Annotated in this window: 49 protein-coding genes and 1 riboswitch (1 of these 50 running past the window's edge); of the genes, 23 read left to right on the top strand and 26 right to left on the bottom strand. The window is 39.2% G+C overall.

Annotated features, from left to right (window positions below; genetic code table 11):
• The 3 genes from DK861_RS00245 to fabG all read right to left on the bottom strand — a co-directional run.
• Positions 1-720, bottom strand: partial view of a glycosyltransferase gene (locus DK861_RS00245; protein WP_109398911.1) — the 5' portion only. 12 nt of this gene lie to the left of the window's left edge; the window shows 720 of its 732 coding nt (coding positions 1-720); the start codon lies at positions 718-720; its stop codon lies off the left edge, out of view.
• A 135-nt stretch (positions 721-855) separates the two neighbouring features.
• Positions 856-2,397 carry a phosphoethanolamine transferase gene (locus DK861_RS00240; protein ID WP_109398910.1) on the bottom strand — a complete coding sequence of 514 codons (1,542 nt, stop codon included), beginning with the start codon at positions 2,395-2,397 and terminating at the stop codon, positions 856-858.
• Positions 2,398-2,512: 115 nt separating this feature from the next.
• A complete protein-coding gene (gene fabG, locus DK861_RS00235; RefSeq protein ID WP_006534171.1) occupies positions 2,513-3,268 on the bottom strand; it encodes a 3-oxoacyl-ACP reductase FabG in 756 nt (251 codons plus the stop codon).
• Between the two features lie 533 nt (positions 3,269-3,801).
• Here fabG and pfkA point away from each other — a divergent pair.
• Together pfkA and DK861_RS00225 are read left to right on the top strand one after the other, a co-directional pair.
• On the top strand, positions 3,802-4,779 hold the full coding sequence (gene pfkA / locus DK861_RS00230; protein ID WP_109398909.1) for a 6-phosphofructokinase: 978 nt from the start codon (positions 3,802-3,804) through the stop codon (positions 4,777-4,779).
• 262 nt (positions 4,780-5,041) lie between these two features.
• Positions 5,042-6,043, top strand: coding sequence for a sulfate ABC transporter substrate-binding protein (locus tag DK861_RS00225; protein WP_109398908.1), 1,002 nt, complete (start codon positions 5,042-5,044; stop codon positions 6,041-6,043).
• Between the two features lie 103 nt (positions 6,044-6,146).
• On the opposite strand, the gene tpiA is transcribed toward DK861_RS00225, so the two are convergent.
• Positions 6,147-6,917 (bottom strand): triose-phosphate isomerase, encoded by a 771-nt coding sequence (gene tpiA / locus DK861_RS00220; RefSeq protein WP_109398907.1) that lies wholly within the window; start codon positions 6,915-6,917, stop codon positions 6,147-6,149.
• A 106-nt stretch (positions 6,918-7,023) separates the two neighbouring features.
• Positions 7,024-7,659, bottom strand: a complete 636-nt coding sequence (locus DK861_RS00215) for a DUF1454 family protein (RefSeq protein WP_109398906.1) — start codon at positions 7,657-7,659, stop codon at positions 7,024-7,026.
• 97 nt (positions 7,660-7,756) lie between these two features.
• Between DK861_RS00215 and DK861_RS00210 the strand changes: the two genes are divergently transcribed.
• The gene (locus DK861_RS00210; RefSeq protein WP_109398905.1) at positions 7,757-8,188 is read left to right on the top strand and encodes a DUF805 domain-containing protein; all 432 of its coding nucleotides are present in this window, start codon (positions 7,757-7,759) and stop codon (positions 8,186-8,188) included.
• Between the two features lie 54 nt (positions 8,189-8,242).
• Here the strand turns inward: DK861_RS00210 and fpr are convergent, their stop codons facing one another.
• A complete protein-coding gene (gene fpr / locus DK861_RS00205; RefSeq protein ID WP_109398904.1) occupies positions 8,243-8,989 on the bottom strand; it encodes a ferredoxin--NADP(+) reductase in 747 nt (248 codons plus the stop codon).
• Positions 8,990-9,321: 332 nt separating this feature from the next.
• Here fpr and emrD point away from each other — a divergent pair, with 332 nt between their 5' ends.
• A complete protein-coding gene (emrD, locus tag DK861_RS00200) occupies positions 9,322-10,506 on the top strand; it encodes a multidrug efflux MFS transporter EmrD (protein ID WP_072064654.1) in 1,185 nt (394 codons plus the stop codon).
• 100 nt (positions 10,507-10,606) lie between these two features.
• Here the strand turns inward: emrD and glpK are convergent, their stop codons facing one another.
• A complete protein-coding gene (gene glpK, locus DK861_RS00195) occupies positions 10,607-12,139 on the bottom strand; it encodes a glycerol kinase GlpK (protein ID WP_109398903.1) in 1,533 nt (510 codons plus the stop codon).
• A gap of 42 nt (positions 12,140-12,181) precedes the next feature.
• Positions 12,182-12,997: an MIP/aquaporin family protein gene (locus DK861_RS00190; protein ID WP_006534156.1), complete on the bottom strand. Its 816-nt coding sequence runs from the start codon at positions 12,995-12,997 to the stop codon at positions 12,182-12,184.
• Between the two features lie 294 nt (positions 12,998-13,291).
• Here DK861_RS00190 and zapB point away from each other — a divergent pair, with 294 nt between their 5' ends.
• Entirely contained in the window at positions 13,292-13,534 is a 243-nt protein-coding gene (gene zapB / locus DK861_RS00185) for a septal ring assembly protein ZapB (RefSeq protein ID WP_072064652.1), read from the top strand.
• Positions 13,535-13,627: 93 nt separating this feature from the next.
• Here the strand turns inward: zapB and rraA are convergent, their stop codons facing one another.
• From rraA to priA, 7 genes are all read right to left on the bottom strand, one after another.
• Positions 13,628-14,131: a ribonuclease E activity regulator RraA gene (gene rraA, locus DK861_RS00180; protein WP_006534154.1), complete on the bottom strand. Its 504-nt coding sequence runs from the start codon at positions 14,129-14,131 to the stop codon at positions 13,628-13,630.
• Between the two features lie 109 nt (positions 14,132-14,240).
• Entirely contained in the window at positions 14,241-15,158 is a 918-nt protein-coding gene (locus DK861_RS00175; protein ID WP_109398902.1) for a 1,4-dihydroxy-2-naphthoate polyprenyltransferase, read from the bottom strand.
• Between the two features lie 97 nt (positions 15,159-15,255).
• Complete coding sequence (hslU, locus tag DK861_RS00170; protein WP_006534150.1) at positions 15,256-16,590, bottom strand: HslU--HslV peptidase ATPase subunit; 1,335 nt, start codon at positions 16,588-16,590, stop codon at positions 15,256-15,258.
• A 12-nt stretch (positions 16,591-16,602) separates the two neighbouring features.
• On the bottom strand, positions 16,603-17,133 hold the full coding sequence (gene hslV, locus DK861_RS00165; protein ID WP_006534149.1) for an ATP-dependent protease subunit HslV: 531 nt from the start codon (positions 17,131-17,133) through the stop codon (positions 16,603-16,605).
• Positions 17,134-17,246: 113 nt separating this feature from the next.
• Positions 17,247-18,038, bottom strand: a complete 792-nt coding sequence (locus tag DK861_RS00160; protein WP_109398901.1) for an SPOR domain-containing protein — start codon at positions 18,036-18,038, stop codon at positions 17,247-17,249.
• A 70-nt stretch (positions 18,039-18,108) separates the two neighbouring features.
• Positions 18,109-19,140, bottom strand: coding sequence for a DNA-binding transcriptional regulator CytR (cytR, locus tag DK861_RS00155; RefSeq protein WP_109398900.1), 1,032 nt, complete (start codon positions 19,138-19,140; stop codon positions 18,109-18,111).
• 305 nt (positions 19,141-19,445) lie between these two features.
• Entirely contained in the window at positions 19,446-21,647 is a 2,202-nt protein-coding gene (priA, locus tag DK861_RS00150; RefSeq protein ID WP_109398899.1) for a primosomal protein N', read from the bottom strand.
• A gap of 203 nt (positions 21,648-21,850) precedes the next feature.
• Between priA and rpmE the strand changes: the two genes are divergently transcribed.
• Both rpmE and yjjJ read left to right on the top strand, forming a co-directional pair.
• A complete protein-coding gene (gene rpmE / locus DK861_RS00145; RefSeq protein WP_006534140.1) occupies positions 21,851-22,063 on the top strand; it encodes a 50S ribosomal protein L31 in 213 nt (70 codons plus the stop codon).
• A 212-nt stretch (positions 22,064-22,275) separates the two neighbouring features.
• On the top strand, positions 22,276-23,580 hold the full coding sequence (gene yjjJ / locus DK861_RS00140) for a type II toxin-antitoxin system HipA family toxin YjjJ (RefSeq protein WP_109399007.1): 1,305 nt from the start codon (positions 22,276-22,278) through the stop codon (positions 23,578-23,580).
• Between the two features lie 150 nt (positions 23,581-23,730).
• Here the strand turns inward: yjjJ and metJ are convergent, their stop codons facing one another.
• Complete coding sequence (metJ, locus tag DK861_RS00135; protein ID WP_006534139.1) at positions 23,731-24,048, bottom strand: met regulon transcriptional regulator MetJ; 318 nt, start codon at positions 24,046-24,048, stop codon at positions 23,731-23,733.
• A gap of 283 nt (positions 24,049-24,331) precedes the next feature.
• Between metJ and metB the strand changes: the two genes are divergently transcribed.
• From metB to DK861_RS00115, 4 genes are all read left to right on the top strand, one after another.
• Positions 24,332-25,492, top strand: a complete 1,161-nt coding sequence (gene metB, locus DK861_RS00130; protein WP_006534138.1) for a cystathionine gamma-synthase — start codon at positions 24,332-24,334, stop codon at positions 25,490-25,492.
• A 9-nt stretch (positions 25,493-25,501) separates the two neighbouring features.
• Complete coding sequence (locus DK861_RS00125) at positions 25,502-27,940, top strand: bifunctional aspartate kinase/homoserine dehydrogenase II (RefSeq protein ID WP_109398898.1); 2,439 nt, start codon at positions 25,502-25,504, stop codon at positions 27,938-27,940.
• Between the two features lie 121 nt (positions 27,941-28,061).
• On the top strand, positions 28,062-28,598 hold the full coding sequence (locus DK861_RS00120; RefSeq protein WP_109398897.1) for a TIGR00645 family protein: 537 nt from the start codon (positions 28,062-28,064) through the stop codon (positions 28,596-28,598).
• A 61-nt stretch (positions 28,599-28,659) separates the two neighbouring features.
• A complete protein-coding gene (locus tag DK861_RS00115; RefSeq protein WP_006534135.1) occupies positions 28,660-28,821 on the top strand; it encodes a YtxH domain-containing protein in 162 nt (53 codons plus the stop codon).
• Between the two features lie 58 nt (positions 28,822-28,879).
• Here the strand turns inward: DK861_RS00115 and DK861_RS00110 are convergent, their stop codons facing one another.
• Positions 28,880-29,617, bottom strand: a complete 738-nt coding sequence (locus DK861_RS00110; protein ID WP_109398896.1) for a cyclase family protein — start codon at positions 29,615-29,617, stop codon at positions 28,880-28,882.
• Between the two features lie 650 nt (positions 29,618-30,267).
• Between DK861_RS00110 and ppc the strand changes: the two genes are divergently transcribed.
• Positions 30,268-32,904: a phosphoenolpyruvate carboxylase gene (ppc, locus tag DK861_RS00105; protein WP_109398895.1), complete on the top strand. Its 2,637-nt coding sequence runs from the start codon at positions 30,268-30,270 to the stop codon at positions 32,902-32,904.
• A gap of 61 nt (positions 32,905-32,965) precedes the next feature.
• On the opposite strand, the gene DK861_RS00100 is transcribed toward ppc, so the two are convergent.
• The 3 genes from DK861_RS00100 to proP are packed head-to-tail and all read right to left on the bottom strand — an operon-like array spanning position 32,966 to position 36,925.
• The gene (locus tag DK861_RS00100; RefSeq protein WP_109398894.1) at positions 32,966-33,943 is read right to left on the bottom strand and encodes a glycosyltransferase; all 978 of its coding nucleotides are present in this window, start codon (positions 33,941-33,943) and stop codon (positions 32,966-32,968) included.
• Positions 33,940-35,412: a deoxyribodipyrimidine photo-lyase gene (gene phrB / locus DK861_RS00095; protein WP_109398893.1), complete on the bottom strand. Its 1,473-nt coding sequence runs from the start codon at positions 35,410-35,412 to the stop codon at positions 33,940-33,942. The genes DK861_RS00100 and phrB overlap by 4 nt, the downstream gene beginning before the upstream one ends.
• A gap of 10 nt (positions 35,413-35,422) precedes the next feature.
• Positions 35,423-36,925, bottom strand: coding sequence for a glycine betaine/L-proline transporter ProP (proP, locus tag DK861_RS00090; RefSeq protein ID WP_006534128.1), 1,503 nt, complete (start codon positions 36,923-36,925; stop codon positions 35,423-35,425).
• Between the two features lie 705 nt (positions 36,926-37,630).
• Here proP and DK861_RS00085 point away from each other — a divergent pair.
• Positions 37,631-38,644: a LysR substrate-binding domain-containing protein gene (locus DK861_RS00085; protein ID WP_072064642.1), complete on the top strand. Its 1,014-nt coding sequence runs from the start codon at positions 37,631-37,633 to the stop codon at positions 38,642-38,644.
• 67 nt (positions 38,645-38,711) lie between these two features.
• Here the strand turns inward: DK861_RS00085 and DK861_RS00080 are convergent, their stop codons facing one another.
• The 3 genes from DK861_RS00080 to DK861_RS00070 are packed head-to-tail and all read right to left on the bottom strand — an operon-like array spanning position 38,712 to position 41,157.
• On the bottom strand, positions 38,712-39,890 hold the full coding sequence (locus DK861_RS00080; protein ID WP_006534125.1) for a M20 family metallopeptidase: 1,179 nt from the start codon (positions 39,888-39,890) through the stop codon (positions 38,712-38,714).
• The gene (locus DK861_RS00075) at positions 39,890-40,339 is read right to left on the bottom strand and encodes a hypothetical protein (protein WP_006534124.1); all 450 of its coding nucleotides are present in this window, start codon (positions 40,337-40,339) and stop codon (positions 39,890-39,892) included. Before DK861_RS00075 ends, DK861_RS00080 begins: the two co-directional genes overlap by 1 nt.
• A complete protein-coding gene (locus tag DK861_RS00070; protein WP_006534123.1) occupies positions 40,336-41,157 on the bottom strand; it encodes a DUF3100 domain-containing protein in 822 nt (273 codons plus the stop codon). Before DK861_RS00070 ends, DK861_RS00075 begins: the two co-directional genes overlap by 4 nt.
• Before the next feature lie 569 nt (positions 41,158-41,726).
• Between DK861_RS00070 and poxB the strand changes: the two genes are divergently transcribed.
• Positions 41,727-43,451 (top strand): ubiquinone-dependent pyruvate dehydrogenase, encoded by a 1,725-nt coding sequence (gene poxB / locus DK861_RS00065; protein ID WP_072064641.1) that lies wholly within the window; start codon positions 41,727-41,729, stop codon positions 43,449-43,451.
• A 72-nt stretch (positions 43,452-43,523) separates the two neighbouring features.
• Here the strand turns inward: poxB and argE are convergent, their stop codons facing one another.
• On the bottom strand, positions 43,524-44,687 hold the full coding sequence (gene argE / locus DK861_RS00060) for an acetylornithine deacetylase (RefSeq protein WP_072064640.1): 1,164 nt from the start codon (positions 44,685-44,687) through the stop codon (positions 43,524-43,526).
• A gap of 100 nt (positions 44,688-44,787) precedes the next feature.
• Between argE and argC the strand changes: the two genes are divergently transcribed.
• From argC to oxyR, 5 genes are all read left to right on the top strand, one after another.
• Positions 44,788-45,792, top strand: a complete 1,005-nt coding sequence (gene argC, locus DK861_RS00055) for an N-acetyl-gamma-glutamyl-phosphate reductase (RefSeq protein ID WP_109398892.1) — start codon at positions 44,788-44,790, stop codon at positions 45,790-45,792.
• Positions 45,793-45,812: 20 nt separating this feature from the next.
• Complete coding sequence (gene argB, locus DK861_RS00050; protein ID WP_109398891.1) at positions 45,813-46,586, top strand: acetylglutamate kinase; 774 nt, start codon at positions 45,813-45,815, stop codon at positions 46,584-46,586.
• 76 nt (positions 46,587-46,662) lie between these two features.
• A complete protein-coding gene (locus DK861_RS00045) occupies positions 46,663-47,871 on the top strand; it encodes an argininosuccinate synthase (protein WP_072064637.1) in 1,209 nt (402 codons plus the stop codon).
• 77 nt (positions 47,872-47,948) lie between these two features.
• Entirely contained in the window at positions 47,949-49,331 is a 1,383-nt protein-coding gene (gene argH, locus DK861_RS00040) for an argininosuccinate lyase (protein ID WP_109398890.1), read from the top strand.
• A 190-nt stretch (positions 49,332-49,521) separates the two neighbouring features.
• Positions 49,522-50,439 (top strand): DNA-binding transcriptional regulator OxyR, encoded by a 918-nt coding sequence (gene oxyR, locus DK861_RS00035; protein ID WP_109398889.1) that lies wholly within the window; start codon positions 49,522-49,524, stop codon positions 50,437-50,439.
• Here the strand turns inward: oxyR and sthA are convergent.
• On the bottom strand, positions 50,431-51,828 hold the full coding sequence (gene sthA / locus DK861_RS00030) for a Si-specific NAD(P)(+) transhydrogenase (protein WP_072064634.1): 1,398 nt from the start codon (positions 51,826-51,828) through the stop codon (positions 50,431-50,433). The two genes, oxyR and sthA, sit on opposite strands and share 9 nt — an antisense overlap.
• Before the next feature lie 199 nt (positions 51,829-52,027).
• Between sthA and fabR the strand changes: the two genes are divergently transcribed.
• The gene (gene fabR / locus DK861_RS00025) at positions 52,028-52,714 is read left to right on the top strand and encodes an HTH-type transcriptional repressor FabR (protein ID WP_072064633.1); all 687 of its coding nucleotides are present in this window, start codon (positions 52,028-52,030) and stop codon (positions 52,712-52,714) included.
• Positions 52,714-53,115 carry a YijD family membrane protein gene (locus DK861_RS00020; protein WP_072064632.1) on the top strand — a complete coding sequence of 134 codons (402 nt, stop codon included), beginning with the start codon at positions 52,714-52,716 and terminating at the stop codon, positions 53,113-53,115. The genes fabR and DK861_RS00020 overlap by 1 nt, the downstream gene beginning before the upstream one ends.
• A 123-nt stretch (positions 53,116-53,238) precedes the next feature.
• On the opposite strand, the gene trmA is transcribed toward DK861_RS00020, so the two are convergent.
• Positions 53,239-54,336, bottom strand: a complete 1,098-nt coding sequence (gene trmA / locus DK861_RS00015; RefSeq protein WP_109398888.1) for a tRNA (uridine(54)-C5)-methyltransferase TrmA — start codon at positions 54,334-54,336, stop codon at positions 53,239-53,241.
• 112 nt (positions 54,337-54,448) lie between these two features.
• A riboswitch (cobalamin riboswitch) is annotated at positions 54,449-54,657 on the top strand.
• Between the two features lie 68 nt (positions 54,658-54,725).
• Here trmA and btuB point away from each other — a divergent pair.
• Both btuB and murI read left to right on the top strand, forming a co-directional pair.
• Complete coding sequence (gene btuB / locus DK861_RS00010; RefSeq protein WP_109398887.1) at positions 54,726-56,597, top strand: TonB-dependent vitamin B12 receptor BtuB; 1,872 nt, start codon at positions 54,726-54,728, stop codon at positions 56,595-56,597.
• Positions 56,542-57,408 carry a glutamate racemase gene (murI, locus tag DK861_RS00005; RefSeq protein ID WP_109398886.1) on the top strand — a complete coding sequence of 289 codons (867 nt, stop codon included), beginning with the start codon at positions 56,542-56,544 and terminating at the stop codon, positions 57,406-57,408. Before btuB ends, murI begins: the two co-directional genes overlap by 56 nt.
• Positions 57,409-57,671: the final 263 nt, after the last annotated feature.

Genomic DNA, 57,671 nt, shown 5'->3' with positions numbered 1-57,671 from the left:
TGAAAAATTTTCCTTTTTTCTTTTTGAAATATTATTAAGAAAAATTTTCCTCATTTTTTTCTGTTGTTTAGCTTTAAAGATATTAATGGGATTAATACTTTTTCTATATTTCGATGAAGTAGAGCCAAATAGTTGTTTTGAATAAACTTTATCATCACCGTTATACACTATTCCTTCATAATGAATAGGATTAAAATAGTGTGATGGAAAAATTGTGATGTCTGGATTATATTTTTGAATCATCTTGGCTACAAAAAAATTTCCTGTTGATATCCAAGGATAATCCAAGTCTAAAGGTGTTAATTGCAGTAATTCATTTATTAATTGTCCAACGAATTCATTTTTAGGTTCACATGCATAAATAGGTGCAACCAAATTTCCTCGAATAAACTCATTTTCATATACGGTATAGGCTTGCTTTTTTGTAAATAATTCATCTGTATTATGATAACAGATGCTATCTGCTTCAGGAATAAATCCACCAAATTCGTATAAGATTTCATATCGCATTAAGTCAGCGACACCAGCATATAGGCCTAGTTTATAATAGAACTCAATAAGATTTCGTGTTTTGAAATGATAATTATTTAAAAAATTATTATCATAAACAGTGTATTTCCAATTCGTATGTTTATTTTCCCATGTGTTCATCCATTGAGTTGGTTTAGGATTAGGGCCTATCCATATATGTCCTAGTTGCTTAGGGATTAAGACATTCATGAGTTGCAATCACATTCATCAATATAAGGTTACATAATTATATAATAATTAAATATAAAAATATAATATTTTGAAAGCTATCGATTGGATAGAGTAAATAATAGCTCTCTTTATTAAGAGAGCTATATAATGTGGTTAATTGATTTTGTCTTCTGGTAGCAGATTATAATCAATTTCTTCTTTTTGAAAGTTTATAACTGTATTTTGGTCAGAACAATTATCATTAGAAATCATATGGCAATAGTTAGGGATTTTTGAGTCAGTGATACCCGTCCATTCAGAGAAAAGTGACATGAAATATCGGCCATTTCTTCTTTCGGTTATATTTATTTTTTCTTTGCTATCACTGGATAGGATAAAAAGAGGTACCTCGAAATTCTGTTTAAATTTGTCGTCATGAGCTAATTTTGCATAACTTTTACCTTTATTTTCATAAGATAGCCCATGGTCGGAGAAATAAAGTAAAGACCATGATTTCCCTGTGCTATTTGATATATCTACAATATTTTCTAATAGCTTATCTGTATTTTTGATACTTTGAACATAGCAAGATAATTCGGTTGATTGAAAAAATTCATCATATTTACCTTGTGTTCTAGCACACGCTTGTGAATGAGAGCCTATTAAATGCACAACAATGAGATTGGTTTTTCCATTAGAATTGAAAAGAGCTTTCTTAATATCAGGTAATAAATCATTATCGGTTGTGAGACCATTATTATGATAATCGCCTTTGCTTAAAAAATGATAGGTATCTGCTCTTTTTCCTATGGTGGAAATAATTGAGTCTGAACCAATTATAGAACCTTGATTTGAAAACCAAAAAGTATTTAAACCCGCTTTTTTAGCTAGAGTGATAATATTGTTTGGTAACTCAAGCTCATGAGTATTTTTATTTTTTACTGTTAAAGATTGAGGAAGCGAAAGTAGTGTTGAAGGTGCTGCCGAGATATAATTATTAAATTGAATAACCGGGCTTTTTTCTAGAAATGGTGTGTTTTTTATAGAAAAACCATAACGTTGCATAAAGTCTCGCCTAACACTCTCTCCAATAACTAAGATATAATTATTATATTTTGTATTATTAATAGGTTGCCAATTATCTTTCTTATTCAGTTCTGTATTGATCCACTTATTTTCTATTTTTACACTATCATAATGTTTTTTTATATCACTAAAAAAACGCAGTATTGGTAATTTTGCTTCAAAGTTATAGGTACCATTATTTATCAGGTCTTTTATTGGCCAAGTAATACTCGTCATTATAAAAATAAAAATAATGAAAATAGAGGGTTTATTTTTAATAAAAATACTAACTTTTAAGCTGAGTAAACCAAATATAACAACCAATAAACTATATATTATATTTATAGGCGAAAGGGTTTGAATAAATTCTAAAGTCTCATTCGTATTTGTATAAAAAACTGAAATTACAGAATTAATATTAGGAGAACCATATTTTAAGCCGATAGGCGTATAAATAGCACCAATTATTGATAATAAAATTATACAAATAGAATAGATTTTTTTAAAACGACCAGATAAGCATAGAAGAAATGCAGTAAAAGTGAGAACATAAAAAAAACGTAGTATATAGCCTAGAGAGATATGTAGTAATAAAACAAAAATAAGCAAAATTAAGCATTGAATAATGCTGTTTTTTAAGAGTTTCTTCATGATGTCAATTAAGGATTAATGATTAATTATGGCTGTATTATTTTAGGCATTATAGTTTTTTTTTAGGACGAGGAAAACCAAGGAAATCAAATTATTTCCTTGGTTAAAGAGGTTATTACAACAACGCCTCTGGAGATTCAGGTAAAATCTGTCCACCATCGACAATAATTGTCTGCCCTGTAATATATTTTGCTTCATTCGACGCAAAGAAGGCAGCGGCGTAACCGATATCTTCAGGTTCACCTAAAGTATGTGTTGGGATTGATGCCTTCATTTGATTTAAATACGCTTCACCTTGCGCCTGTAAGCCTTCGGTGAGGATATTGCCCGGCATCACAGCATTAATGGTTATACCATGACGTGCATATTCAAGTGCTGCGCTGCGCATAAAGCCAAGTTGTCCTGCTTTGCTTGCCCCGTAGTGGCTCCAGCCTGGATAGCCTGTGATTGCTCCCGTAATGGATGACGTGATAATCACACGACCTTGTTTTTGTTTCTCCATGACACGAAGTGCAGCTTTCACTAAAAAGAACATACCTTTAAGGTTAACTGTATGCATTTTATCCCAATCAGCTTCGGTCATCTCTTTAATCGTGGCTTGAGGGAAAATGCCTGTATTGGAACAAAGAATATCAAGTTTGCCATACTCTTTTACGACATCATCAACCACTTTTTCACAGGCGGATTGATGAGTGACATCAAGGTGCATAAACTCAACATTTAATTCTTGTTTTGTTTTATTGCCAGCAACATCATCAATATCGGCAATAATCACCTTAGCACCACTATTTTTTAGGGCGATGACAATACCTTTACCAATGCCTTTTGCGCCACCTGAAACTAAAGCGATTTTACCCGTTAAATCAAACATAAAACCTCCTATTAAGTGAAAGTTCCACTGTATCAGTCTCGGTTGAAAAGCGGTAAATCAACCAGAGAACTTTGTTGTCGATCACAAATGTACCTTAGATCATTTTTTTCTTTAAAAGGATGACATCACAAAATAGAGAGATAAACGGCAGATAGAACATCACACCAGAGAAAAACTGAATATTTATCAAAATATGCCGATGCTATTTTTTAGCATAAATAGCGTTTTTTTGAGATGAATGCAAAAAGGCAGTAAAGTGTCTGTATAAAAAGTGTTAACTTATTAGAGAAACATATTTGAGATAGACTAGTATAATCTTTATATAGCCTATTTGATTAGTTTAATGCGCATCAAGTTTATGAAAAAAAATATACGATAATGATGAACTGGTAAAAAATATGCGTACAATGGTATTGTTGAATCAATTCAGCATTTGCGATATCGGTATATAATACCAGACAAGCCGATATTGAGATAAAAAGTTATTCCAACAATTTTGCAATAATTACATCGAATAAGAATCAGAGGTAATCATGGTCAATAGGATCAAAAGAATTGGGGTTTTAACAAGTGGTGGTGATGCACCAGGTATGAATGCCGCGATCCGTGGTGTTGTTCGTGCCGCACTAAGTGAAGGTTTAGAGGTTTATGGGATTATGGATGGCTATATGGGGCTATACGAAAATCGCATGAAAAAACTCGACCGTTTTAGCGTGTCAGACATGATCAACCGTGGTGGTACGTTCCTTGGTTCTGCTCGTTTCCCTGAATTCCGTGAAGACAACGTTCGCGCTGTTGCCATCGAGAACATGAAACAAAATGAGCTTGATGCCCTAGTCGTTATTGGCGGTGATGGTTCTTATCTTGGTGCGAAAAAACTGACGGAAGCAGGTTTTCCATGTATCGGTTTACCGGGCACAATTGATAATGACGTTGCTGGCACTGATTATACTATCGGGTATTTTACTGCATTAGAAACGGCTGTTGAAGCAATTGACCGCTTACGTGATACATCAACTTCTCACAAACGTATCTCTATCGTGGAAGTGATGGGGCGTTACTGTGGTGACTTAACACTGTCTGCGGCAATCGCAGGGGGCTGTGAATTTGTTGTTCTGCCTGAATCTGAATTACCTTTTGATCGTGATGAATTGCTGGCAGAAATCAAAGCGGGTATTGAACGTGGTAAACGCCACGCAATCGTCGCAATCACTGAACACGTTTGTGATGTGCATGAATTAGCTCGTTTTATTGAAGCCGAAACTAAACATGAAACGCGTGCAACGGTATTAGGTCATATCCAACGTGGTGGTTCTCCAGTTGCTTACGACCGTATTCTTGCTTCTCGTATGGGAGCTTATTCTGTACAACTGCTATTAGAAGGTTACGGTGGTCGTTGTGTTGGTATTCAAAATGAAAAACTGGTTCACCATGATATTATTGATGCGGTCATGAATATGAAACGTGTCTTTAAAGCTGATTGGTATGAAACAGCGAAAAAACTCTATTAATCAATAGGGTTATCGTAATACCTAAGCCTTTCTGAGTTCTATCCTTATTCGTGAACTGCTCTGATACATTTTCTTTGTGTCAGAGTAGCTTCTCGAGTGAAAATATTTCATTTAGCTATTTCTATCCTCCTTTATTTCTTTTTATCCCCTTATATTGATAGTCATATTCCCGTTGTGTATATCCATCGGTTTTTTGTTATTTCATCGTGATAACACTTTCTGTCAGCCTAGTTAAATACTTAACGATAAAGGGTGGATAGCTATGCTTAAACAATGGGGTTTATTATCAACAGCTTTAGTCGTATTACTTTTTTCTAATAGTTTATGGGCTAAAGATATTCAGTTATTAAATGTCTCTTATGATCCAACGAGAGAGCTTTATCAGCAGTATAACCAAGCATTTAGTCAGTATTGGAAGCAGAAAACGGGAGATAGTGTCACTATTCGCCAATCACATGGTGGTTCAGGAAAGCAAGCGACATCAGTTATCAATGGTATTGAAGCGGATGTTGTCACATTGGCACTTGCCTATGATATTGATGCAATCGCACAGCGAGGAAGCATCAATAAGCAATGGATAACGCGATTACCCGATAACTCTGCTCCTTATACTTCAACGATTGTTTTTCTGGTGAGAAAAGGAAACCCTAAGCAGATAACAGATTGGGATTCGCTGATAAAACCGGGTGTTTCCATTATTACACCTAATCCCAAAACCTCAGGAGGTGCCAGATGGAACTATCTTGCGGCATGGGGTTATGGATTAAAAGCTAATCATCAAGATAGTGAAAAAGCGAAAGCCTTCGTTAAAGCACTTTATCAGCAAGTTGAAGTATTAGATTCAGGAGCGCGAGGCGCAACCAATACCTTTGTTGAGCGAGGCATCGGTGATGTATTAATTGCATGGGAAAACGAAGCGTTATTAGCGATTAATGAACTAGGTGCTGATAAATTTGAGATAGTCACACCATCAGTATCTATTCTTGCAGAGCCTACAGTATCTGTAGTTGATAAGGTTGTCGATAAACGAGGAACACGAGAAATTGCCACAGCGTACTTAGATTATCTTTACTCATCACAGGGACAAGAGATTGCAGCAAAAAACTATTATCGCCCTAGAGATAAAGCAATAGCAGAGAAATACCAAAGCAGTTTCCCAAAACTCGAACTATTTACGATTGATGAGGTTTTTGGTGATTGGCAATCAGCACAGAAAATACATTTTGCGACAGGCGGTGTGTTTGATGAAATAAGTCGTCGTTGATGTGTCATAAAGCAAAAACAAAAAAATCACCTTCTGCTTGATATTCAGTAAGGTGATTTTCTCTATTTTTTATCTCTTAATGGCAGAAGCCAAAAAGATAAAATTATTTTTTCGCTTTTGCAGCGGCGGCTGCTTTAACGATAACGGCAAATGCATCAGCTTTCAGTGAAGCGCCACCGACTAATGCACCGTCGATGTCTGGTTGACCAAACAGTTCAGCGGCATTTTTATCGTTAACAGAACCACCGTATTGGATGATTACTTGTTCAGCGATAGCGGCATCTTTCTTCGCAATATGATCACGAATAAATTTATGGACAGCTTGTGCTTGTGCTGGAGTTGCAGATTTACCAGTACCGATAGCCCAGATTGGTTCATAAGCAATAACGGCATCTTTAAATGCTGCAGCACCATGTGCATTTAACACGGCATCGATTTGGCGAGCACACACTTCTTGCGTTTTGCCTGCTTCATTTTCTGCTTCAGTTTCACCAATACATAATACTGGTGTTAAACCTAACTCTTTTAACACGCCGAATTTTTGAGCGATAAACTCGTCAGATTCTTTATGATAAGTACGGCGCTCAGAGTGACCAATGATAACGTATTTAACATCAACGTTTTTCAGCATTTCTGCTGAAGTTTCACCAGTGAAAGCACCTGATAAGTGAACACCGGTATCTTGAGCACCTAATGCGATACGGCTTCCACCAATTTCATGGCGTGCTTGGCATAGGTAAACTGTGGGTGGTGCGATAGCAACATCACAACCTGCAACACCGCTAACTTCTTTACGTAATGCAGCAATTAATTCATGAACCATATGAATGCTGCCGTTGAGTTTCCAGTTACCCATGACTAATGGATGGCGCATAACTTTTCCTCCAACCGAGTGGTTTAAATTTAGTTTGCTAATAAACACGAATTCTGTTGATGCACAACAGTATAGAGAACAATGAATAGAATAGCTTTGTTTTTTATCACGGAATAGCTGAAACGATCTTGCTGTTTAAAGAAAGCTTAATCGGTTCAATAGCAAAAGTTGTTAATTGTTCACCTTCATGGGCAACAATATAGCGAATAGCCCCCACATCATGGCTAATATAATCAGAAGTTTGATTTTTAAAGGCGAATAAATTGAGAGCCTCTTGAATTTGCTCTGGGGTTATTGATGAGTCAAATTGAGCCACCAAAGTAATAATATATTGTGTGGTGATCTCACGATTTCTCTTTTCTAATTCAGGTGAATCAGGGGTATGGATCAGTGTGAGTTGTAAGCTTTTTATTTTTTCGCTACCGCGCTCTAATATTGCAGATGAATAGAGATAAGGTGTAATACGCGTTGCGGCTCTGACAAGTGGAATGGCAATATCGTGATTAGTGATAACTTTATATTCATTAAGCGATAACAACGGATTTTGTTGATTGAACTTAGCTCTTAGCTCCGGAATTGTCATTTCAAAAACAGGTGCATCTTGCTTAAGATAGGCAATATCATCTTTACTGGGCTGTTTTGGTGCGACAGACATCTCTGTTGCAGAAACAGAAGTTGGCAAACAAAGAGCAATGCTTATGATTATCAGGTATAACGTAGAAAGTGTATTTGCTTTTATCATCTGTCCTCCGCTTGTCTGTGCTGTTATTGGCTAGTCTGTATTATTTGATACTAAATGGACAGTGTAATTCACAAATTAAGTAAATTATTGAGAATTTATGACCTTACAACATTGGGCATTTTCATTCAAAGGGCGAATTGGGCGTCGTGACTTTTGGGCCGGTTTAGGTGCTTGTTTTGCGCTGTTTTTAGGCCTTTTTATTATCAATGATATGATTTATCCATTACCTGCCATTGTAATATGGATAGTGTTCCTTTTTATTCTTTATCCGCTATGTGCAATTTTTACAAAAAGACTTCATGACAGAAATAAAAGAGGAATATGGCTTTTATTACTTTTACTTGCTGTGATGTTGGGGCTGGCAGATACAAGTAGTTTAGAACCATTTTGGCAATGGGCGATAGGACGTTTTCTTCCTTCTTTTATCGGAATGATTATGTTGCTTGATTGCGGTGTCTTTGTTGGTAATGACGGTGAAAACTATTTTGGTAAACAGACTGAACAAGTAGATTATCGTCGCTGGCGTTAATCTATATGATTAAATCAATGAGGGTGAGAGAAATAAGCTCACCCTTATTTTTTATTACCAATATTGCTCACTGGTGATATGTCCGGGTTTGCGTCGTAAGTGCTTACGCATTTCCCGTTGTTCTTTTAAGAGTTGTTGAGTATCTCTGACCATTTGAGGATTACCACACAACATAATATGGCTCTCTTCTGGGCTGATGGTTAGGCCAACCGTTTTTTCTAAAGCGCCACTTTCAATTAATGCAGGAATACGTCCTGTTAATGAGCCAATGTGATTTTCACGGCTGACAATGGTTTGAATACGTAATTTGCCTTGATAACGTTCAACGAGTTTTTCCATTAAAGGTAAATAACTTAAGTCATTAGCATATCGAACAGCATGAACAAGAACGATATTTTCAAATCGCTCAAGATCGTGACCTAATTGCAAAATAGATAAAAAAGGCCCAATGGCGGTTCCCGTCGAAAGCATCCAAAGTGTATTTGTTGTGGGAATTTCTTCTAATACAAAAAAACCACTGGCTTGCTCAGTGATCAGGAGTTCATCACCGACGTTAAGTGCGCTTAATTTAGGGCTTAATTTTCCATTAGGCACAGTGACCAGATAGAATTCTAAATTGGGATCATCTGGTGCGTTTACATAAGAGTAGGCTCGTTGTACTCGCTCTCCATCAATATCTAGCGCTAATTTTGCAAATTGTCCGGCTGTAAACTTATCAATAGGAGCATTGACAACGAGACTTATTAACGCATCAGTCCAGTGATGAACTTGAATAACTTTTCCATTCACCCAATTAGCCATAGAGATAATCTCCTTTTGATAAACACGCTTATTTTGCTTATTTATTCTAAATAGGAAGTGGCTTTTTATTTATCAATATGGTGTGGTGATGTGATTAATCTAAGATTTTGTCAATAAATGACACAAAATGTACATATATATTGACATCTATGGTGTATTTCTCTGACATTAATCTTTATACAAAAATTGCTGACTATCTCGCAAATTTCTCCAAATTTGTTAACTTAGTCTCATTCTGAGAAGGTACGCATTTTGCAGAGTTTATTTTTATAAATTCTCTGTGGTATGCGTCTGTCCGTTAATTTATTTATCTAAAATTCTTGAGAAAAGAAATGAGAAAGTTAGAGCATGCAAATCTATTATTATTGATAATTGCATTGGTTGCTGTGGGTCAAATGACTCAAACTATTTATGTTCCTGTTATTGCTGATATGGCCGTTTACTTTGGTGAACCCACAGGGGCGGTACAGCAAGTTATGGGGGCCTATCTTTTTTCTTATGGTTTTTCACAGCTAATTTATGGACCTATATCCGACAAAGTAGGGCGCCGTCCTGTTATTTTAGTCGGAATGACTATCTTTTGTTTATCTACGCTAGTGGCGATTTTCTCGCAAAATTTAACCACACTGGTTATTGCCAGTACCTTACAAGGTATGGGAACAGGTGTTGCGGGTGTCATGACACGTACTCAACCTCGTGATTTATATACAGGCACTGCATTACGTTACGCCAATAGTTTGTTAAATATGGGGGTTTTAGTTAGTCCATTATTAGCGCCGATGATTGGTGGTGTTGTCGCTCACTTCTTTGGCTGGCATGCGTGTTATATCTTCTTATTATTATTAGGAACCAGTGTCCTGTTTTGTATGTATCGTTGGATGCCAGAAACGCGCCCAGTGCAAGTTGAAAAACGTAAAATGTTGTCATCATTTTACTTACTACTTTCAAATAGTACTTTCAGTGCATTTTTGATTATGTTGATTTGTGCATTATCTGGTATTGCTGTTTTTGAAGCATCAAGCGGTGTGTTAATGGGAGGAGTATTAGGATTAAATAGTATTACTATCAGTATATTATTTATTTTACCGATCCCTGCGGCATTTTTTGGCGCTTGGTATGCTGGTCGTGAAGGTAAAACCTTTGTGCAATTGATGTGGCATTCTGTTTTTTGTTGTTTATCAGCCGGTATCTTAATGTGGCTCCCCGGTTGGCTAAATATCATGAATATTTGGACGCTTCTAGTACCTGCCGCACTATTTTTCTTTGGTGCTGGTATGCTATTTCCATTGGCAACAACGGGTGCAATGGAACCATTCCCTTATTTAGCAGGCTCCGCGGGTGCATTGGTGGGTGGACTACAAAATGTGGGTTCAGGCGTTGCAACATGGTTTTCAGCCTTATTACCACAACATAATCAATTTAGCTTAGGTATGATTATGTTTGCGATGTCAGTGGCTATTATGCTTTGTTGGCTTCCTTTGGCTCATCGTTTTAGCCATGAAGAACATACTATTTAGGCTATTGGTGTCATCAATTAAATAAAAATGCCGAGAATAGAATTTCTCGGCATTTTGGTTTTGTAGCCTAGGCTACTTCTCTCTCAACTCGTTGTATTAATTAAGCGCGATCTTCCCACTCTTGTGCGCGAGCGACGGCTTTTTTCCAGCCGTTATAGCGATAGTTGCGCTCAGTGGTTTCGATACCTGGGCGGAATTCTTTATCAATAGCGGCTTTGTTTTTCACTTCTTCTAAATCGCTCCAGAAACCAATAGCAAGACCTGCAAGGAATGCTGCACCTAATGCGGTACTTTCACGAACAACAGGGCGTTCTACTCGAGTACCTAAAATATCGGATTGGAACTGCATTAAGAAGTTGTTGGCAACAGCACCACCATCAACACGCAGTGATTGTAAACGCGCACCTGAATCGGCTTGCATTGCATCGAGTACATCGCGTGTCTGATAAGCGATAGATTCTAAGGTTGCACGAATGATGTGATTACGGTTAGCACCACGGGTTAAACCAAAAATAGCACCACGAGCATACGGATCCCAATATGGTGCACCTAAGCCTGTAAATGCAGGAACAACATAGACACCATTAGTATCGTTTACCTTAGTTGCGAAGTATTCAGAGTCGGTGGCTTCATCAATGAGTTTTAGCTCATCACGTAGCCATTGAATGGACGCACCACCAACAAATACGGCACCTTCTAAGGCATAGTTTACTTCACCGCGAGGGCCACAGCAGATAGTCGTTAACAAACCATGATTAGAGCGAACGGCTTCTGTACCTGTATTCATCAGTAAGAAGCAGCCTGTACCATAGGTGTTTTTCGCCATACCACTTTGTACGCAAAGTTGACCATAAAGTGCAGCTTGTTGGTCACCCGCCATACCCGCGATAGGAATACGTGTACCCCCTTTACCACCAATGTTTGTTTGGCCATAGACTTCTGAAGATGGCACCACTTTTGGTAACATATTGCGAGGAATATCCAGCAGATCGAGAATTTTTTGATCCCAATCTAAAGAGTGGATATTGAATAACATGGTGCGTGAGGCGTTAGTGTAATCTGTAACGTGAACGCGACCTTGTGTCATTTTCCAAACTAGCCAAGTATCAACAGTACCGAATAATAATTCGCCTTTTTCTGCTTTTTCACGCGCACCTTCGACGTTGTCGAGGATCCATTTTAATTTTGTACCAGAGAAATAAGGGTCAACCATTAACCCGGTGTTTTGACGAATATATTCTTCAACACCTTCTTTATCTTTTAAACGCGTACAGAAATCCGCAGTACGACGGCATTGCCATACAATGGCGTTATAAACAGGTTTACCCGTTTCTTTATCCCATACAATCGTGGTTTCACGTTGGTTTGTAATACCAATACCGGCAACGTGGTCGGATGGAATATCTGCTTTTGCTAATACTTCAACTAGGGTTGCACTTTGTGTTGCCCAAATTTCCATTGGATCGTGTTCAACCCAGCCTGGCTTAGGATAGATTTGGGTGAATTCGCGTTGTGAAATACTGACGATATTGGCATCATGATCAATAACTACGGCACGTGAGCTTGTTGTACCCTGATCCAGTGCAACAATGTATTTTTTCTCGGTATTCGATGTATTTGTTTCTGTTGTCATATTAGTAACCTGTTCTGATAATCAACAATATTGCTCTTAATTTTATTTATCGTCTTCAATTTTGCAGGTATCGCAAGGTAAATGACGGCCAATTAATTTACGGTAAGCCAATGCACCTAAGATACCACCGATAAATGGAGCAATTATTGGAACTAAGAAATAAGGGATATCGCGTCCACCAGTCAGCGCAATATCACCCCAGCCAGCAAAGTACGCAACCAATTTTGGACCAAAGTCACGAGCTGGGTTTAAGGCGAATCCGGTTAATGGGCCAAATGCACCACCGATTACGGCAATTAAGATACCAATTAATAAAGGTGCTAATGGGCCTTTAGGTACACCGTTGCCATCATCAGTTAAGGCTAAAATTAAGCCAACTAATATAACGGCAATGATAACTTCAACAAAAAAGGCATGTATAACGGAAATTTGAGCTGCAGGATAAGTTGAAAATACACCAGCGGTGAAGAGACTTTCTTGTGAGCCTCTGACAATGCCATTAACTTGTTCGTAGTCGAGGAAAACACTGTAATACATAAAGTACACAATAGCTGCGGCAAAGAAGCCACCTAACATTTGTGCAATAATATAAGGGATAACTTTTCTGCGTTCAAAGCAAGCAAATAACCAAAACGCAACAGTTACTGCTGGGTTCAAGTGAGCACCAGAAGTGCCCGCGGTAAGATAAACGGCTAAGGCAACACCCAGCCCCCAGATAATACTTATCTCCCACAGTCCTAGCTCTGCACCTGCAATACGTACTGCAGCAACACAACCAAGACCAAAGAAGACTAGCAACGCAGTTCCGATAAATTCAGAAATGCATTGACCCATAAGAGAGGTTTTCGTCTGGCTCATATATTCTATCCTGAAAGAGGGTTATTTATTGTTAGTATTCTTTTCGAATTGAAAAGATAACTGTGAATTTATCGTTAATGAGCGTAAACGAGAATAAGCGAAATTGAAATTTGTGTGTCTCATCAAGAAAATGAGTGAAAACGCTCTTAATTAGTGACTTGATCGACATTTGTAATGTGATCTGACCAGTGTTTTTGAAAAATTGAAAAAAGAATGTAATTCCTCGGAAGATGCTAGACAGTTGTTGATAGGCTACTTACAATCGGAAGTATCGATTATATGGGGGATTACAGTATGTCATTTGAAGTTTTCGAAAAGTTAGAATCAAAAGTACAACAAGCAATTGATACCATCACGTTATTACAGATGGAAATCGAAGAGCTAAAAGAAAAAAATGATGCGCTGAGCCAAGAAGTTCAAGAAGCAAAAGGATCACGCGAAGCCCTTGTTCGTGAGAATGAAGAATTGAAACAAGAGCAATCAAGCTGGCAAGAGCGTTTACGTGCGCTGTTAGGCAAAATGGAAGACGTGCAGTAATTGTCTTTATTTGCTTAAAACCTAAAAAACAAAAGCCACCGTTAGGTGGCTTTTGAGTATTGAAATCGTAAGAATGCAATTAAAAAGTAACAATTACTCTTCAATCAAATCTTCATCTAAGCCTAATGGTTCTTCTGATAAGATGATCCCAGTGTTATCGGCATAAAGATAATCACCAGAGAAGAAGGTAACACCACCGAAGTTAACACGGATATCACTTTCACCAATGCCTTCACTTTGGCAACCCGCAGGGATAGCGGCCATTGCTTGAATACCTAAATCAAGCTCTGATAATGCATCAACTTGACGTACTGCACCGTAAACAACAATGCCTTCCCATTCATTAGAAACAGCAAGTTGCGCGAGTTCAGCATCAACTAAGGCTTTACGTACAGAGCCACCGCCATCGACCAAAAGAATGCGGCCTTTACCATTTTCTTCGAGTAAATCATAAAGCAGGCCATTATCTTCAAAGCATTTAACGGTGATGATTTGCCCGTTAAAGGCACTTTGACCACCAAAGTTTGAGAAAAGCGGTTCTACGACATTGATATCTTCTTGATAGATATCACAGAGTTCAGAAGTATCATATTTCATAGGAGATTACGTCAGGTTGCCACAGGAAAGGTCAGTATATCCCTTAACAGGGGTGGTTGGCAAAAGACTCACTGAAAATTCAGTGAGTCAAATCAACAATCGAGTGAAATTATTCTAAAACTAAACCTAAAGAGAAAAGAACGTTAGTTAGCAGTGCTGCTTTTACCATGTGTTCGAGTAGAGGACGCATCCCTTCGCCGGAGTGATCAGCGTTTACACGTTTGATATGCAGTAAAAGCATCGGGGTGGCGAGTAAAAATAACCACGCGGTCCAGCGATGCATATAGAGTAGAGTAAAGATAATTAAGCAGGCAATAGAGAGAAAAATAACACAGGTATGGTAAGTCCGAGAGCCAGCAGGGCCTAAGCGAACCGCTAATGTATTTTTACCTGCCTGAATATCACTTTCTAAATCGCGCATATTATTAATGTTTAGAACAGCGACAGAAAGTAAACCACAGGCCGTAGCTGGAAGTAGGGTAACAACATCAAAGGTGTTAGATTGTAAGTAATAAGTTCCGATGACACTCAACCAGCCAAAGAAAATTAAAACAGAGATATCACCTAGCCCCATATAACCATAAGGGCGCTTACCCACGGTATAAGTAATTGCAGCAACAATAGCGAGTAAACCCATCACTAAGAAGCCAATAGCGTCTTCAGGCTTTTTACAGGCGACAATAATCAGTGCAATACCACAGATACAGGAAATAATAACATTTAAAATCAGCGCTTTTTTCATTTGAGCGGCTGTTATTATGCCTTTTTGCATTCCACGAAGTGGCCCTAAACGCTCTTCAGTATCCGTTCCTTTTACGGCATCACCGTAGTCATTAGCAAGGTTTGATAGGATCTGTAACGTTCCTGCTGTCAAAATAGCAAGCAGTGCAATAGGTAGCTCAAAATGCCCCATCCAATACGCTAATGCGGAGCCAGTCACAATGGCAATTAACCCTAAAGGCAGTGTTTTGGGTCGTAAACTTTCAAGCCAGGCTTGAGTCCGGCTAGTGGAATTTAGAGAGCTCATGCTGAAATTCGATACTCATGTTCGTTGTTATTATAAAAATAAGAATGGGAGGCAAGCCTCCCACGTAAATATTGCTGATAAGGATCGCACAAGTTGATTATAAAATAAATCGACTCAGATCTTCATCTGCGACAAGCTCATCCAGATGCTGTTTTACATATTCTGCATCAATCAATATTGATTGACCTTGACGTTCACTCGCATCGTAGGAAATTTCTTCCATCAAACGCTCTAAAACAGTATGTAAACGACGAGCACCAATATTTTCAGTGGTTTCATTTACACGCCATGCTGATTCAGCAATTTTGCGAATACCGTCTTCGGTGAAGCTAATAGACACCCCTTCGGTTGCCATTAATGCTTCATACTGTTTCGTTAACGATGCATTAGGTTCAGTTAGAATACGCTCAAAATCTTCTGCTGTCAGCGCTTGAAGTTCGACACGAATTGGCAGACGTCCTTGCAACTCAGGAATTAAATCAGAAGGACTGGAAACTTGGAAAGCACCTGATGCAATAAACAGAATATGGTCTGTTTTTACCATACCGTGTTTTGTTGAAACTGTACAACCTTCAACCAATGGTAAGAGGTCACGTTGTACGCCTTCACGAGAAACGTCAGGGCCAGAACTTTGTCCACCACGTTTACAGATTTTGTCTACTTCATCAATAAAGACAATACCGTGTTGTTCTACCGCATCAATCGCTTGTTGTTTAAGCTCTTCAGGGTTAACTAATTTAGCTGCTTCTTCTTCAACAATCAGCTTAAACGCATCTTTGATTTTCATCTTGCGTGCTTTTTGTTTCTGACCTGCTAAATTTTGGAACATAGATTGTAATTGATTCGTCATCTCTTCCATTCCTGGAGGAGCCATGATTTCAACACCCATTGGTGTTGCAGATAATTCAATTTCAATTTCTTTATCGTCTAATTGGCCTTCGCGTAATTTTTTACGGAAAGATTGACGTGCTGCTGAAGGTTCTGATGCTTGTTCTGCTACGCCCCAGTTATTTTTTGCTGGTGGAATAAGTACATCGAGGATACGTTCTTCAGCCATTTCCTCAGCACGGAAACGATTTTTATCGATAGCTTGGCTACGCACCATTTTGACTGCAGAGTCGGTTAAATCACGGATAATTGAATCAACTTCTTTACCCACATAACCGACTTCGGTGAATTTGGTTGCTTCAACTTTGATGAAAGGCGCATTGGCCAATTTTGCTAAACGGCGTGCAATTTCAGTTTTACCTACACCAGTAGGTCCAATCATCAGAATATTTTTAGGTGTTACTTCGTGACGCAACGCTTCATCAAGCTGCATACGACGCCAGCGGTTACGTAGGGCAATAGCCACCGCACGTTTCGCTTTATCTTGACCAATAATAAATCTATCGAGTTCGCTGGCAATTTCGCGAGGAGTCATTTCAGACATGCTCTCAAATCCTTACTCTTTTGAAGAGAGTTCTTCAAAGTTAACATTGTGGTTAGTATAAATACAGATATCTCCAGCGATGCTCAGCGCTTTTTCAGCGATTTCGCGTGCAGAAAGTTCGGTATTTTCTAGCATAGCTCTAGCCGCTGCTTGTGCATAAGGGCCACCAGAACCGATAGCAATTAAATCGTTTTCTGGTTGAACCACATCACCATTACCCGTGATGATAAGCGATGTATTTTCATCTGCAACAGCAAGCAACGCTTCTAATTTGCGTAGCATTCTGTCTGTACGCCAATCTTTAGCAAGTTCTACCGCAGCTTTAGTTAAATGCCCTTGGTGAAGTTCTAATTTGCGTTCAAACAGTTCAAAAAGAGTAAAAGCATCAGCAGTGCCGCCAGCAAATCCCGCAATGACTTTGTCGTTATAAAGACGGCGTACTTTGCGAACATTGCCTTTCATGACGGTATTACCCATCGTCGCCTGTCCATCACCACCGATTACAACTTGGCCCTTACGGCGAACACTTACGATTGTAGTCATGAGTCAGCCCCTGGTTTAATCAATAAAAAATGGGACGGGAAGTGCTTTTATCTAAGATAAAGTACGACCCGTTGTGTGAATTAGAATTATAGGTGGGGGAGATAATTTATTTTTCAACCCCCAGAAGAGCGAAGAATACAACCTGATACACCCGCTCCAGCCGCTTGTTTACTCACGGAGTTGGCTTGTTCTTTACTGTAAGGGCCTGATAATACGCGGATCCAGCCATCATTGCCTTTCGTTACTCGGCTTTCAACACCAGAAAAAGCTAACGTTGCTCTCACTGATTCAGCTTGTTCGGTATTTTTAAATGAGCCACATTGCACTAAAAATTTTGTTTCAGTCACCGTAGGTTTAGGCGTTGTAACAATCGCAGGTGCTTGCGGTTGTTGAGTTTGTGCTGGCTGTTGTGAAACAGAAGGCGTTGTTGTTGCTGGTGGTGTTACAACCACTTGTGAGCGCGGGACTTCACCATTATAAGGCACTTCTGGCAGTTGAAGGGCGGGTTGGCGTTTATCCGCTTCAATTTGTTGTAAAAAACGCAATTGTTCAGGCGAAAGTGTTGCTTTCGGATTAATCTGGCTACCTGATGAAGGAAATTCAGGTTGTAAAGGTGTACCCACCTGACGATTTTCCAATTCTTTAATATATTGCCAACGCTCTTGCGGTTTTGGCGGTAGGCTATTCGCTGGATGTTGCCCATTGATAGTTGGCGTTGTTTCTACGGCTTCTTTTTTATTATGTGTAATAAAATAGAGGCCGCCGATAAACAGCGCCACAATAGCGATTGCCGCGATAAGCGTTGTTAAAGGCAGCCCTTTAGCAGCCTTTTTGCTCTTACTTTTCGTTGTTTTTTTACGACGAGCAGATGTCTGCCCTCGTCCCACATAGTCTCGTTGTGCCACAGTTCGATTCGCTGATAATTAAAGGAATAGGTATCACAAACGATATGTTACTTAACATAGTGTGTTTTGCCTAGCTTTTAAGCCGACAGACACTGTCTCTTATAATTAGCTCACAATCTAATAAGCGAGAGCCAGGTGCAACAGGTCTACCTTGTAGTTGGTCGAGTAATAACAACATCGATTCACGTCCTATTTGATAACGAGGTTGTTCCATTGTTGTCAGAGCAGGTTCGCTATAACGTGTGATATCCAGATTATCAAAACCAATAACAGAGAGATCTTTAGGAAGCTCTAATCCTAATTTTTTCGCCTGCCACATAACGCCAATTGCCATTATATCACTATGACAGAACACAGCAGTGGGTGGCTCAGGCAATGAAATTAACTTTTTCAGACTTTCTGCACCGCTTTCATGGGTAAAATCACCACGAATAATATAATCTTCACGTAAGGGTATGCCTGTTCTACGCATGGCTTGAATATAGCCTTGCAAGCGATAACGACATAAAGGCATATCTTCAGGGCCTGTAATACAAGCAATACGCTTATGCCCCATTTGCTGTAAATAGTGTGTTGCTCTAAAAGAGGCTGTCAGATTATCGATATGAACAGTCGGTAATTCAAGTTCAGGTGCAAACTCATTTGCCATGATCATCGGCGGTAAATTTTTCTGTTCTTCTTTGGAAACATCAAAAGGGATGTGTGAGCCAAGAAGTAACATGCCGTCAATTTGTTTGGTGATAATAAGATTAATAAAGGCATTTTCATGTTTTTGCTGATGCTTACAATCACCAATTAACACGAGATAACCATGTTGTGCAGCGGTTTCTTCAATGCCACACACAACATCAGTAAAAAAGGGATCGCTGATGTTAGGGACGATCACCAGGATCGTTTTTGACTCGTTACGTTTAAGGTTTTTTGACAGGTTATGTGGATAATAGCCGACATCAAGAACAGCCTGTTCAACTTTCTGACGGGTTTGTGAGGATACTTTTTCCGGATTCATTAATGTACGTGACACAGTTGCTGTGGACACGCCGGCTGCAAGGGCAACATCTTTCATTGTTGCTTGCGTATTATCTTTATTATTTTGTTGCAAACCCCATACCTCCCTTTTGGATGGTTTAGTTAAACGATTGCTTTTTTATTGCAAAAAAACCGCCAATATTTAAAAAAGGATTTTATCGACGGTTTTTAATTCAAGAAATATTCTAAATTGTTATTCTACCCACTTTTTAAATAGATACTGTTACCTAGTTTGCATAAAAAGTGTGATACCAATCGTTTTTATGAGGTAGTTCGCAAAATTGATAAATAGTCTTTGATTGTAACGAGTATTCAAGTGGAATTGTATCCTTAACATAACGCTGGCTAAAATATAGTCAAGTTAGGTAGAGAAGACCCTTAACAATCTGTTGGGTCAACATCAATATTCCATTTCACTTTTTTACTCTCAGGTAAGGCGACAATCTGAGGATAAGTGACAGACATTAATTTTTGTAAATAACTCCGCGAAGGATGTTGGAGCAATAATTGCCAACGATAATTTCCACCTCGTTTAGCTTGAATTGCCGGAACAGGCCCCATTACCCATAAATTTGTATCTCGCATTGGGTGTTGTTCAAAAAACTGCTTAAGCTGTCGCAAGAACTGGGGGGCACGTTGATTATTGTGATCTTCAGAGCGGATCATAATATGACTAGAATAAGGCGGTAAAAAAGTGGCTTGTCGCTCTTGTAAAGCTTCTTTCGTGAAAGCGTCATAACCTTTTTCTAATAGTGTCAGCAGCAGAGGGTGATCTGGCTGGTGAGTTTGTAAATATACCGCGCCTTGCTTACCTGCTCGGCCTGCACGGCCTGATACTTGTGTATAAAGCTGGGCAAAGCGTTCGGCCGCACGGAAATCACTGGAGAACAGCGCGCCATCAACATCCAGTAAAGCCACTAAGGTGACATCAGGGAAGTGATGCCCTTTGGCTAACATCTGTGTACCAATAAGAATACGTGAGCCACCTTGATAAATATCTTCCAGTTGTTGTTCTAAAGCGCCTTTGCGGCTTGTTGTATCTTTATCAATTCGCGTTATTGGTGTATCAGGAAATAATTCACCAATCCCTTGCTCAAGTTGCTCGGTTCCTAATCCTACGGGTATTAAATTTGTTGAGCCACATTGTGGGCATTGTGCTGGAATTCGTCGCTGACTATCACATTGATGGCAACGTAACATGCCATGTTTTTGATGGATCGTATAATAGTGATCACAGCGGGGGCATTCTGCTATCCAACCACATTCATGACATAACAATGCGGGTGAAAATCCTCGGCGATTTAAGAAGAGCATAACTTGGTTACCCGCATTAAGGTGCTCTTTGATTGCTTTAATAAGAATTGGAGACAACCCTGTTGTGAGTGGTTGGCCTTTTAAATCAATTAAATGCTCGGTTGCAGGTTTTGCATTGCCTGCACGTTGAGTTAGAGTGAGTTGTTGATATTTTTTTTGCTCAACATTAAAACTGGTTTCAATTGATGGCGTTGCGGTTCCCATCACGATAGGAATATTTTCTTGTTTTGCACGGAAAACAGCGAGGTCACGTGCATGGTAACGCCAACCATCTTGTTGTTTATAAGATCCATCATGCTCTTCATCGATAATGATAATACCAAGATGCTGGAAAGGGGTGAGGAGCGCTGATCGTGTACCAATAATAATGGCATTATCACCGCGTTTTGCTCGTAACCAAACGGCTAAGCGTTCAGTATCATTTAATCCTGAATGAAGCACATCAACAGGCGCATTAAAGCGCGCCTTAAAACGACGAATTGTTTGAGGTGTTAAGCCAATCTCAGGCACGAGAATCAATGCTTGTTTACCTTCCGCGAGAATTTTTTCTAATACACTTAAATAAACTTCTGTTTTACCTGAACCTGTAATGCCCAATAATAACCAAGGTGAGAATTGATTGGCCTGTGCAGTGATCGCACCTACGGCAATAGCTTGTTCAGTGTTTAATTTAAACCGTTCGCCTTGAACAGTAAGATCATTGTGCCAGTGTATAGGAGCAGGTTGAATAGGACGGAGATCTGCAAAGGCTTTCTTTTTTAAGTTGTTGAGTGTTGCTGTGGTGATCTCAAATTCATCAAGTTGATGGCGATATAATGGTGTACGGCGAAGCGCCGCTAATGCTTGTTGCTGTTTTTTTGCACCTTTTAAACTATTGAGGTCAAGATTAAGTCCCTCTTCAGTGGCGTACCATTGCCATAGTGGTGTGAATTCTGCGGGTTTTCCTTGTCGTAACAAAATTGGCATGGCGTGAAATAACACTTCCCCTAACGGATAGTGGTAATACGCCGATGCCCAATTTAACATATCCCACAAAACACCAGGAAAGAGCGTTTCGCCATCAAGGAGCTCATCAATAGGCTTTAGCTTTTCGATAGGAAACTCACTGTGTGTGCTGAGTCCTTTGACAATACCAAGAGAGCGGCGTTTATTACCAAAAGGCACGATCACCCGACTACCGATAACAGGTGCATCCATCCCTTCTGGTAACAGATAATCAAAAGAGGAAAATAGTGGTACAGGTAAAATCACCTGAACTATGGTCATATCAGGGTTTCCGAGAGTTTTAGCGAAAAGGTGTCTTTAAGAATATCACAAAAAGTGTGCAGATTTCATTGCGCGTTTAGTCGATATTCTGTATGATCCGCCCCCTTTGGTAGATAAATTACCAAACACTTAATTTCAATCAACACGACGTGTGGTGTTCGGCTGTGGGCTGAATGGCGACACGGCCTTAGTAGAGGTTTTCCATGCAAAAAGATATCCATCCTAAATACGAAGAAATTACTGCATCTTGTTCTTGCGGTAACGTTATGAAAATCAACTCCACTGCGGGTCATAACCTGAATCTGGACGTTTGTGACAAATGCCACCCATTCTATACTGGTAAACAACGTGATGTTGCAACTGGTGGTCGTGTTGATCTGTTCAACAAACGCTTCAAAATTCCAGGCAGCAAATAAGATATTTGTTGTTACAAGATGTCAGCCTAGTCTGGCATCTTGCAGACAGTTCGGAATTGAAAAAAAGCCCAAAGTTTTTGCTTTGGGCTTTTTTTATGGGCAAAGTATTCTCTTTTTAGATAACGCTTTTGATAGTGACAAGCCAGATCACAATTGATAAATTATCTATTCATTCATCTATTCACTTACTTATTCATAAAGCAATTAATATCATGACAATACGCTCTGAATTGATACGGAAAATATTACGTAATGAACCTAGGTCAGCAAGGCAACTTACTGATATTTTGAATATTAGCCAGCCAACATTGTCACGGGCATTAAATGCGCTAGGTGACGATATTGTTAGAATTGGTTCGGGAGCTTCTATTCAATATACTTTACGCGATAGTTCCCGTGGGTTTAATTCAGTTCCTATTTATCGCATAAATGAAGAAGGTAAGGTCAAGCCACTAGGTAAATTGACGCCAGTTTTCCCAGAAGGTTTCGTCATGGAGCGGATAGACAATGTGAACCGACATAGTGAAGGTTTGCCGTGGTGGTTATTGGATATGCGCCCCCAAGGATATCTTGGGAGAGCTTATGCTTCTGCCTATTCGGCTGAGCTTGGTTTACCTCAAAACCCCGATCGTTGGTCTGATACAGATATAATTAGAGCATTATTGACTCATGGGCATGATGCAGTGGGAAATCTGCTAATAGGAGAGCAGGCAAGAGATCAATTTTTGGGTATGCAGACACCAGAAATTGTTGAGCGTGATAAAACTTTTCACACATTAGCACGAGCCGTTAGTTCGGGAGAAGATCCTGGTTCATCCGCGGGTGGGGAGCAACCCAAATTCTGTGCCTATACAGAGAAAGGTCATGTTATCGTAAAATTTACGGCGCCTAACAATAATGCTGTTAGTGAGCGTTGGCGTGATTTACTTCAAGCTGAGCATTTGGCATTAAAAGTACTTGGCGTTGAAACAGAGGTATTTGATTTTGAAGGGCAACGCTTCCTCGAAATCCCACGATTTGACCGTGTAGGTCTACTAGGTCGTATAGGCGTTTTTTCTTTACAAGCACTAGATGCCGAGTTTATAGGACGGGCAAGGGAGCCTTGGCCAGTATTAGTTAATGAGCTAATTAAGCAAAAACGCGTTCATCCAGATGCTGCGATTAGCACGGCACGCCGTTGGGCATTTGGTATGTTGATTGGAAATACTGATATGCATCATGGCAATTTATCGTTTATCAGTAGACATGGCCGCCCATATGAGATCTCACCTGCCTACGATATTTTACCAATGGGATTTGCACCTAAGTCCGGTGGTGAAATAGTCAATACACTTCGTCCAGTGACATTACTTGATGGGATCAGCGGTGAAATTTGGCGGGAATGTTTAGAGTTAGCCGAGCAGTTTTATACTTTAGCTGAGAGCTGTAATTGTTTTTCTGACAATTTTTCTCCATGCCTTAAAGCGTTACGTCGTCATCTTGATGAAGCAAGTTCGCGTATAGCTCGCCTAGGGTGATAACAAATAGACCTATGCGGTTGATTGGAAAGCATACCTAAAGAACCCCCTCTCGCTAAAAGCTAGGGGGGCATAATCTGAAGCCCAAAGTTTTTGCTTTGGGCTTTTTTGTTCGTGTTAATCAAGCAATAAATCAAAAACTGGCGCTGATTAATACTCCCAAGTATCGGGATCAACCCCGCGCTGGCGCATTATTTCTTTTGCCTCTTCAGGGATTTCATCGTTACGTTCTTTACGTAAGTCTTCATCATTTGGCAGAGGCTGTCCGGTAAATGCGTGCAAAAATGCTTCACACAATAATTCACTATTGGTTGCATGTTTTAGGTTATTAACCTGACGGCGAGTGCGTTCATCGGTCAAAATTTTCAACACTTTCAACGGAATTGAAACTGTGATTTTCTTAACTTGCTCACTCTTTTTGCCATGCTCAGCGTAAGGGCTGATATATTCACCGTTCCATTCAGCCATGGATTACCTTTATTAATATTCATTTAGTTGAAGTCAGAATAGGGTTAACCCTCATTCTGATGGGCGATACCAGTTTATCATGACTTTTCTAAAACCACCGACTCTTCTGACTGAAGGCGAGAGAAAAAGTGATAGTCACTGGTAATATCCTTAATTTGGCTATTATTTCATTACTTAATCTATCCGTAAAGGAGTTTAGATGTCTAGATGTGTTGACGTCTTGGTGTCTAATTAGATATGCTGTTGTCGACTTTCCCACTTATCGCTGTGACAAGGTGCCTGTATGACGAAGAAAACAGCAACAATTGCTATCCATAATGGGCTAAATGAAGACACTCAATTTGGTTGTGTCGTACCGCCTATCTATCTTTCTAGTACCTATAATTTTTTAGAGTTTAATCAGCCTCGTGAACATGATTATTCTCGCCGAGGTAATCCAACTCGAGATATGGTGCAAAAGACATTAGCCGAACTAGAAGGTGGAGTGGGTGCAGTTGTCACTAGCAGTGGAATGTCAGCTATTCATTTAATTTGTACGGTTTTTCTAAAACCTGGCGACGTCATTGTTGCGCCTCATGATTGTTATGGGGGAAGTTATCGCCTTTTTAACAGCCAACAAGAACGTGGCGCTTATCGTGTCATTTTTGTTGACCAAAATGATGATGTTGCATTACAACAAGCTTTAGCTCACAAGCCTAAAATTGTTTTTATTGAGACACCTAGCAACCCATTACTGAGAATAACGGATATTCAAAAGATCAGTGAATTGGCTCATCAACAAGGGGCTTTAGTGGTGGCGGATAACACCTTTATGAGCCCTGTTTTGCAAAAACCGTTAACATTAGGTGCAGATATCGTTGTGCATTCCTGTACAAAATACCTTAACGGGCATTCTGATATTGTGGCAGGTGTTGTTATCTGTCAGTGTCAGAAACAACTTGAGGAGCTAAGCTGGTGGGCGAATAATATTGGTGTCACTTCTGGCGCATTTGATAGCTATTTATTATTACGTGGCATAAGAACATTAGTGCCTCGAATTCGACTTCAACAAGAAAATGCACAGGCATTAGTGGCATTTTTACAGACACAACCTTTAGTCGAGAAAATATATTACCCCGCACTGGAAAATCATGCAGGTCATCAAATAGCAAAAAAACAGCAGCAAGGTTTCGGTGCGATGTTAAGTTTTGAGTTAAAAGGAGGATTGGATGTGATTAAACACTTTTTATCTCAATTAACACTCTTTACACTGGCAGAATCTTTAGGTGGGGTAGAGACCTTAATTTGTCACCCAGCCACCATGACACATGCAGGTATGTCAGAAGAAGCGAAAAACACAGCAGGGATAAGTCCCTCATTACTTCGTATCTCGGTGGGTATTGAAGATAGTCAGGATTTAATCAACGATTTGCAAAGTGCGTTTGATGCAGCAACTAAAAGGTAACCATGGATCATGAGCGTAGTGGCGATTACACAACAGGCGGAGCCGATTTGCCGTCAGTTACATAAATTCGGTGGTAGCAGTCTTGCGGACATAAAATGTTATCAACGTGTCGTGAATATCATGACGAACTATAGCCAACCTAATGATCTTATGGTGGTTTCAGCAGCAGGATCAACAACTAATCAGCTAATTAGCTGGCTCAAGCTGAGTCAGAATGATCGTATTTCAGCGCATCAAGTTCAGCAGACATTACGACGTTACCAATTATCATTAATTGAAGGACTTCTTTCAAAAGAGAATGCAGAACTTCTCTCTCAAGCCTTTATTGCTGATCTCGAACGTTTGAGTTATTTGCTTGATAAACCTATTACAGATGCAACTTATGCTGAAGTTGTCGGCCACGGCGAAATCTGGTCTGCAAGATTAATGGCAAGTTTGCTTACAGAGCAAGGTTTACCTAGTGTGTGGTTAGATGCGCGTGAATTTTTGTGTGCTGAAAGAGCCGCACAACCTCAAGTGAACGAAGCGTTATCTCGGCCATTATTACAATCACTATTAGCTAAATATCCTGAAAGCCGTTTTGTCGTCACTGGTTTTATTAGTCGTAACCAACAAGGTGAAACGGTTTTATTGGGGCGTAACGGTAGTGATTATTCAGCGACACAAGTCGGTGCTTTAGCTGATGTCGGTAAAGTCACAATTTGGAGTGATGTTGCGGGGGTATACAGTGCTGACCCACGTAAAGTTAAAGATGCCTGCTTATTGCCTCTATTACGCTTAGATGAAGCCAGTGAATTGGCGCGTTTAGCCGCCCCAGTGCTACATACACGTACATTGCAACCCGTATCAGGTAGTAACATTGATTTGCAACTTCGTTGTAGTTATCAACCAGAGCAGGGTTCTACTCGCATAGAACGTGTCTTAGCATCAGGAACGGGTGCGAAGATAGTCACAAGCCATGACGATGTTTGTTTAATTGAACTACAACTCTCATCCCATCAAAACTTTGAGCAAGTAGCAAAAGAAGTTGATGAATTACTTAAGCGTGCGCAAATCCGTCCTTTAGCAACTGGCGTGGATAAAGATAGCCAACTTTTACAACTTTGTTATACCAGTGAAGTGGCTAACAGTGCTTTAGATGTATTACAAGATGCCGTTTTGCCGGGGAAATTACATTTACGAGAAGGGTTTTCTTTAGTGGCGTTAGTGGGTGCAGGTGTGTGTAAAAATCCATTGCATTGCCATCGTTTTTATCAGCAACTTAAAGATCAACCGGTTGAATTTATTTGGCATGCTGAAGATAACATCAGCTTAGTCGCTGTATTGCGCAATTATACTGAGCATCTATTACAAGGTTTGCATCAAACATTATTTAGAGCTGAAAAACAAATTGGCTTAGTGTTGTTTGGTAAAGGGAATATTGGTTCACGCTGGCTAGAGTTGTTTGCTCGTGAACAAGAGCCGTTATCCGCACGTAGTGATTTCGAGTTTATTCTTGCAGGTGTCGTTGATAGTCGCCGTAGTTTACTTGATTATCAAGGGATTGATCCTAGTCGTGCTTTGGCTTTCTTTGATGATGAAGCAACAGAACATACTGAAGAATCACTTTATCTTTGGATGAGAGCACACCCTTATGATGATTTAGTGGTTGTTGATATTACAGCCAATGAGTCCCTTGCTGCATCTTATGAAGATTTTGCCAGCTATGGTTTTCATGTTATTAGCGCTAATAAAATTGCAGGATCTGCATCAAGTTTACGCTATCGCACCACACGAGACGCTTTCTCTAAAACTGGTCGTCACTGGTTATATAATGCCACTGTAGGCGCCGGTTTACCGATTAACCATACTGTGCGCGATTTACGTGAAAGTGGTGATTCCATTTTATCAATTAGTGGTATTTTCTCAGGTACATTATCGTGGTTATTCTTACAATTTGATGGCTCTGTACCGTTTAGTGAATTGGTAGAACAAGCATGGCAACAAGGGTTAACAGAGCCTGATCCGCGAATTGATTTATCAGGACAAGATGTCATGCGTAAGCTGGTTATTCTTGCTCGTGAAGCGGGTTATGACATCGAGCCTGAACAAGTACGAGTGGAATCTTTAGTGCCTATACAAGCTGAAACGGGTTCGCTAGAAGCGTTCTTTGATAACAGCGCGTTGATCAATGAGCAGATGGCACAACGATTAGCTGCTGCAAATGAAATGGATATGGTATTGCGGTATATCGCGCGTTTTGATGCCAATGGAAAAGCCAAAGTGGGTGTGGAAGCAGTAAGAAAAGATCATCCACTGGCATCATTGTTACCCGGAGATAATTTGTTTGCGATTGAAAGTCGTTGGTATCGTGATAACCCACTGGTCATAAGAGGACCGGGAGCAGGAAGAGATGTGACCGCTGGCGCAATTCAGTCAGATTTAAATCGCCTTTCTCAGTTATTGTAAAACGATATTTTCATTATTAATAAGAAACTATCAGTAATTTTTATTGCTGATAGTTTTCTGTGTATTTTTTTCTCCTCTATACTCAAAGAAGTTTTTATTCTTGCGTAGATAGAGAGGAATTATGAACAAAGTTGTAGAAAAATGGATGTATCGCTCTCGTTGGCTATTTGCACCAGTCTATATTGGTTTGTCATTAGGGTTATTGGCACTAACGATTAAATTTTTTCAGTCAATGTATGAAATCTTGCCTAATATTCTTTCCTTATCCGAGGCTACGCTTGTTTTACATTTATTATCTTTAATTGATTTAGCGCTAGTGGGTGGATTATTGATTATGGTCATTTTCTCAGGGTATGAGAATTTTATTTCTAATATGGAAATTGAAAGGGATCAAAAGGAGCTTTCTTGGCTAGGGAAAATGGATGCTGAGTCCCTAAAAAATAAAGTAGCAGCCTCTATTGTTGCAATTTCATCTATTCATTTATTGGGGGTTTTTATGGATTTAAAGAATATCCCTGATAATAAATTATTATGGTATGTCGTGTTGCACCTAACCTTCGTTTTATCTGCATTTGTCATGGGTTATTTAGAAAAAATTTCAAAGCGAAGTAAAAGCAAAGATAAACTTAGCCGAGTAGATGAAAAGAGTGAGCTATGACACTTGCTTATTTTAAAATTGGGCTATACTTAAGCTATCTCTAGTCATAAAGGAGTCATAAATGTCAAAGATCGAAAAACAGATAGATCAATTAAAAGACAAAGCGACGGAGGTAAAACATCGAGCAGAAGAGAAAATATCAGAAACCGCTCATGATGTGAAACATAAGACGTCTGAGCTAAAAGAAGATGTTGAAAAGAAAGTCGATTCATTGAAAAAATGAATATGTTTTAATTAACGTAAAGCGCTGAATACCAGCGCTTTATTTTTATCGTAAAATCTTAAGGTAAAATAGCAAAAGACCGCACAGGAAAGCCACTGGCATTATTAGGTTTAGCTACGATATTAAAAATAACGGCTCCACGTGTTGGTAATTGATCTAAATTAGTCATTAGCTCAATCTGATAAGTGTCTTGCTCCAAAATATAATATTCACCTAATAACGCATTATTTTTATGAAATTCTTTTGCTGGATCTGTATCAAAGGTTTCATGGCCGATGGCTTTAACTTTTCGCTCTTCAAATAAGAATTTTAATGCATCAAGACCCCAGCCAGGAATTTGATTCTGGCCTTCCTCATTTTTATTATCCATCGCTTCTTGTGATGGCCAACGTTTGCTCCAATCTGTGCGTAAAGCAACAAAAGTACCTGCTTCAATTTCACCGTATTTTTCTTCAAACTCAAGAATATCATCTTTAGAAAATGAAAAATTCGCATCAATATTTGCACGTTCAGATTGGTCAATAACTATCAAAGGCAACACTAACTCTTTAAGTTCTAGTTCATGCAAATAACGAGTATTAGGCACAAAGTGGCAAGGGGCATCAATATGTGTACCGTATTGACCAGGAAAGGTAAATTGTTGCGCGAAAAAACCATCTTGATAGTCAAAAAGAGTTTTGAAGTTAGCGGGATCGAACATAAAAAAATGGGGTGAATCTTTATCAAAACTATGTGTTAAATCGACCCATTTTTTAGATTTTATGATAGAAAAAGCATTAATTAATTCATTTGTCATCGGTTTCCCCTGTCTGATAACGGAAATAGTGATCTGAGTGTTCTTTAAGTGTTATAGATATTTAAATTGATATTATTTTGAACAATGTTGGTTTACTTTATTGATAATGATCATAAAGAGAAAACGAAATAAAGCATCGACCTATTTGGTAATAAAAGTCTTAATCTGACAGAGTGAGTAAAAAAAGATAGGAAAAATAAGGTATGAGATAGAGTAATTCGTTATAACACATGGGGGTAAAAAATTAAAAAATGGTAAAATCTACCAGACAATTTATCAATATTAAAAAAAATCATCTAAATTTCTCGCCAGATAAATTTTCAAGTATCTCCCTCTTTCTAGTAAAAAACTCTTCGTAGTAGATAAGAAACGAAAAAATGTCCTTATTCTTGATAAAATTGAGTTAGAACAGCGTGAATATTAGTCATTCTTATAACACTAAAGCCGTAATTAAATTTCAGAAAAATCCCCCAAAACGATTATTTTCTGATATGAATAGTAGGCTAAGTAAAAAAAGCAGTGTGGCTTATCACAAAAATCAAAATAAAGTCACATCAGAAATGAAAGTTAATTACACAACTGGGAGGACATGACTTTTCTGATAGGAAGATGCATGTTGTTACCGCCACAAAGACAAGGTCAGGAGTCTCATGAATCAACAATATTCTGCTATGCGTAGCAATGTCAGTATGCTTGGCAAGCTACTTGGAGATACGATAAAAGAAGCACTTGGTGAAGAAATTTTAGATAAGGTTGAATCTATTCGAAAACTATCTAAATCATCACGAGCAGGTAATGAAGTGCAGCGACAAAAGCTGTTACTCACGTTACAGAATCTCTCTAATGATGAATTATTACCCGTTGCTAGAGCATTCAATCAATTCTTGAACCTGACGAATGTAGCCGAACAATACCATAGCATTTCCCCTCATGGTGAAGCTGCGAGTAATCCGGTGGCATTGGCGAAATTAATCTCTCGACTAAAAGATAAGAATTTTACCGACGAGCAATTAAAAGAAGCCGTAGAGCAAATCTCTATTGAGCTGGTATTAACGGCACACCCAACCGAAATTGCACGTCGTACACTTATTCATAAGTTGGTTGAAGTGAATACCTGTTTATCTCAACTCGATCACGATGATTTAGCGGATTACGAGCGTACTAATATTATGCGCCGTCTGCGCCAGTTAGTGGCTCAATCATGGCATACTGATGAAATTAGAAAAATTCGCCCAACACCAATTGATGAAGCAAAATGGGGTTTTGCGGTTGTTGAAAATAGTTTATGGGAAGGTGTCCCTGCTTTTTTACGTGAATTTAATGAGCAGCTTAAAGAATCCATTGATTACAACTTACCCGTAGAAGCTTCTCCTATTCGTTTTACCTCATGGATGGGAGGAGACCGTGATGGTAACCCAAACGTTACAGCTGAGATCACACGCCACGCTTTACTATTAAGTCGTTGGAAAGCTGCTGATTTATTCTTAAATGATATCCAAGTTCTTGTTTCGGAACTTTCGATGACAGAAAGTACACCGGAACTGCGTGAATTGGCGGGGGGTGCTGATGTTGCAGAGCCTTATCGTGAAATAGCTAAACAATTGCGTACTCGCTTACAAGTGACCCGTGATTATTTAGAACAACGCATTAAAGGCCAACAATCTTTGCCACCTGAAGGATTATTAATTGATAACGCAGAGCTTTGGGAACCACTGTATGCGTGTTATCAGTCACTGACTCAGTGCGGTATGCGTATTATCGCTAATGGGCAGCTGTTAGATACATTACGTCGAATCCGTTGTTTTGGCTTACAGCTAGTTAAGCTTGATATTCGCCAAGAAAGTACCAATCACACAGAAGCGCTCTCTGAATTAACACAATATTTAGAACTTGGTGATTACGCGAATTGGTCTGAAGAGCAAAAACAAACATTCTTATTGGAAGAATTAAACTCTAAGCGTCCTCTTATTCCTACGAATTGGCAACCTAGTGCCCCAACACAAGAAGTCTTTGAGACTTGTCGTGTTATTGCGCAATCACCTAAAGACTCTATCGCTTCTTATGTTATCTCAATGGCAAAAGTGCCTTCTGATGTATTAGCTGTAAAGCTATTACTGAAAGAAGCGGGTGCGGATATCCGATTACCTGTTGCCCCGTTATTTGAAACACTTGAAGATTTAAATAACGCTGAAAGCGTGATGACTCGTTTGTTTGATATTCCTTGGTATCGCGATTTAATCGATGATAAACAAATGGTGATGATTGGCTATTCAGACTCAGCAAAAGATGCGGGTGTGATGGCGGCATCATGGGCGCAATATCGTGCTCAAGATGCATTAATCAAACTTTGTGAAAAATCAGGTGTGACATTAACACTATTTCATGGACGTGGCGGTACGATTGGTCGTGGCGGTGCACCCGCTCATGCGGCATTACTTTCGCAACCACCGGGAAGCCTGAAAGGTGGCCTGCGTGTGACGGAACAAGGCGAAATGATCCGCTTTAAGTTTGGGTTACCACAAGTCACCATCAGTAGCCTTGCTCACTATGCAGGTGCAATCTTAGAAGCGAATTTATTGCCACCACCAGAGCCCAAAGCCCCTTGGATTGAAGTGATGGATTCATTGTCTGACGTTTCTTGTGCGATGTATCGTGACTATGTACGAGGGGAAGAAGATTTTGTGCCTTATTTTAGAGCAGCAACCCCAGAAGGTGAGTTGGGCAAACTACCATTAGGTTCACGTCCTGCAAAACGCCGTCCTACCGGTGGTGTTGAAACGTTGCGCGCTATTCCGTGGATCTTCGCATGGACTCAAAACCGCCTAATGTTGCCTGCTTGGTTGGGGGCTGGAGCCGCATTACAACATGAAATTGATAGCGGAAAACAAGCGGTATTAGACGATATGTGTGAGAACTGGCCGTTCTTTAATACACGTATTGCGATGTTAGAAATGGTGTATGCGAAAGCAGATTTATGGTTAGCGGAATACTATGATCAACGCTTAGTAGACGAACGTTTATGGCCATTAGGCGCTAAATTGCGTCAGCAACTTTCTGATGATATTAAGAGTGTCTTGGCAATTTCAAAAGATGAACACTTAATGGCAGATTTGCCATGGGTTGCTGAATCTATTGCACTGCGTAATGTATATACTGATCCATTGAATGTGCTTCAGGCTGAATTATTACAGCGCTCTCGTACTCATAGCGAGTCTGATCCGCGTATTGAACAAGCACTAATGGTTACTATTGCAGGTATTGCTGCTGGTATGCGTAATACAGGCTAGAGTCATCAGTATTTAAAAAGAAAAACAGCGCTTAATAACAGCGCTGTTTTTTTATACTGATTTATTTCAATAAGGCAATAAATAGAAGGCTGTACACCCGGCAAATAAACCAGCGCTGATGCCAATTATTTACGCCTTTATTTAGCGAAGAAAAAAGCGCATGGGTACGAAATTGCTGTGCGATTAATTTTCTATTTTCTGTATCACAACATTTACGAAAAAGAATAAAAAAACTACCCAATTCACGAACTGCCTGTTGGCGGAGTGCTTTTGCTAATAACTGATCAGATTGTTTATCTGCTTCTTTTAATAGCTGTAAGATTATCTGCAAATAACTTTGTGTTCGTTTGGCTTCTTTTTGTTGGTCGGGTTTACGAGTAATAGAGTCAGGATTAGCGCAGTAATAATAGAGGGGTTGGTTATCAAAACCTATTCGTTCTACAACAAGTGCTAATTGCGTTGTCCACAGAATATCTTCATGATAAAGCCCCTCAATAAATTGAAGTTGGTGCTTTTTTATTAAGTCATGTCGGATTAATTGCAACCAAACGAAATGTGGCCATTGATGTTGAGTGACGGCATGGATGATCCACTCACTACCTTTGATGACTTTTTGATAAGGCTGTCGTTGATGAATGGGTCTTTGGTGTTTTTTAAGATCACTTGGATTGAACCTTTCGCCATTACCAATTAAAACATCAACGTGTTGCGTAACGGCTAATTGATACCAATGTGCGAGCAATTCAGGCTTAATAAAATCATCGCTATCAAAAAAAACTACCCATTCGCCTTGAGCATATTTTAAACCCGTATTTCTTGCGCTGGATAATCCTTGATTAGTTTGTTGATAAAGTTTCACTCTCGCATCTTTTTGGCAATACGGCATTGTGACTTCAACACTGTTATCCGTTGAACCATCATTAATAATAATGACTTCAAAATCAGTAAAAGTTTGAGTTATTAAACTATCCAATAATCTCGTGATACGCGAGGCTTCATTAAACATTGGCACAATGACAGAGATTATTGGGGGTTTCACAATATTGAACTCATTTTTGATAGATTACGTGAGGCTATTCTACCTTTTTTTGCCTCTTCATAAGACTCAATCGCTCTTATTCGGGCTTTGGCGTGATCAACTATCGGTAATGGATAATTAAGAGGATTATTGGTTTTTGCCGCCCATTCGTGAGGTGTGTGAATATATCGGCTCGGCACCTTGGCTAGCTCAGGAAGCCAATGACGGATAAATTCACCATCGGGATCAAACTTACGGCCTTGGGTTGTGGGATTGAAAATTCGAAAATAAGGTACGGCATCCGTTCCTGTTGATGCAGCCCACTGCCAACCCCCATTATTTGATGCAAAATCACCATCAATGAGTTGTGACATAAAATAACGTTCACCCCAACGCCAATCAATTAACAAATCTTTGATAAGAAAACTTGCTGTGAGCATACGTAAGCGGTTATGCATCCAACCTGTTTGGTTAAGCTGTCGCATTGCAGCATCAATAATAGGAAAACCTGTTGAGCCTTGAGTCCAAGCATTAAATTCATCTTGGTTGTTACGCCAATTGATTTTTTCTGTCCAAAGCTGAAAGGCAATGTGTTTACATAAATTAGGATTTGCCACAATTAAGTGTTGGTAAAATTCTCGCCAAATAAGTTCATTAAACCAAACAAATGCACCCGATGTATTGTTTTCTAAGAAATCAGGTTCAGTTTGGTAAAGGCGATTAAAACATTGGCGAATAGACAATAATCCAATTGAAAGATAAGGGGATAATCGACTTGTACCATCAACAGCAGGGATATCTCGCCATTTTGCATAATGTGGCACGCTTTCGTAACAGAATTGTTTTAAGCGTTTAAGTGCCTCTTCTTCAGTAGAGATAAAAGAGAGCGAGCTTGTATTTTCAAGTGAAAATAGTGGTGCTTTTAAAGGCGATACCGCTTTTTGATGTGTTCTTATCTCTGGGATAGGTAATGAAGCGTTATCTTGTGAAACAAAGAGTCGCAAAAATGCATTTCTAAAGGGAGTAAAAACCTTGAACATCTCTCCTTGTTGGGTAACTACATTACCTGGTGGAATAAACACATTGTCATGATAAGTATAAACGGTTGTCTTATTCTTTAGTAACTCAGTGACTTTTTTATCACGGCGTTGTTCATTAAGGGCATATTGGTGATTGAAAAAAAGCGCAGTGACGTGATGTTGTTGGCAATACTCAGCCACTTTATCGGCTGCATTTGAATAAGTATCGCTAATTACTATTGTCAGTGGAATATTGAGTTTTGCTAGTGAAGTTGAAAGATCCAGCAACGCATTATGAATAAACGCCTGACATGACAAAGCCATATTATGGGCTTTCCATTGTTCAGGCGTTACGGTGAAAATAGCATGCACCTGTGCTTGTTTATCTTGGCAAGCGTGAAAGAGTGCCTTGTTATCTGTCACTCTTAAATCATGACGAAACCAAACTAAATGAACAGGGGACGGGTGCATGTAACCTCTCTTAATCTAACTTAGGATGTTGATCGATAAGGGATTGGCGTTTTTTCTGTAATGCTTCGATTTCTGCTTCAATATCTTCAACACGTTGTTCGATATTATCATAATGTTCAGAGAGAATTTCTTTTGCCTCTGATTTATCTGATGCCGCAGGTGTTGCACCTCGTAAAGGTTTATTTGCAGTTTCGATCATCTTGATACCGGTTATCAAACCGACAACAGCGACAATCATCAGATAATAAGCTGGCATATATAAATCACCGGTTGCTTCAACTAACCAAGCTGCTGCTGTTGGTGTGGCCCCTGCAATTAATACTGAAATATTAAAAGCAATTGCTAATGCACTATAACGAATATGGGTTGGGAAAATAGCCGGTAAGATTGATGCCATAACCCCAGTAAAACAGTTGAGTAAAACTGCAAGAATTAATAATCCTAAGAAAATTAAACCGATTTCATCACTGTTAATCATCATAAACGCAGGGTAAGCAAGGACAAACAAGCCAATACTGCCACCAATAACAAATGGTTTACGGCCAATTTTATCACTCAATAACCCAATGACAGGTTGTACAAACAACATACCTATCATAATCGCGATGATGATCAGCACACCATGGTCTGCCGAATAATTTAAGTTATGAGATAAATAACTCGGCATATAAGTTAATAACATATAGTAGGTAACATTAGTGGCAATCACTAAACCTACACAGACGGTTAAGCTTTTCCAATATTTTGATGCAATTTCACGTAATGAAACACGAGGTGGATCTTGGATAGATTTACGATCGTCGCTATTCATTTCATCGACGTGTTGTTGGAATGCTGGGGTTTCTTCTAAAGCATGGCGTAAATATAGACCAATAAGACCTAATGGTAATGCTAAGAAGAATGGGATACGCCATCCCCACTCATGGAATGCTGTTTCTCCAAGGATAGTCGAGATCAGTACAACAACACCCGCACCCATAACAAAACCAGCAATAGAGCCAAAGTCTAACCAGCTTCCCATAAATCCACGTTTACGGTCGGGCGAGTATTCAGCAACGAAAATCGCAGCGCCTGAATATTCACCACCAATAGAGAAACCTTGTGCTAATTTAGCGAGTAATAATAAGACTGGCGCCCAAATACCGATAGTTTCATAAGCAGGAATAAGACCGATGGCAAATGTACTGAGTGCCATAATGATGATGGTAACAGATAACACTTTCTGACGACCAAATTTATCCCCAAGCATCCCAAATACGACACCCCCTAACGGTCTTACAAGGAATGGTACTGAGAATGTGGCAAGGGCAGCAATCATCTGTACACCGGGTGATGCGCCAGGGAAGAATACTTGACCTAAGACATACGCAAGGAAGCCGTAGACACCAAAGTCAAACCATTCCATGGCATTACCTAATGCTGCCGCCGTAATTGCTTTTTTAAGCTTACTATCATCAATAATAGTTATATCATTGATTCTTAGCGGTTTATTTCTTTTTTTCTTCATTTTCATATTAAGTGACCTTTATTAAGGTATTCGTAATTTCTTGTTGTTCAATTAATTAAAAGAAATGAAGTGACTATTTGTTAGCGAGAAGAATGAGTAATAAAAATTCACTAAAAAACAGCTTACTTCTACTAAGTTTAAATTTAAATAGTGGTATTAAGCTAATAGATAAGAGAATATTTATTAAGTATAGATGAGATTGAATAAGATATTAGAATGTTTTCTTTGTTGTTTTGATATAACAAAACAGAGCCTCTAAGTATTAAAACGTGATCAATATCATAACGTAATTCTGCTTTTCTGTAAAATTTATGGCGTTATTGACGGGTTATTTGTGTTAAGGCAATTGAAAGCTTCGCAAAAATAAATGAAAAAACAAATTTGTTTTTTGTTTTAATAACAGTGTGTTATATCCTTTTTCTGTTTTTTTGATTCAGGCTAACGCATTTATATGAGCATTGTGCATAATACAAAGATTGATAGATAAGTAGAAAATAATAACACCTTATTTTGCTTTATTATTCTTTCGAATAGTTAAAGTGAATGTGTGGATAATAGAATAGATCTCGCTATTCTTATTATAAGATTAAATCAAGATAGTATGACGAGATATCACGACAGAAATATTAAAGATAGTTTATCTAGTGCTCATATTTAGAATAAAAATTAATAATTAACCGCGCATTTGTGCAAATTAACCCGGGTACCTCTATGAATATTAATCAACTGAAAAGCTTTGTTGAAGTCGTAAAAAATAATTTCAACATTACTAATGCGGCTGAAAAACTCTACACCTCTCAACCGACAATCAGTAAGCAACTAAAAATATTAGAAGATGAGCTCAGTGTGTCACTGTTTGTGCGTAAAAATAATAATTTATTAGCATTAAGTCCGATGGGTAAAGAAGTCCATAAAATTGCTTGTGATATTCTTGGGCAAGTTGATCGAATCAAAAGCATTGTGGCTGAAGAAGATCGTAATAAAAAAGTCGATTTACATATTGCGACAACACACACTCAAATACGTTATTCATTGCCGAATGTGATTGATCATTTTCGTCACTATTACCCTAATATTTCACTACATTTTCATCAAGGCGCACCAGCTCAATTAGCAGAAATGGTTAAAAACGGCGATGTGGATTTTGCTATCGCAACAGAGTCTATGCACCTTTATGAAGATCTGATTACACTGCCTTGTTACCGCTGGACTCGTAGTTTATTAGTTCCTTATGATCATCCTCTTGCCTTATTGAAAGATGATGAGCAGGTTACCATCGAACAAATGGCAGAGTATCCATTGATTACCTATGTTTTTGGTTTTACAAGAGGATCTAAATTAGACAAGGTATTTTATAAAAATAATCTTAAGCCCAAAGTAGCATTAACAGCGACGGATACAGAGATTATTAAATACTATGTTAAGCGACATTTAGGTATCGGTGTTATTGCCACCGCCTCTTATGATGAGACTGAAGATGGTGACGCATTAAAATGTATTAATATCGATCATTTAGTGCAACCGAGTTACACCCATATTTGTGTCAGTAAACATACCCATATGAAAGATTATATGCATGAGTTTATTTCTCTTTATGCTCCTCACATTGATAAAAATATTATTCAGATGCCAGAACAGTGGGGAACACAATGGCACAGTAAAGAGGTCTACCAAGGATTACCTGATTTACGTTCAGTCAATGTGAATAATAGTGTTGCAGAATAGAAGTCAGAATAAAAAAAGCCCGTTTTTTGCGGGGGCAATAACGGGCTTAAGGCAGAATAATAAGAGTTTAACGAGTCAGAATATTAACAAAAATCTGAGCACCGACTAGTAAACAATCATCATCGACAAAATAAGGATTTGCGTGAAGGTAATTATTAATACCTTTCGCTTGATTACCACTTCCTAAGAAGAACATTGCACCGACTTTACCTTTTGTGGCATTAACCATATAGCTAAAGTCTTCACTGCCTGTCATTGGCTTACCGTTTGATTCAATATTCTCTTCAGGTAAGAATTTACGCATTGCATCTAATAAATGCTGATGTGCAGTTGGATGATTAACAACTGCAGGGTATCCGCTATAGCTTAATGTGGTTTTAAATCCACCCGCTGTACTACGAGCCACAATTTCATCAAAACTCGCTTTTAGTACTTGGTCGGTATTTTCATCCATAGAACGGATAGTACCGCGAGCTTGTACGTGATCAGCTAATGCATTAGGGATTGTTCCCCCATTGATCATGCCACAACCAAAGACTGCTGGGCTAAATGGATCTGTCTTTTTCGCAACAACATAATCCATATAATCAATTAAGCGAGTGGCTTCACGAATTGCATCTAAGCCTTTGTGTGGTGTTGAACCGTGTGCAGAAACACCATAAACATCTAATGTCCATGCAGAGCCATAAGATGACATCACACCATCATTAAAGCGCACACAACCCGTTTCAATGGCGGCATCGTTATGGAGTGCATAAGTTTCATCAACGCCTTCCATGCAACCGAGTTCAACCATTTTTTCAGCGCCAGGTACACGCATATCTTCTTCAGCCATTTGGAAAATAAAGCGAACGTTCGCGCTCATCTCTTCTTTATTTTCGGCAAGATACTTAGCACTGGTTAATGCCATGGTCATATGAGTATCGTGACCACAGTTATGTGCACAACCTTGGTGAACTGAACTATGTTCATTATTCGTTAAGTCTGGCATTTCTAATCCGTCCATATCAGCACGGATAGCAATTAATGGAAATTCAGCATTAACAATTAAGTCTGCTGTGAAACCAGTATACCCATCAAAAGTTTTAATTTGATAACCAAAACTTTCCATTAATTCACGGCAATACTTTGATGTCTTATATTCTTCACCTGATAACTCAGGTATTTTGTGCAAGTCTTGTCGTGTTTTTTTACTAAAGTCATTTAATTGAAAGAGTTTTTCACTGACATTATAAATATTATTCATTAGATAACTCCCTGGATAGTAAATCCAATTTGCGCGACGATTGATGCTCCAAAGAAACAACAAGTTGAAACAATCATGAAAATAAGAATAACTTTCCATGACATTTTCTTAAGTTCTTCTAATTGACCACCAACAGATAAACCAGCAAATGCTAATAAAGGCACACAACAAGATAAGAAAGAGACTTTACCAATAGAACTAATAAAGAAATCTCTTACTGGTGTTTCGGGTAAACAAATAAGTATCCCAATAATTGTTGCATAAGCAAATGTTGGTAAAGATGAAGGTAAATAATGTTTTGCAACGAGTGAAATAAATACCACTAATGACATAGCAATAAAGCTATCCCACATTGCATAAAGAGCGATCCCTGATGTTAACGTCTGAGTAAACATTGCCAGTAAAATAGCAACGAATACAAATTTCATATCAATAATTATATTTTTCATGCAGTTTTGCCTCTGGTGAAAATTTTATAAATTTTTTCTGAAAGAGGTAAACCTAAATAGGTTAATGACAGTGCGCCAAGTGCTGATGATAATAAGTTAGATGCAGCGGCAACACTTAATACTTGCTGTGCTAATGTTTCATCAAGACCATTAATTAACGCACCTGATGCAGCACTTAACATGGAACCAGAACCCACGCCAGAGCCTGCAGCAAGTGCAAGTGGGTGTAATCCGGTTAATGGCGCAATACTACCTAATACGCTAAACCACAAAGTACCGATAACAGAACCACATAAATAGATGGCTAATACGCCAATATATTCTTGTGAGCCTGTACCAAATTTACCTTGAATTACAGCAATAGAAGGTTCACGGCTAATAGATGAACAAGCACCAATTGCACGACGACCAAATCCAAATTTAATCGCTAATGGAACTGCAATTAATACAGGTAATAAGTTTCCGAGTTCCTGAACAAATAAAGGAATACCGACACTTAAAATCATTTTAATATTAGGAACAATCATTCCTGCATATTGTGTACCTAAAATAAGTAGGCTGAAACCTACCATTTTACCGCAGAAGCCTTCTTCTTTTTCTGTAAATAATTTACCCCATACTTTAATTTTTTTACGGGTAAATCCAGCAGATATACACATACCAATAATTACAGCAAATAACATTGGTAAAATAGGTATTACCGCAATGCCAATCTTAATTTCTTTTTTACCAATGACATATTGTGAAATAAAAATTAAGAAAAGGACTGCCAGAATACTAATAAAGAAAACCTTTATCGGACTTCTACTTTTGTCCATCCGTTAATCTCCGTTGAAAAATAATCAGGCTTTATTCTAGAGGACAAAAAGCAAAAGGTAGCGTGACCAATGTCATGTTTATTTCATACCTCTTTTTCATGGAGCATGAAATAATGCAATGGTAATAAATTTATTAACAAATAGAGGAAAGTTAAATTTTTTAATAAAGACAGTGAGTAAGGCTGAAATGAGTCAGCTTAATTGTTAATAAAGATGTAATGAGAAAAATAACAATTAAAAATTATTTTAATTATTAAAATAATCCTATAATAAAATTTTGTCTACACTTTAGTAAATAATAATACGTTATTAATGAGATATATTCTTATTTGGTGCGGTTATTATAAATTTAATGAATGTATTTGGAAGTGATATTTTATTCTTTGTATTTTTAAGGGCGGATCTTATCTTCACAGTGACATTATAACGATTGGTGTTATTCTTTATATTTGAGTTAGTAAGATTATTTTCTCTGCAAGCTGGTGAGGAAGAGAGATAGAATATGGGAAGGAAATAAATGTAGCTTGCAGAGAGGCACAATTCACCCAAAACTGAGGAAAAACATCACCATGAGTAAGCAAACAGTTGCAACCTATATTGCTAAAGTACTCCATAATGCCGGTGTAAAACGTATTTGGGGCGTGACAGGAGATTCTCTCAATGGATTAAGTGATAGTTTGCGAAAGATGGGAACGATTGAGTGGATGGGAACTCGCCATGAAGAAGTTGCTGCTTTTGCTGCAGGAGCAGAGGCGGCAGTTAATGGCCAATTAGCGGTTTGCGCAGGCTCTTGTGGGCCGGGAAATTTACATCTTATCAATGGGCTTTTTGATTGCCATCGTAATCATGTTCCTGTGTTAGCCATTGCTGCACATATTCCTTCTGCTGAAATTGGTAGTAATTATTTTCAAGAAACACATCCGCAAGAACTTTTTCGCGAATGTAGCCATTATTGTGAATTAGTCTCAAATCCAGAGCAGATCCCTCAAGTGCTTGCTATTGCAATGCGAACCGCTATTTTAAAAAAAGGGGTCTCAGTTGTTGTTTTACCGGGAGATGTTGCATTAAAACCAGCTCCAGAAGATGCGCATGAAAACTGGTATCCGTTGCAGTCTCCACTCATCATGCCAAATCGTTTCGAAATCGAAAAATTATCTGATGCATTGAATAATGGAAAAAATATCACCTTAATGTGTGGTGCCGGATGTGCTCAAGCTCGTGATGAAGTGATTAAACTGGCTCAAACATTAAAAGCGCCTGTTGTACATGCATTGCGAGGGAAAGAATACATTGAGTGGAATAACCCCTATAGCGTGGGCATGACAGGATTAATTGGTTTTTCATCGGGTTATCATGCGATGGAAAATGCTGATACGTTAGTGCTATTAGGTACGCAATTCCCTTATCGTGCATTTTATCCATCAAAAGCCAACATTATCCAAATCGACATTAATCCAAGTAGTATTGGTTCGCATTGTCATGTTGATATGGCGATGGTTGGCGATATTAAAGCCACTCTGAATGCGATACAACCTCGTTTAAAAGAAAAAACAGACACAGCTCATCTTGATGCTTCCTTAAAACATTATGCCAAAGCACGGCAAGATCTGGATGCACTTGCACAACCTAGTGAGCGTGAGCTTATTCACCCACAATACTTGGCGCGCCGATTAAGTGAACTGGCAAATGATGATGCCATTTTTACCTGTGATGTCGGAACACCAACAGTATGGGCCGCCCGTTATGTTGGGATGAATGGAAAACGTCGTTTACTGGGCTCTTTTAATCACGGCTCTATGGCAAATGCGATGGCTCAAGCCATTGGTGCACAATCGTTAGATAGAAAACGTCAAGTTGTGGCAATGTGTGGTGATGGTGGATTTACCATGTTAATGGGTGATTTTATCTCATTAGCGCAAATGAATTTGCCAGTGAAAGTAATTATTTTTAATAACAGCGTATTAGGTTTTGTGGCGATGGAGATGAAAGCTGGTGGTTATTTAACGGATGGCACAGATTTGCATAACCCTGATTTTGCTGCTATTGCTAATGCATCGGGTATCAAGGGTATTCGCGTTGAAAAAGGTGAAGATCTGGATCATGCACTTAAAGAAGCCTTTGAACATGATGGCCCTGTAATTGTGGATGTGGTAACCGCAAAACAAGAGCTTTCTATGCCTCCTGAAATTAAATTTGAACAGGCTAAAGGCTTTAGTTTGTATATGATGAAAGCGATTATTAATGGTCGTGGTGATGAAATCGTTCAACTAGCCAAAACCAATTGGTTACGTTAATCGTTTTATTTAAAGTATAAATTGTAGATAAATAGACCAAACCCTATCAACATAAGCCGATAGGGTTTTTTATTATTGCGCTTTCTCTGCTAAACAGAAGTTTTCAATTAATTGCCCCATTAATTCACGAGTTGGTTCAATAAATGCCATATCAATAAATTCATCAGGTTGGTGGGCTTGTTCAATAGAACCTGGGCCCAAAACTAAGGTAGGGCAGAGATCTTGAATAAACGGCGCTTCAGTACAGTAATTCACCGTTTGCGCTTTCTCACCTAATAGTTTTTCGATCACGGCGACCATTTTATGATCGGTGGGGCACTCATAACCGGGAATAGGATCATGTAGCGCTTCAACACTTAAACGCCCCGGCCAACGTGCTTTTACGGGCGCTAACGTTTCGTGTAGTAAATCATCTAAATCTTGTAATGTAAGCCCAGGCAATGGGCGAATATCCATATGTAATTCACAGCAAGCACAAATCCGATTTGCTGCATCACCGCCATTAATATAACCAAAGTTCATGGTGGGATAAGGGATTACAAATGCAGGGTTGTTATAGCGCGTTTTTAGCGTATCGCGCAGTGTACTCAGGTGAGTAATGGATTCATGCATTAGCTCAATCGCGTTCACACCTTTTTCTGGATCGCTAGAATGTCCTGATTGTCCCGTAATGCGTATCGCATTCGATAAATGCCCTTTATGAGCACGAATAGGTTTTAGGGATGTTGGTTCGCCAATAATGGCAAAATCAGGGCGGATTGCGGTATGAGCGGCAAAATAACGTGCCCCTGCCATAGAGGTTTCTTCATCTGCGGTAGCAAGAATATAAAGAGGATGAGTTAACGTTTTAGTATCGACATCCCGCAATGCATCAAGAATAAAGGCAAAAAAGCCTTTCATATCCGCAGTGCCTAAGCCGTATAACTTATTTTCTTTCTCTGTCAGTGTAAAAGGATCTTGTGTCCAACGACCTTCATCAAACGGTACTGTGTCAGTGTGACCACAAAGTAATAACCCGCCTTTGCCTGTTCCTAATGTTGCTAAAAGGTTAAATTTTCCTCGGGTTTCAGGTACAGGTTGAATTTCAATTGAAAAACCTAATGTTTCCAACCAATTAGCAAGCAAATTAATCAGTGATTCGTTGCTTTGATCGTTCTTAGCATCTGTAGCACTGATAGAGGGCGTTGCAATTAATTGACGATAAATCTCAATAAATGTAGGTAATTTAATATTCACTGTTGACAGCCTTTCTTCATAATAGTATCAATATTCATGCACTTTTTTTGAATAAAAATACATTAATCGGTTTGTGTTCATAGTACAAGGTAAGAATGACATGTTAAATACTCTGATTGTAGGAGCAAGTGGTTACACTGGCGCTGAATTAGCCGCCTATCTTCAGCAGCATCCTCGTGTGAATTTGAGCAGACTGATGGTATCAGCTCAAAGTGCAGATGCAGGAAAGTGCTTTTCTGAACTTCATCCTCAATATCGTGGCTTAGTGGATCTCCCTTTAGAGCCAATGGTTGATGTTGTGAAAGCGGCTGAAAATATTGATATCGTTTTTTTAGCAACAGCCCATGAAGTCAGCCATGACATTGCCCCGATTTTTTTAGAGCAAGGTTGTGTGGTGTTCGACTTATCGGGTGCCTATCGAGTACAAAACAAGCATTTTTATCAACAATACTATGGATTTGAACATAAGAATACTGATTGGTTATCACAGGCAGTTTATGGATTAGCTGAATGGAATGCTGACATTATCAGTCAGGCGCAATTAATTGCTGTGCCAGGCTGTTATCCAACAGTTTCTCAGTTGTCATTAAAACCCTTAGTGGAAGCGGGACTGTTAGATACCGCGCAATGGCCAGTCATTAATGCCACCAGCGGTGTAAGTGGTGCAGGTAGAAAAGCCTCTTTAACCAGCAGTTTTTGTGAGGTGAGTTTGCAACCTTATGGCGTGTTTACGCATCGTCATCAACCCGAAATTGCAACACATCTGGGTATTGATGTGATTTTTACCCCTCACTTAGGCAATTTTGCCAGAGGGATCTTAGCCACTATCACCTGTAAGTTAAAAGCGGGTGTGACACAAGAGAATGTCAGACAAGTCTTTGATGATGCTTATCAAGACAAGCCATTAGTGCGTGTTTATGACAAAGGATTACCTGCATTAAAAGCCGTGGTAGGAACTGCATTTTGTGATATTGGGTTTGCTCAACAAGGTGAACATCTGATTGTGGTCGGTGTTGAAGATAACTTGTTGAAAGGAGCTGCTGCACAAGCAGTGCAATGTATGAACATTCGGTTTGGTTTCGCTGAAACCGAATCACTTATTTAAATAATGAGTAGGGAAGTTTCATGGAACCATTAATTATCAAACTGGGTGGTGTGCTCCTTGATAATGAAGAAGCGTTAACACGGTTTTTCACCGCATTACAACAATATCGCTCGACGCATTCTCGTCCTTTAGTCATCGTACATGGTGGTGGCTGTTTGGTGGATGAATTGATGGGTAAATTGCAATTACCTGTCGTGAAAAAGCAAGGTCTGCGTGTCACACCCGCAGATCAGATAGATATCATCACAGGAGCACTGGCCGGAAGTGCTAATAAGACCTTGTTATCGTGGGCAACTCAGTTTGGGCTTAATGGGGTGGGACTTTCTTTGGGTGATGGGCAATTAGCAAAAGTCACTCAAATCAATGAAGAGTTAGGCCATGTAGGAAATGCAACTCCCGGCTCTCCTGATTTACTCAATTTATTATTAGGTGCGGGCTATCTACCAATTATTAGTTCTATCGGTATGACTGAAAAAGGTGAGTTGATGAATGTGAATGCTGATCAAGCCGCAACCGCTATTGCTGAAACATTAGGCGCTGATTTAGTCCTGCTTTCCGATGTCAGTGGCATTTTAGATGGCAAAGGTCAGAAGATTGCTGAGATTTCAGCTGAAAAAGCACAGATGTTAATCGACCAAGGCATTATTACTGACGGCATGGTAGTGAAAGTAAACGCAGCATTGGAAGCGGCTAAAACACTTGGTAGACCTGTTGAAATCGCAAGTTGGCGCCATGCTGAAAAGCTGACGGCACTGTTTAATGGTGTTGCAGTCGGAACCCGTATTTTAGCTTAAAAAATCACTCTAGAAATCTTATTGCTATTTGATAGTTGGCAGAATTTAAACAAATTGGGAATTGAAGGTTATCACTATGACTAAAGGTATTAAGAAAATCGTACTAGCGTACTCAGGCGGATTAGATACTTCGGCGATCATTCCTTGGTTAAAAGAGCATTACGATAACTGTGAAGTTGTCGCTTTTGTGGCGGATGTCGGTCAAAGCCGTGATGATTTAGTGGGTGTAGAACAAAAAGCATTGGCATCAGGTGCTTGCGAGTGTCATATCGTCGATTTACGTGAAGAATTTATCAAAGATTACGTTTACCCTGTATTAAAAACAGGTGCTTTATATGAAGGTAGCTACTTATTAGGTACTTCAATGGCACGTCCTGTTATTGCTAAAGCTCAAGTAGAGTTGGCATTAAAATTAGGTGCTGACGCTGTTGCTCATGGCGCAACAGGTAAAGGTAACGATCAGGTTCGTTTTGAAAGCACTTATGCGGCACTTGCTCCACAGTTGAAAGTGGTTGCGCCTTGGAGAGAGTGGGATTTACGTTCTCGTGAAGCACTGCTGGATTATCTGAAAGTCCGTAATATTCCTACTACTGCGACACTTGAGAAAATTTATAGCCGTGATGAAAACGCATGGCATATCTCAACGGAAGGTGGTGTATTAGAAAGCCCATGGAATGCATCAAATGAAGATTGTTGGGCATGGACTGTTGATCCGAAGAAAGCGCCAGAAACACCTGAATTAGTCACTGTTACAGTTAAAGCAGGTGAAGTTGTCGCGGTAAACGGTAAAACACAATCACCTTTTGAGTGTTTAGATGCATTAAATACATTAGGTGTTAAGCACGGTATCGGACGTATTGATATTGTTGAAAACCGTTTAGTGGGAATGAAATCTCGTGGCTGCTATGAAACTCCAGGGGGCACTATCATGATGGCAGCTCTGCGTGGTGTTGAGCAACTTGTTCTTGATAGAGATGCGTTTAAATGGCGTCAACAACTGGGTTTAGAGATGTCGTATGTGGCTTATGACGGTCGTTGGTTTACGCCAATCCGTGCTTCACTACAAGCGGCTGCAGAATCGCTGGCACAAGATGTGAATGGCGAAGTGGTTTTAGAGCTTTATAAAGGCCATGTGAATGCCATTCAGAAAAAGTCAGAAAATAGCCTGTACTCTGAGGAATTTGCAACCTTTGGTGAAGATGAAGTTTACGATCACAGTCATGCTGAAGGTTTTATCCGTTTATATTCTCTGCCATCACGTATTCGTGCACTGAGCAAAAAATAACGTAAGGCAATAGAGTGGTGCTAACAAGCATCACTCTCACTCTTTTTTATTACACAGAATAGATACAGGAAGCGATTATGGCACTCTGGGGTGGACGTTTTAGTCAGGAAGCTGATCAACGGTTTAAACAATTCAATGATTCACTGCGGTTTGATTTTCGACTGGCACAACAGGATATCTTTGGCTCAGTAGCTTGGTCTAAAGCGTTAGTCACCGTTGGTGTGTTATCACAAGATGAACAAGCTCAACTTGAGCAAGCTTTAAATGAATTATCAGAAGAAGTAACGGCAAACCCGCAGTCTATTTTGCAAAGTGATGCAGAAGATATCCATAGTTGGGTTGAAAGTAAGCTTATTGCCAAAGTGGGTGATTTAGGTAAAAAGTTACATACGGGGCGTAGTCGTAATGATCAGGTCGCAACAGATTTAAAACTATGGTGTAAAGAAGAAGTTATTCATCTTCGCCAAGCGATTGTTGAGTTACAAAAAGCGTTAGTTATTACCGCAGAAAAAAATCAAAATGCGGTGATGCCGGGTTATACCCATTTACAACGTGCTCAACCAGTAACATTCGCACACTGGTGTTTGGCCTACAATGAAATGTTAGCTAGAGATGAAAGCCGTTTAGCCGATGCTTTGAAACGTTTGGATATCAGTCCACTAGGATGCGGTGCATTAGCGGGTACAGCTTATGATATCGATCGTGAACAATTAGCGGAATGGTTAGGTTTTGCGAGAGCAACTAACAATAGTTTAGACAGTGTATCCGACCGTGATCATGTCTTGGAGCTATTATCTTGCGCGTCTATTGGGATGGTACATTTATCTCGTTTTGCAGAAGATCTTATTTTCTTTAATAGTGGTGAAGCGGGCTTTATTGAATTATCAGACAAAGTGACCTCTGGCTCATCATTAATGCCTCAAAAGAAAAATCCAGATGCACTTGAACTTATTCGTGGGAAATGTGGACGTGTTCAAGGTGCATTAACGGGCATGATGATGACCTTAAAAGGTCTGCCTTTGGCTTACAATAAAGATATGCAAGAAGATAAAGAAGGGTTATTTGATGCTATTGATACATGGTCTGATTGCTTGCATATGGCAACATTAGTTCTTGATGGCATTCAAATCCGTCGTCCTCGCTGTGAAGAAGCCGCTAAACAAGGTTATGCCAACGCGACTGAACTGGCAGATTATCTTGTTGCTAAAGGCGTGCCATTTCGTGAAGCTCACCATATTGTGGGTGAAGTGGTTGTTTGTGCCCTTGAGCAAGGTAAAGCGATTGAAGAGCTTCCGCTTTCTGAATTACAGATGTTTAACAGTAAAATTATGATTGATGTGTACGATATTTTATCGCTTCAATCATGTTTAGATAAACGTCTTGCAAAAGGGGGTGTTTCTCAAAAACAGGTCGCTTATGCGATAGCAAAAGCCAAAGAAGTTTTAAATATAAATAAATAAGAAAAGAGTTTATTTAAGACAACTTACTGTTATTAAAAAAGAACAGGGTGAACTTCACTCTGTTTTTTTATTTTAAATTGCCGATAATATTGAAAAAGAGAGACAGAATAACATTCGACTGATAGAAAAATTTATCAGTTACTATATTATCTATAGACATTAACTATCAGCAATAAATGTGGGATCTGCAATGAATATCCGTGACTTGGAATATCTGGTGGCTCTAGCTGAGCATAAACATTTTCGTCGGGCGGCAGATTCTTGCCATGTGAGCCAGCCAACATTAAGTGGTCAAATTCGTAAACTTGAAGATGAACTCGGTGTAATGTTACTTGAAAGAACGAGCCGTAAGGTTTTGTTTACCCAACAAGGCTTATTGCTGGTGGATCAAGCGAAAACTGTTTTACGTGAAGTAAAAGTGCTACAAGAAATGGCTTCATTGCAAGGCGAAAGTATGGCGGGACCTTTACATATTGGGCTTATCCCTACTGTTGGCCCTTATTTATTGCCCCACATCATTCCTGAATTACATAAAAACTACCCTAAGTTAGAGATGTACCTTCATGAAGCACAAACTCATAGCTTATTAGCTCAATTAGATAGTGGAAAACTCGATTGTGCAATTTTAGCAATGGTTAAAGAGAGTGCACCGTTTATTGAAGTGCCTTTATTTGAAGAGCCAATGAAATTAGCGATTTATGAAGAACATCCATGGCATGAACGTAGCTCTGTGCCGATGGGTGACTTAGCGGGTCAACGTTTATTAATGTTAGAAGATGGACACTGTTTACGCGATCAAGCGTTAGGGTTCTGTTTCCAAGCTGGCGCAAAAGAAGATACTCATTTTAGAGCAACGAGTTTAGAGACATTACGTAATATGGTCGCTGCTGGTAGTGGAATAACCTTATTACCTGATTTATCCGTACCTCAAGAACAAAAACGTGATGGAGTTTGTTACTTAGAATGTACCGATCCAAATCCATCACGTTCTATTATTTTGGTTTATCGTCCCGGATCGCCTTTGCGTAATCGTTATGAACAATTAGCAGAGACAATCCGTGAACATATGACCGCATTTTATGCAGAAAAACAAAACGCATTAAAATAAGCGGTTTAAACCATTAAGCGCCGCAACACGATAGGCTTCTGCCATTGTTGGATAGTTGAAGGTGGTATTAACGAAATACTCGATAGTATTGCCTTCACCTTTTTGCTCCATAATTGCTTGGCCGATATGAATAATTTCAGCCGCACGCTCACCGAAACAGTGAATACCTAAAATCTGCTTGGTTTCACGGTGGAAGAGAATTTTCAAACTTCCCACATTCATACCTGCTATTTGTGCTCTTGCCAGATGTTTAAATTGAGCTCGACCCACTTCATAAGGGATTTTCATTGCAGTGAGTTGTTGCTCTGTTTTACCAACAGAACTAATTTCAGGAATGGTGTAGATCCCCGTTGGAATATCTTCAATTAAATGTGTTTCTGATTTTCCGGTTGTGATTGCTAAAGCCGCAATTCGGCCTTGATCATAAGCGGCTGAAGCTAGGCTTGGATAACCAATAACATCACCTACGGCATAAATGTGTTCACAACTGGTTTGGTAGTGGGCATTAACAGAAACGAGCCCACGACTATCTGTTTTAATACCGACGTTTTCTAAGCCTAGAGTGTCTGTATTTCCTGTTCGACCATTCGCATAAAGTAGACAATCTGCTTTGACTTTTTTACCTGATTTTAGGTGAACAATAACACCATCATCGACACCTTCAATGCTTTCGTATTCTTCATTATGACGAATAACAATGCCGTTATTCCAGAAGTGATAAGAAAGTGCATCAGACATCTCTTGATCAAGGAAAGACAATAGGTGATCACGAGTATTGATTAAATCTACTTTTACTCTTAATCCTCTAAAGATAGAGGCATATTCACAACCAATGACACCTGCGCCATAAATAATGACATGGTGCGGCTCATGCTCTAAATCGAGAATAGTGTCACTGTTATAAATACGAGAATGAGAAAAATCGACATCTGGCGGGCAATAAGGGCGAGAGCCCGTTGCAATAATAAAGTTATCAGCCGAAAGAATATCGCAAGTACCATCAGGATAACGCACGCTGACCCGGTGTTCGTCAATAAATGCGGCTTCACCCGAATACATCGTACAATTATTACGCTCGTAAAAACCTTGACGCATTTTAGTCTGCTGACTAATCACGGTGCTGGCTTGACGAAGTATTTGAGAAAAAGAGGAGTTAATAAGACGAGATTGGTCGCTATAAAGTGGGTTTTGATTAAACTCGATAATGCGACTTACTGCATGGCGTAGGGCTTTGGAGGGAATGGTACCCCAATGCGTACAGCCACCACCAACTTTGTTATAACGTTCTATAACTGCGACGCGTTTTCCTTGTTTAACAAGCCCCATGGCCGCGCCTTCACCGCCAGGACCTGAACCGATAACAATGGCATCGAAATGAGAATGTTGCATAGGAAGAGACCTGTTTTATACAAACCGACAACGGTATATTAACATTAGAATGAATAATAGCCCAATTGACATTAAGGGCATTAGTCACACTTTGTTGAGTTTTTATGAGAATGTGTCTTGAGAGATGATTGTACGCACTGCTTTTTTAACAAAGTTTGATATATTGAGCATAAACCAAATTAGGATTATCAGGATTTCTGTGAGTAATAATATTGGCATCAGAGCTAAACAAAAAGAAAAAACCCGTCGCTCTTTAATTGAAGCAGCTTTTAGCCAACTCAGTGCCGAGCGTAGTTTTACCAGCTTAAGTTTACGAGAAGTCGCTAGAGAGGCGGGTATTGCGCCTACCTCATTTTATCGCCATTTTAAAGATGTGGATGAACTTGGGCTGACAATGGTTGATGAAAGTGGATTGATGTTACGCCAACTGATGCGACAAGCACGTCAACGTATTGCGAAAGGTGGTAGCGTTATTAGAACATCAGTAGCCACTTTTATGGAATTCATTGGCAATAATCCTAATGCGTTTCGATTATTATTACGTGAGCGTTCTGGGACTTCGGCGGAATTTCGTGCCGCAGTCGCACGAGAGATCCAACATTTTATTGCAGAACTGGCAGACTATCTTGAGCAAGAGAGTCATATGCCACGTTATTTTACAGAAATGCAATCTGAAGCAATGGTCACTATTGTATTTAGTGCAGGCGCAGAAGCACTAGATATCGATATTGAAAAGCGTCAACAATTAGAAGAAAGATTAGTTATACAGCTGCGAATGATTGCTAAAGGTGCCTATTATTGGTATCGACGTGAGCAAGAAACGCAAATACCTCAACAAGATAACCCAGAGATAAAGAAAAAAACGCATCAGAAAGGAGACAAATGATGGAACAAAATCGCTGTGAAAAAAGCACGCTATTACTTGCCGCAGTCATTGGTGTCGCTTTACATGGTACATATTCAAGTTTTTTTAACCCGTTGATTGAAACGTGGTCGGTTTTCCCACTCGTCAGTTTAATCTTGGCAGTTTACTGTTTATATCAGCGCTATTTAAATCAACCTATGACTGATGGAATGCCTAAGTTGATTTTTTCATTCTTTTTATTAGGCTTCTTCGGTTATAACGCTTACACCAGAACCGTTAACCCTGAATGGGGTTCAAACTTCTTCTCTTCAGTTTGTATTGTTATCGTTGCGTTATGGATTTATCGTCAGTTCAAACATCGTCAACGTTTACGTATACAGGCAGAAGAAGCTGAGAGAGCATCACAAGCAGAACAGTACTAGTCTGTACTTATCTATTTGTTGTAAACACAGCGAAATTTTGACACCAGCAAGTTATCTTGCTGGTGTTTTTGTTTTTATTCGCGTTATTAAAGGATTTTTTACTCTAAGAAGAGAAATAAGCAGTTATCTTTTTTCTAATAACACACCACATTCCATATGATGGGTATATGGGAATTGATCAAATAAAGCTAATTTACTGATTTTATGTGTTTTTGTTAGGGTTTCTAAATTTTGGCACAATGTTTCTGGGTTACAAGAAATGTATAAAATGCTAGGGTAAGTTTTAACCAGTTCTACAGTTTTCTCATCTAAACCACTACGTGGTGGATCGACAAAAATGGTTTCACATTGGTAATCTTTTAAATCAATCCCTTCTAGACGTTTAAATTCTCTTACCCCATTCATTGCTTGTGTAAAATCTTCCGCAGACATGCGAATAATTTTCACATTATCAATATGGTTCATTGCAATATTATATTGCGCGGCATAAACAGAAGGTTTTGCGATTTCTGTTGCCAGTACGCGATCGAAATTACGCGCGAGTGCTAATGAAAAGTTGCCATTACCACAATACAACTCAAGCAGGTCACCTTTCGCGTTTTCTGTTGCCTTTAATGCCCATTCCAACATTTTAATATTGACCTGAGCATTAGGTTGCGTGAAGCTATTTTCAACTTGGCGATAAATCATCTCTTTACCTGCGACAGGTAACACTTCATCAATAAAATCGTTATCAAGCATAATTTTTGTTTTATATGCACGACCGATTAACTGCACATCAAAACCTTGAGCAATTAAGGTCTGGCGTAATGCTTGTGCTTCTTGTTGCCAAGTTTCATCAATTTTCTTGTGATACAGCAAAGAGACAATAATTTTATTACTCAACGTAGAAAGATAATCAATCTGAAATAGTTTCTTTCTGAGTGTTGGTTTATCTTTTATTTCTGCCAACAAGACAACCATCATTTTATTAATAAGCTGGCTAGCAACCGGAAATTGGTCAACACGAATACGCTGCTTAGTCTCTTGGTCAAACATAATATGATAGAGAGAATCGTCCTCATGCCAGATGCGGAATTCCGCACGCATACGATAATGCTGTTCTGGTGATGAAAAAACCTCTGCTTCAGGCGCATTAAAAGGAGCCATCATTGTTTGTAGACGTTGTGTTTTTTCATTCAGTTGAGACTGATATGTTTGCGTTGGTAATGAATTCTGCATGGTATCTCGCCTTTTTTTGGCAGTAATAAAGTTAAGCGAGCGAAATTGTAGAGATCCTCATGAAGATGTCCAGTATTCTTCATGTTCAATTTCTGGACTCAGTGGAGTTGAAATCGTAGCATAGCTGTTCGGTCTCCTAATAGGAGTGAAAAGGGAATCTGGTGCAAAGCCAGAACTGACGCGCAGCGGTAATAGGATCAAGGATAATAAAAGACACTACAAAGTACCTTAATAAGTACAGTGGGAAGTCATTATCTTAAATACACAAAATTGTTTATTTAACCTAGAGTCCGAAGACCTGCCGAAGACCTGTCGCATCTTAAATTAAATACGCGTTTTATTTAATTTTGGCGGCATCCTGCTACTTATTCTGTTGGATGCAGATTTTCATGAATAATAAAAAAGTTTTTCTTATTTCAAATATAGCGTTGAGTGTAATGGTGGGGAGTTTTAGTGCGTTTGCGAATAACAGCGATACATTAAGTGTGACAGCAAACCGCTTTCAAGAGCCGAACTCTTCTATTTTAGCACCTATCACCGTTGTTGAACGTGAACAGATTGATCGTTGGCAGAGTAATAGTGTTATTGATGTGTTACGCAGAATGCCCGGTATTGATGTGGGGAAAAATGGTGGAATAGGGCAACAAAGCTCAATATTTGTCAGAGGTACAAATTCAAACCACGTGCTTATTTTAGTGGATGGTGTACGTTTAAATCAGGCTAATGTGTCTGGTAGTTCTGATATTAGCCAAATTCCGCTTTCTCTTGTTCAACGCATTGAATATATAAGAGGGCCTCGTTCTTCTGTTTATGGTTCAGATGCAATTGGTGGTGTGATTAATATCCTCACAGAAAGAAAAACAGAAGGAGGAACACTCAATGCCACAATGGGTTCTCATGGTTATCAAGAATATGATGGCTCTGTAAAACAAAAAATCGGTGATAAAACAACACTAACAGCGGCAGGTAGTTATCTCTATACCAAAGGCTACGATATAGAAGCGAGAGGTAATACAGGCGGGCATCCTCAACCTGATCGTGATGGTTTTATGAATAAGTCACTATGGTTAGGCGTTAATCACGATATAAATGATAACGTTTCTTTATTTGCACGGGCTTATGGTTTTGATAATCGTACCGCTTATGATGCTGAACCAGATTATAACGATAATACTATTATTGTTGATACTCGCGCACTGTTTAGCCGCACCTATGATGCAGGTATGCAATTTCATCGTGATAACTACTCTTCTTCTTTAAATACCAGTTATAACTACACCAAAGACTATGATTACGATCCACATCAAGGTCGCTATGGTAAAGGCAGCCGGTTTACCAACTCTGAACAATATAATGTGCAGTGGGGCAATCACCTTTTATTAGGCAATGGTAGTGTAGGTGGTGGAGTGGATTGGCAACGTCAATCTGTTAAAGAAGGTTCTAATGGATTCCCTAATAAAGAACATTTCGATAATACAGGCTTATATCTAACTGGACAGCAAAAGTTAGGCAATGTGATTGCTGAAGCATCGGTACGTTCTGATCATCATTCTGAATACAATTGGCATACTACGTGGCAATCTAATTTAGCGTGGGAGTTCGTTGAGGGCTATCGTGTGATTGGTGGTTATGGTACAGCATTTAAAGCACCGACACTGATGCAACTTTATAGTGAATGGGGAAGTAATCCAAACTTACAACCCGAAAAGAGTAAACAGTGGGAGGGGGGCTTTGAAGGCGTAACAGGACCTTTAGAGTGGCGTTTGACTGCATATAGAAATAATATTACTAATTTAATTGAAGCCGATTCTAAGCAAGGATGGAAAAATTATAATATTGGAGAAGCTTTAATTAAAGGCGTCGAATTTACGGGTGAAATGGATACGTGGATTTTCCATCACACCTTTAATTACCAATATATAGATGCAAGAAATAAAGAAACGCACCAACGTCTTGATCGTCGAGCTCGTCAGCAAGTGAAATATCAGCTTGATTGGCAAGTCGAAAAATTAGATATGGGGGTGACTTACCAATATATCGGTCAACGTACTGATAAAGAGTATGATCCTTCAACTTATTCATCAAAACCTATTTCTCTAGGCGGTGTGAGTATTTGGGATTTAACTGCGTCATATCCTATTACATCACATCTCTCAATTCGTGGTAGAATAGCCAACCTGTTTGATAAAGATTATGAGACAGCTTATGGCTATCGCACGCCAGGACGTGAATACTTCCTCACAGGAAGCTACAACTTCTGATGCACTATCTACCGCTAACCCTACTGTATTGATTTTTGATTCAGGGGTTGGCGGTTTATCTGTTTACCGTGAGATCCGTGAAAAATTACCGGATGCTCACTATATCTATGTTTTCGATAATGAAGCTTTCCCTTATGGTGAGAAATCACAAGAATTCATTATTGACCGTGTTGTTCGAATAGTTAGCGCGGTGGCTGAGAAGCACTTTCTCGCGGCAATTGTTATTGCCTGTAATACTGCTAGTACGGTAAGCCTTCCTGCTTTACGTGCAAAGTTTACTGATATTCCTATTGTGGGAGTTGTTCCTGCTATTAAGCCTGCTGCTAAATTAACCTGTAATGGGGTAGTTGGATTATTAGCGACGAGAGCAACAGTTAAACGCCCTTATACCCATGAACTGATAGAACGCTTTGCAACTGATTGCAAAGTTCACTCTTTAGGTTCGGCCGAGCTGGTGGAACTAGCAGAGAGGAAACTTCATGGCGAGGAAGTTTCTCTAGATGCGCTTCGTAAAATTCTTACACCTTGGCTAAAAATGAAAGAGCCACCAGATACAGTAGTATTAGGCTGTACTCATTTCCCTTTATTAGCTGATGAACTTCTTTCTGTTTTACCTGATGGCACACGAATTATCGATTCTGGTGCTGCAATTGCACGAAGAACTGCGTGGTTGGTCGTAAATCAAGCGAAAATAAAAGGTTCAAATGAAATTAGCTTCGCTTATTGCTTAAAAGAAGATGAGAATAGCGAATTATTAAAACCTGTTTTAGCGGGTTTTGGCTTTGAATCGCTCAGAAAACTAGCGCTTTAAGTGCAATTTGGTGGAAAATTCAACGGTCGGTTAAAAAACTAAAAAAAAGTGTTGCCAGCTTCACAAAACTCCCTATAATGCGCCCTCGTTGTCACGGCAAACCACGCTAAGTGAGTTAGCCGAGAGGACAAAGAAAAAAGTGAAAAGCCTTGAATATAAACGCTTGACACTGAATGAGGAAGATGTAGAATGCACCTCCTCGCAACAACGCAGAAGACCGGAAACGGCAGCGAATGTTGCACTGCTCTTTAACAAATTATCAG

Origin of the sequence: Proteus sp. TJ1640 (assembly GCF_003144445.1) — a bacterium.
Classification (GTDB): Bacteria; Pseudomonadota; Gammaproteobacteria; order Enterobacterales; family Enterobacteriaceae; genus Proteus; species Proteus penneri.
This window is presented reverse-complemented; position numbering and strand designations above follow the sequence as displayed.

Coding starts and splice junctions, on each gene's coding strand:
- DK861_RS00240 (WP_109398910.1), bottom strand. CDS start 2,397: ATGAAGAAACTCTTAAAAAACAGCATTATTCAATGCTTAATTTTGCTT.
- fabG (WP_006534171.1), bottom strand. CDS start 3,268: ATGTTTGATTTAACGGGTAAAATCGCTTTAGTTTCAGGTGGCGCAAAA.
- pfkA (WP_109398909.1), top strand. CDS start 3,802: ATGGTCAATAGGATCAAAAGAATTGGGGTTTTAACAAGTGGTGGTGAT.
- DK861_RS00225 (WP_109398908.1), top strand. CDS start 5,042: ATGCTTAAACAATGGGGTTTATTATCAACAGCTTTAGTCGTATTACTT.
- tpiA (WP_109398907.1), bottom strand. CDS start 6,917: ATGCGCCATCCATTAGTCATGGGTAACTGGAAACTCAACGGCAGCATT.
- DK861_RS00215 (WP_109398906.1), bottom strand. CDS start 7,659: ATGATAAAAGCAAATACACTTTCTACGTTATACCTGATAATCATAAGC.
- DK861_RS00210 (WP_109398905.1), top strand. CDS start 7,757: ATGACCTTACAACATTGGGCATTTTCATTCAAAGGGCGAATTGGGCGT.
- fpr (WP_109398904.1), bottom strand. CDS start 8,989: ATGGCTAATTGGGTGAATGGAAAAGTTATTCAAGTTCATCACTGGACT.
- emrD (WP_072064654.1), top strand. CDS start 9,322: ATGAGAAAGTTAGAGCATGCAAATCTATTATTATTGATAATTGCATTG.
- glpK (WP_109398903.1), bottom strand. CDS start 12,139: ATGACAACAGAAACAAATACATCGAATACCGAGAAAAAATACATTGTT.
- DK861_RS00190 (WP_006534156.1), bottom strand. CDS start 12,997: ATGAGCCAGACGAAAACCTCTCTTATGGGTCAATGCATTTCTGAATTT.
- zapB (WP_072064652.1), top strand. CDS start 13,292: ATGTCATTTGAAGTTTTCGAAAAGTTAGAATCAAAAGTACAACAAGCA.
- rraA (WP_006534154.1), bottom strand. CDS start 14,131: ATGAAATATGATACTTCTGAACTCTGTGATATCTATCAAGAAGATATC.
- DK861_RS00175 (WP_109398902.1), bottom strand. CDS start 15,158: ATGAGCTCTCTAAATTCCACTAGCCGGACTCAAGCCTGGCTTGAAAGT.
- hslU (WP_006534150.1), bottom strand. CDS start 16,590: ATGTCTGAAATGACTCCTCGCGAAATTGCCAGCGAACTCGATAGATTT.
- hslV (WP_006534149.1), bottom strand. CDS start 17,133: ATGACTACAATCGTAAGTGTTCGCCGTAAGGGCCAAGTTGTAATCGGT.
- priA (WP_109398899.1), bottom strand. CDS start 21,647: ATGACCATAGTTCAGGTGATTTTACCTGTACCACTATTTTCCTCTTTT.
- rpmE (WP_006534140.1), top strand. CDS start 21,851: ATGCAAAAAGATATCCATCCTAAATACGAAGAAATTACTGCATCTTGT.
- yjjJ (WP_109399007.1), top strand. CDS start 22,276: ATGACAATACGCTCTGAATTGATACGGAAAATATTACGTAATGAACCT.
- metJ (WP_006534139.1), bottom strand. CDS start 24,048: ATGGCTGAATGGAACGGTGAATATATCAGCCCTTACGCTGAGCATGGC.
- metB (WP_006534138.1), top strand. CDS start 24,332: ATGACGAAGAAAACAGCAACAATTGCTATCCATAATGGGCTAAATGAA.
- DK861_RS00125 (WP_109398898.1), top strand. CDS start 25,502: ATGAGCGTAGTGGCGATTACACAACAGGCGGAGCCGATTTGCCGTCAG.
- DK861_RS00120 (WP_109398897.1), top strand. CDS start 28,062: ATGAACAAAGTTGTAGAAAAATGGATGTATCGCTCTCGTTGGCTATTT.
- DK861_RS00115 (WP_006534135.1), top strand. CDS start 28,660: ATGTCAAAGATCGAAAAACAGATAGATCAATTAAAAGACAAAGCGACG.
- DK861_RS00110 (WP_109398896.1), bottom strand. CDS start 29,617: ATGACAAATGAATTAATTAATGCTTTTTCTATCATAAAATCTAAAAAA.
- ppc (WP_109398895.1), top strand. CDS start 30,268: ATGAATCAACAATATTCTGCTATGCGTAGCAATGTCAGTATGCTTGGC.
- phrB (WP_109398893.1), bottom strand. CDS start 35,412: ATGCACCCGTCCCCTGTTCATTTAGTTTGGTTTCGTCATGATTTAAGA.
- proP (WP_006534128.1), bottom strand. CDS start 36,925: ATGAAAATGAAGAAAAAAAGAAATAAACCGCTAAGAATCAATGATATA.
- DK861_RS00085 (WP_072064642.1), top strand. CDS start 37,631: ATGAATATTAATCAACTGAAAAGCTTTGTTGAAGTCGTAAAAAATAAT.
- DK861_RS00080 (WP_006534125.1), bottom strand. CDS start 39,890: ATGAATAATATTTATAATGTCAGTGAAAAACTCTTTCAATTAAATGAC.
- DK861_RS00075 (WP_006534124.1), bottom strand. CDS start 40,339: ATGAAAAATATAATTATTGATATGAAATTTGTATTCGTTGCTATTTTA.
- DK861_RS00070 (WP_006534123.1), bottom strand. CDS start 41,157: ATGGACAAAAGTAGAAGTCCGATAAAGGTTTTCTTTATTAGTATTCTG.
- poxB (WP_072064641.1), top strand. CDS start 41,727: ATGAGTAAGCAAACAGTTGCAACCTATATTGCTAAAGTACTCCATAAT.
- argC (WP_109398892.1), top strand. CDS start 44,788: ATGTTAAATACTCTGATTGTAGGAGCAAGTGGTTACACTGGCGCTGAA.
- argB (WP_109398891.1), top strand. CDS start 45,813: ATGGAACCATTAATTATCAAACTGGGTGGTGTGCTCCTTGATAATGAA.
- DK861_RS00045 (WP_072064637.1), top strand. CDS start 46,663: ATGACTAAAGGTATTAAGAAAATCGTACTAGCGTACTCAGGCGGATTA.
- argH (WP_109398890.1), top strand. CDS start 47,949: ATGGCACTCTGGGGTGGACGTTTTAGTCAGGAAGCTGATCAACGGTTT.
- oxyR (WP_109398889.1), top strand. CDS start 49,522: ATGAATATCCGTGACTTGGAATATCTGGTGGCTCTAGCTGAGCATAAA.
- sthA (WP_072064634.1), bottom strand. CDS start 51,828: ATGCAACATTCTCATTTCGATGCCATTGTTATCGGTTCAGGTCCTGGC.
- DK861_RS00020 (WP_072064632.1), top strand. CDS start 52,714: ATGGAACAAAATCGCTGTGAAAAAAGCACGCTATTACTTGCCGCAGTC.
- trmA (WP_109398888.1), bottom strand. CDS start 54,336: ATGCAGAATTCATTACCAACGCAAACATATCAGTCTCAACTGAATGAA.
- btuB (WP_109398887.1), top strand. CDS start 54,726: ATGAATAATAAAAAAGTTTTTCTTATTTCAAATATAGCGTTGAGTGTA.
- murI (WP_109398886.1), top strand. CDS start 56,542: ATGGCTATCGCACGCCAGGACGTGAATACTTCCTCACAGGAAGCTACA.